The sequence below is a fragment of the Comamonas sp. Z1 genome (assembly GCF_008121555.1).
GTDB classification, from domain to species: Bacteria; Pseudomonadota; Gammaproteobacteria; order Burkholderiales; family Burkholderiaceae_C; genus Comamonas; species Comamonas thiooxydans.
This window is the reverse complement of the sequence record NZ_VOQT01000024.1, coordinates 1-54,776: the sequence shown is the minus strand read 5'-3', so window position 1 is coordinate 54,776 and position 54,776 is coordinate 1. Positions and strand designations below refer to the sequence as shown.

The following is a 54,776-nucleotide window of genomic DNA, read 5'->3' as shown; positions in this document are numbered from 1 at the left end:
ATCCGAGCATGCGCCCGAGAGAGGCGTAGCCATTGCAGGCTATGGCCAGGTCTTGTAATCGCGTGCGCCGGTGCTCTTGTAGTTGTTCCTTGTTCAAGGTGTCCTCCTGTGTTTACTTTGCTTGTGAAGATCGAAGCAATTGCTATGCTCTCGGTTTATGAAAAAGCAAAACCTTTTCCATACCTACCAGCAGAGAGCAGATGCCAAGCCAATGTGGCAGATCGCTTATGAAGCTGGTGCGGGTAGTGTGGAGTTCTTGCGCCAGGTTGCGCTAGGCCGGCGCAAAGCCAGCGAGCCCCTGGCGCGCGGTATTGAGATCTCCACTGACGGCCATGTAACTCGCAAGATGCTGCGCCCGGATGTCTATGAGGATGTTTGGGGTGATGCACGCGGGGTGTTCGCGCGCATGCAGGAAGTCGCGGCCTGCCCTGAGACAGTGCGGCGGCGGTACATGGGATTTGATGATGGTCAAGCAAGCGAAGCGGGGCCGGTATGAGCAAGAAATCGAGAAAGGGAGCCCGCGACATTGAGCGGCTGCAGGCCGCTGCGCACCGTATAGCCGTGTGCGCTATTGAAGAGGTTGCCGGGAAGTTTCCGAGCAAGTCGCAAATGGCTAGGGAATTCGGTGTGAGCCGGCAGAGCGTGAATAACTGGATGAAGAGGGGAGCCCCCGTCAGTATGTGTTTACTCATTGAAGAGAAAACGGGGGTGTGCGCGGAGCGACTTGCGCCCCTGCAGGATTGGGAGCAGCTGCGATTGGACGCAAAAAGGGTAGCGGGGAATCAATGCTAAGTCTTGCGATTGGGGGAATTAGAGAGCAAAAGCAATTTGCATGTTCTGCGAGAGCAATTGCTGATGGCAGCGAGATTAACGGGGCAATTTGTAAACGTCTATCCCTGTTTGTTACAAATTACGTAGGACAAAGCTGATGCAGGTATGGGAAATGCTCGATCGCCCCATCGTGGTGCATCGCGTGTTGGTGGATTTGGGGGTGGGGATCACTGGTGCAGTGCTGCTTTCACAGGCGCTTTACTGGACACAGCGCACGACAGACCGCGCAGGGTGGTTCTACAAGACGATTGACGAGTGGCAAGAGGAAACGGGATTGACACGGGCAGAGCAAAAAACAGCTCGCGCCAGGCTGGAAACGGCAGGGCTTATGCGTGAAGAGCTGCGCGGCGTGCCCGCCAGGATGTATTTCCAGGTGCAGACAGAGGCGCTTTCCGGGGCTTTGCTGGCGCTGCCTTCCGGGTTGCGGGGATTGCGCATTCAAGGATGCGAAGAGGATGCAAACAAGCCTGCAGGAATCCAGCAAGCTGGGGGCTCGGATGCTGCAGCCAGGGGTGCAGGAAAGCTGCAGACTAAGGTAAAGGCATCGACTACAGCAAAGACTACGACAACGACTACAGCATGTGGCGCTGCTACCAAAACGGGCACAGCGGGCACATCGTTGGTGAAGGTCGTCAAGGGTCAAGCCATCGTCATTAAGCGCGCAGACGGCCGGGAAATGACCTTGCCGGGGGATATGCGCTACCCACGGGATGCGGCAAAGCCATCTTTCAAGGTCTGGGCCAACTACGCCTATGCGTTCAACAAGCGCTATGGAGTCTGGCCAGTCTTCAACGCACGCCAGGCCAAGATGTGCACGACGCTGGTTAGCTACGTTGGCGAAGAGGATGCCCCCAAGCTGGTGGCGTACTACGTTGGCCAGGACTTTGACCGCTACGTGCTGGAGCATCAGCACAAGCTCTCCCTGCTGGTGCAGGACGCTGAAACGTGGCTGGCGCGTGCCAAGGGCGCAAAGGGTGGTCAGCCCCAGCACCAGGCAGAAGACGCCGCTATGGAGGCCTCTGTGGCCGCAGCAATGGCTTTGAGGCAGGGGGCAGCGTGAGTTTGAGTGAATTGGAAGTTGCCGAGGTGATGAAGCAGCTTGGGCAGATCCACATGGCGTACCGCAAGCCAGCGCCCCGCCCGGAAGTGCTCAACATGATGGTTGACGACCTGGCCCCCTTTGGGCTCGCCAACATCCTGCAGGGCTTCGCTCGGCTGCGAGTCACCTACACCGGGCAGGCTCCTATCTCGTCAGCGCTCCTTATCGGAGCCTGTGAGAGTGCAGTCGGTCGCTTGTCACCAGATGAGGCATGGAGCTTAGCGCTGAGTGCGCGCGATGAAGCGGCAACGGTCGTCTGGAACGATGAGATAGAGCAGGCCTGGTGGGGCGCGGCAGAGCTGATGCGCGGCCAAAGGCCTGACCTTGTGGGCGGGCGGCGCGCCTTCATCGACACGTACACCAGTGTTTGCCATCGAAAGCGAGAGCGCGGCGAGCTGCCCATTGTGTCGGCCAGTCTCGGCACCGATAAGCGCCTGCAGGTTGAGGCCGTTCGCAAGGCGCACTCACGCGGGCTCGATGTGCGGCCGCTGCTGGAGGGTGAGCAAGGCGCGATCATCAAGTTGTCCCTGGAGACTGGCAAGGGAGGCGCGGCGCTCTTGCTGGGTCGGAGCATCGAGGGCGCGGCCGACGATCTGGGGCGCGGCGCGGCCGCACGGTCGAGGTTTTCCGACGAGCTGGCCAGGCTGGGCGAGTTGTTTGCAGACCTGGAGCCAGACGCGGCCGCCGATTCGGTCACGGATTGGGAGATTGCCGCGCGCAACTTGCAGGCGGTCAGCGGCATTCTGCTGGAGCTGGGCAAGAAGCGCCGGCCGCAGCAGAAGGTTTTGGCCGGGCCGGAGATTTTGCGAAAGCTGCGCGATGTGATGGCGGCCGCGCCGGCCGAGCGCGAGAGGCAGCGCGCCACTCAGATACAGGCTGGATTGGAAGAGACAGCCAGGCGGAAGGCGGCGGCCCAGGTGGCATGCGATGCTTACATAGACAGAAGCAAGCAAGCAAACACCGAAGCAAGCAAATAAGCAAGCAAGCAAGCGCAAACAGTCATAGAATGCGCCTGTGTTTACAAGGCATGTGCTTAGAGCGCAGGAGCTTTTGCGGCCTATGATCGAAGCATTTGCACTTGTTTGGCTTAGCAATCGCTATCTAATTGGACTTACATGGAATGGGTATGGAATCTCAAACTATGACCGACCCCAGTTCGGGCAATGTCGCCAGTGAAGTGGCCAGGCATCGTCTGCTGGTGCTTGGCTTTGACCTTGGCGTGAAAACCGGCGTGGCGCGCTACTTCGACGGCAAGCTGCTGGCGCTGGAAACCGTCAAGCCTTGGGGCATGCGGGATCTGCTGGAGGCCAGCTGCCTGACGGCCGCGCGCGTGGATGTGGTGTTTGAAGACAGCCGCCTGCAATCCAAGCTGTTTAGCGCGAACAAAGCCACGGGCGAGGCGAAGCGGCTCAAGATCGCGCGCGATGTGGGCGGCATTGACGCCTGGTGCACGCTGCTGGAGCATGAGTGCGAGCGCCTGGGCCTGCGCTGCCTGGGCGTCAGCCCTGCCGACAAGGGCGCGAAGGTCGCGGCTTCGGCCTTTGACCACATCACCGGCTGGCCAGGCCGAACCAATGAGCACGAGCGCGATGCGGCCATGGTGGCGCGCCCCTTCCGAAAGGGGTTCCACTGATGCAGGCATATCTCAGGCCTTCGGGCCTCAATGGCTCGCGCTTCAACAGTCGCCTGGCCAAAACGCATAAGGCCGCCTGGCGCGCGCTCAAGCTGCAGCGCGCAGCTGACTTGCAGCTCTTGGAGGGGGTGAGGGAGTTCATCTGCTCCGGTCGCGGCATGTCTGCGCTGCCGCAGCATTTGCATTCCAAGGTGCTTATGAAATGGAGTGACCCCTCTCGGGCGTGCGAGGTGCTTGACCGCTCCACGCTTCGCCTAATTGGCCGCGTCACTCGTCTGGGGGTGTGGCCATGCTGATGACCCGCCGATTCAACCGCCGGCGCGCGGCCGAGATCCGCACCAGGCACCGGGAGCGCCGCGAGCATCGAGCGCGCTATGACGCATATGTGATGGAGATGGTGCATAGGCATTTCCATCGTGACGCGGAGCTTCCCATGGGGATCGCCCTCGCTTATCAGGACGGCCAGCATCACTATGAGGTACGGGAGCAAAGAACCGGCCGCCTGATCGGCAAAGCCTATGCGCCGTCGCCAAAGGTCGAGAGCCGGGTAAGCGACTTTGACCAGGCATTCGCCAGCTTTGAGGCCGAAAAGCTGCGTGTCTTGGCGGGGGCTGAGTGCGGCGCTGCTGTGGCCGCGTCTTGGTTGCCCGCTGAGGTCAAGAGGCCGCGCGGCATCCTGGCCACGATTCTGGGGTGGTTGCCATGGCGTTGACCCAGCGACAACCCCTCAAGCGCCACAAGCCCATGGCCAGGGGCACCAGCTCGATGGGCCGGGGCTCAGGCTTCACCCAGCGCCAGCCAGAGCCTGGCCAGAGTGCAGAAGAGGCGAGGGAGCAGCGCCTGCAGGAGCGCGCCGCGCGCTCGGCCGCACAGGCTCTGTCAAATGCTGCCCGTGGCCAGGTGCAGGGGAGCGCCCCTGTCTTCTCTGACCAGGTGGTGAGCGTGCCCAAGGAAAACGCGGTCGAGCATGAGGGCTATCGGCGTCTGGTGGCCAGCTTCCCTTGCGCGCATTGCGGGATCGAGGGCTACAGCCAGCACGCCCACGAGAACGAAAACAAGGGCAAGAGCTTGAAGCTCGATGACCGGCGCGCCATGGCGCTGTGCTGCACGCGGCCGGGGGTTGAGGGGTGTCACATCCAGTTTGACCAATACCGACTGCTGCCTGGCGGCCGTGAGGCGCATGTGGCGCAAGGCCGGATCTGGGCGGCAGAAGCGCGTGCGCGCATTGAGGCGTTGGGTCTGTGGCCGAAGAACCTAGAGAAATGGGGCGGGAATGTCGCTTGAAAGAATGGTTGAGTACTTTGTCGGCAACCAGGACGCGCCGCAGCGTCCTTTCAATCCATTCCCCCCTGGCCATATCGTGCGCGGCTCGGGCACTGATGTGACATTGACCTTTTTGAGAAGCCAGCCCAAGCGCTGGTTTTTCCATCATGAGCTGATTCTTGCCCTCGGCCGCTCAAAGGGCGAGGTTGATTGGGCCGTGCAGCAGCTCGTCAGGCTGGGCCTGCTCGAAACGGTCGAGCACAAGGAGCGCAGCAGAGCGCCCGTGTACAAGTACCGCTACAAGGACGGGGCCGCCGGCAGCTCTAGGCCCGCTTCCACGGCCGCGCAGGCCAGCGCCAGCGAGCGCGGCAAGAACGCCGATTCGTTCAGATAGCGCTCCATGCTGGCGCTGGTGACGCCCACCAGCTTGGCCCCGGCCTCGGGCTCCAGGTGGTTGCGCTCCAGCCAGGCGCGCAGATCCTTGGGCGTCATCTTCATGGATCGCGGTACCGAACCTGTAGCCAGGCGCGCATCGGCCAGCAGCTCGCCAGCTCGGCGGCAGGAGCGCAGCACATTGGCCAGCTCTACGCCGGTTTCTCGCTCGATGGCTTCGGGCTCCAGGCCATCGACGGCGTACAAGCGCAGCAGCTTGGTCGTTTCGGGCCTCTTGGGGGCGTACAGCCTCACCAGGCCGTCAAAGGCTTCCGGCGTGATGGTGGGGAAATAGCGTTGATGCGCTCTCATGGTTGCCTATTCAAACAGTCTGCCCATTGCCTCGGCGCGCAGGGCTTCAATCTTGGCCCAGACCTCTGCCTTGGCGGCCGCAGCGGCCGCAAAGCCAGGATGCTGGCTCAGCTCAGCGTCGAACTGGTCGCCCGGTACATCGTCCTTGTCCAGCTGCATGCGCATGAAAGCCTGGCTGCATCGGTTCAACGCTTCGCAGGCTTGCAGGTAGTCGCGGCCTAGTTGCTCGTGGCCAATAGCGCGCAGCAGCTCAAGCGCCGAGTGCGGGCGCTTGGGGTCGAGCTGCATCAGGTCGGCGTCTTTGGGGAGTGGGATCGTGGTCATTGGTCGTGGTGGATCTGTACGGCGGTCGCCTGTATGGCCATGGTGCTGTCCAAGGTCGTGAGCAGGGCAGAGCTGCCTTTCAGCATGGCCTCGTTGATGGCCTCGCGGTAGGCCTTTTGCAGCGGGCTGGCCTCGGCATGGGTATTAATGATGCGGCATAGCGCCTGCATGCGGCGGCCGTCAAGCTCCAGCTGGCGCTGGTCGATTCGGGCTTGCGCCCATCTCACATAGCTTGAGCACGGGGCATGGGTGCCGTCATCAATGCGGGAGTCATCGCTGCAGCGGGCGGTGCAGTCGCAGCTTGGGAGGTTCTTGCCCGCCTGGGCAATGATTTGTCTGTCTGTCAGCATGTCCGTTTTCTAGTTCACCACGATAGCGAAGACTTCCACGGGGTCGGGCCCGAAGTGGGGGTGTGTGATGGTCTTGAGGCTGTAGCCGCGCCACGGCCGCGCCAGGCGGCGCGCCTGGTCGTCCTTGGCGGGGTAGCCCATGGCCAGCTCAATGCGGCCGTAGGCGCGGCCTTCCAGGCGCTTGCGCCAGTAGGGGGTCGCTTTGCGGTATTCCTCGGTCTTGGTGCCGTCGCGTATGGCCTCGAAGTACTCACGCTTGAGAGGAAGGGTCAGCATTTTCATGCTTGGCCTTTGTGCGCGCTGAGCGAGCGAATACTGCGGCGGGATAACGTCTTTGACCGTCTTGCAGGCGGGGCAGACATGGCGGTATCCCTTACCTGGTGGGATGTAGAGTCCAGTCGGCGGTTCGTGCTCCGGATGGGTGCACGTTTTGTCTGATGGCAAGTCGAAGAACATCACTCACCCCCTTGCGCTGCCTGGGCGGCGCGCTGTTCATCGATTCGGTCTGCGATGCGTTCCAGCTCATCGGCGGCCACGGCGATCTCTTGTTCTGACAGATCGGACTTGTCGCTCGCCCAGCACACGATTTCCGTCGCGCGCAAGACTTCAGCGGCAAATCGTCGCGCCACATAGCGTGCATGACGCTTTCGTATCGCGGCCATCACTGCCCCTTTGCTGCCGCGATAGCGGCGTCAACAGCTTGATCGAGGTCTTCTTCGTTGAGGATGACGTTCTGAGGCGTCATGCCTGCGAAGACGCCACCTTGGCTGATCGTTTCCAGATCACGGGAGCGCAGCCAGCGGTATCGTTCGGCATCAAGTGCATCGCCGTGCTGCCAGTCGCTCATGCGCTGTTCAAATGTCACCGCATCCCTCGCGTCTGCCTGCTGGGGTGCGGGTTCTGCGGTCAGCAACGCTTCCAAGTCTTGCTTCAGATACTTGTGGCTATCAGGGTCGCGGCAGTATTTGTAGGCGATAGCGATGCAGTTTTTGATGGCATCATTCCGCCACTTGATAACCACTGGATGGCGCGGCCCGACGATGGAGTCCAGCACCTTGAGGATTCGTGAGGGATATTCTTCGAGTGGTACATCTTGGTTGTCGGCTGCAGCCAAGTCTGCGTACACCTCGGCTGCGAATTGTTCGCGCCACCCATCGGGCGCCGCCTGCGCCTGTCCACCAGTAGCCAGCGAATCAGCAGGTGCTGGGGCGGCAGAACTCATGACGCGTTCGCGCAGCTCATGGTCCTCTGGCCCGCAAAGAGCAATCAGTTCCTGCAGCCATTGGGTGGGTATCGTGACCTGTTTCATTTCGACAGACCTTTCTTGGATGCAAATGGGATGTTCTGCTCAACGATGCGGACGCGCGGCTTGTACTGCTCCAGCGCTTCTGTCCAGTCGGCATGCGTCATGTTCTTTTCAGAGTCGCCATCGGGCCACTGGACTTGCAGGCCGAGCGCGCGACACAGGATTTCGATTTCCCCTGCAATCGCACTCTTGCCGCAGCCTGTGAAGCCGGACACAGTGACCAGCACTTCGCCTTGCTCCACTGCCTGCACTCCCTCTGCGGGGTGCGCTGGTGCTGCCGCAATAGCTGCCTGGGCCAGCAGGGCGCGCAATGCCTCGATTTCCAAAGCGCCACGGATGCAGGCTTTTGCATCGAGCTTGTCCCAGCTGTGACCGGTTGGGTAGTTCGTTGCCATGGCCCGCAGTTGTGCGGCTGCGCTCTCGCCCTTGGGCATGATCGCGGGTTGCTGCTGCCTGACCCATTCCGGGTTCAGCATCTGGCCTTGCTCAATGTCGTGCGGGTCGTCAATCCACTTCGGCACAGCGGGCGCATCTGCTGCCGGGGTGGCGACGCGCAACACATCGCTTGCAAATGCGACAAGGCCGCCACGGTCGATCAGGCGTACACCGTCCTCTCGGCTCTCGTCTGCGTGCACATCGGCAATGGACAGCACGCGATCCATATCCAGCTGCGCCACGGGGGCTGCCGGGGTGTCGGCAAGCGCGGCGCGGGCCTGTATCGCGTGCCATGCGACAGTCAGCGTTAAATCCTTGTATCCCGTCGTGCCCAGTGCAGGATCGTCGTCGCGCTCCACATTCCATGTGCCATAGCTGCGCGCCCACACCTCAAACGCGCCACGCTCATCAGGCACCGGCACGCCAGCGGGCGCTGCCTGGGGTGCTGCACGCAAGGCGCGGTCTGCGTCCACGTAGGCGCGCATTTCGCTGGCGCTGAATACCTGGGCATCGCTCACGTATGCAGAGGCGTCATCGCCCTTGGGCAGCGGTGGGTAGCCGTCTGCCTCGGGCTTGGGCGCTCCAGCCAGGAAAGCGCGCACGCGGTCGACTAGGGGGTGGTCTCCATCCTCATACTCAAGGTCATGGCCATCTACAAAGAACTCGGCCGATACCTCATGAAGCAGCCGCATGGCATTGCGCAATTTGGCAGTTTGCGAAATTTCGCAAGTTTCGGCCGCAGCGGCCTCGGGCTGGTTCTCGTCTGGGAGCATGCCGAAATAGCCGTCTGTGACCAACGCGCTGCGCATTGGCCACAAAGCATCCGTGTGCTGTTGCAAGGCGTATCCGCTGATGACCCAGCCGGCGCGCTGCAGCGTTCTGAGCTTGCCTTGGGCTACGGAGCCCAGCTCCAGGGCGGGGATGTTGATTTTTGGGAATGTAAATGGAGGCTGGCGTGTCATGGCTTAGCTCTTCAAAGGGGATACCAGCGCCAGCGCTTCGGGCCGGGGGCTTTCGGGCTGCTCGTCCACCAGCTTGAAGCGCCAGGCCAGCCACTCAAAGCGCTGGCCCATGTCGGTGCGGCCGGTGATGGTTTCGAGCCAGCGCTGCACTTCCATCACGCAAGGGGTGTCGAAGCTGATGGCGGTCATGCATGCGGCGTGGTTGCGCTTGTCCAGGCGGCGCAGCTCTGTGAGGTCAAGCGGGAAGCGGTAGCCGTTGTAAAGCCCCAGCAAGACACGCGCGCACACTTCCGCGCCGCTGTGACTCTGGGTGGTGGCCAGCACAAACAGGTGCAGTAGCGCGTCCAGGGGGTGCATAGGCATGTGCTCGCCGTTCAGCTCGGCGCAGCGTGTGATTGCGTCGTATGCAGAGAGGCCTTCACTATGGATATCCCAGCTCACAAAGTAGGAGTTAGCTTTTTCGGGGTCGGCCCTGTATGTCTCGCGGAAAACGCGCCAGCCGTTGCTTTCCTCCATGAATGCGTAGGGGCTGGGCTTGTGGGTCTTGTCGCTGGTTTGTTTGAGCATGGCTGCGTCCTGGTTGTTAACGGGTGGGCTTGACGGGAATACCGATCATGATGGATTGGCCAGGCTTGAGCTGGGCTTGCGCTTCCGCAATGGCGGTTTCAGCCTGCTGCCTGGCGGTGGCGATGACGGTGCGCAGATCCGCCTCGTTGGGGAATTTCTGCTTGAAAAGCTCAATGAACTGGTCGCGGGTGAGGCCGGTGTACTGGCCGGCCATGGTGGTCAGCATCAGGTCGGCGGTTTCTTCGTAGAGGGTAGCCATGGTGTCAGCCGTGCAGTGGGCAGGGGTTGCCGGTGCCATCGTTGCAGTGGCTGCAGTGGTTAATTTCGTGGCTGTCGGCCGCCAAGCCCCAGCCGGATTGCCAAGCCTCCAGCAGCTGGGGCTCGTCCATAAAGAACCGGGGCGGGGTGTGGCAGTCGTTGTGAAAGTCGGTCATGCCGTCGCCTATGGCGCTGGTGGTGGCTTCAAGGGCGGCCAGGCCTGCTTGCTCGCTGTCTTGGCCAAAGATGGCTGCTTGCACCCTGGCTGTGGCCAGCTCGGCGCGTGCTTGTAGTCCTCGCATGTGGTTGCTCCGTTGGGTTGGTGATGCGGATCGGGTCAGCGCCCGGTGCAGCCCTCTGTCACAGGGCTGGGGCTGGCGCTGTCAGGCGGCGGCCTCTTCCAGCTTGTCGGGGGCTCCTGAGTCGGTGAAGTCGTCCAGGTAGCCCACGGCCTCGTCCATGGCGTCGATGGCGGCCTGGGCCTTCTCGCCCTTCTCGCCGTTTTGAAGGCTCTCAAGCATGTTGTCGAAAGCCTCCTGCTCTTCGTCGCGCACGGCGTCAATGTCTTCGCGCAGTTGATTTGCCTGCTCAATGAGTTCCTGCATTCTGTCTTGCAGTTTTTTAAGTTTGGCGCGGCGTTGATTGTTCATGTCTTTCCTTGCTTGTGTGCTTGCTTAGTTGCTTCTGTCTATGTCATGTTATCAGATATACGACAAGTTAGGGTGAGCAAAAGCCAAGACTCAAGGGGCTGGGGAGCGCTGCGATGCTGCGAGCTATCGCGGCCTGGTCTTCGCGGAATTTGCGCGAACGCGCCTCCATGGTTCCGTTGTGAACATCCACCAGGTATTGGAAGTTGGACGCGCGCAGGGGGCCGCGCCAGGTGTTCCATGCGGCCATGATGGCCGTGCGCTGCTCGGGTGTGGCCTGGAAGTACTCGCGGCGGGCCTGTCGCCAGTGCTTTGCCTCCAGGGCGCGCATGCGTGCCTCTGCAGCTTTCTGCAGCCGCTGGCGCTTGTGCAGCTCGTGGTCGGGGTCGAATGGCGCGGGCTGCTCCAGCTGGTCGCTGAAAAGGGGGTAGTCGCTGGCCAGCTTGGCGCACTGGTTGGCCACGCGGCGCGCTGCATTCGTGAGCTTGCGGGTGGTCATGACGACCGGCTCATATCGTTCCATGCGTTTGAATTTCATGTCGTTGCTTCGGTGCTTTGTTCGGTAAGCCCGGCGCTGCGGCCGGGCTCGTGGCTATCGCGTGACGGTCAGCGTGGTGTAGCTGTAGCGCGGCAGGGTGCCGCTCTTGGGCTCATGCAGCTGGGTCTTGAACTGCTTCGCGCCGAGGCTGGCCAGGCGCTGGATAAGTGCCTGTGTGGCCTCTTGGTGCCGGCGGCCGTTGACCAGCAGGCAGGTGTCTGCATCGCCGCGCCATGGAGAGCGCGCCATGGTGATGGACAGATCGCGGCCGAAGTCCTTGGCCAAGGCTTCTTGGTGGGTCTGGGTGACGATCATGCGGAGCCCTCCAGCTGGGGCATGTTGGCCAGGGCGCGCTGCACGGCCGCGCGGTGCATGCACAGGCCCAAGGCCTTTTCCGTGGCCAGGACGTTATCGGGCTCGTCCACGGGGGTGATGCGGTAGGTCATGGGGCCGTTCTGCCAGAACGTGAACCCGTGGGCCGCGCCGGCGAAGCGCCAGCCCTTGGGGTGTTTGGGGACGTTGGGGCTGCGCTTCATGTCAGTGATCCTTTCTTACGTTGCGGCGCTTCCATTCCAGGGTCGGGCTGGGGCCGGCATGCCAGCCGATGCCTGGGCCTGCTTTGAGGCTGTCGCAGCTCTCTGTGGTTCCGTCATCCAGCAGCACCAGGGCGTAGGTGCCGAATTGGTTGGTTATGTGGGCGAGCGCCACGCCATCGCTGTGCTGCGAAGGGCCAGAGGTGGCATGAATGCGCTGACCAGGCGCGGGCAGGGTCTTGGTTTGAGCTTGTCGCATAGGTTTGTCCTTGCTGTGGTTTATTGCGTCGTTCGTTCGTTCTTTCGTTCGTTCGCTCAACGCAAGGCGATTATCATATAAACGATAATTCAGTGCAAGAGGCAGGAGCCGCTTAAACCCCGCTCCAAGCCCGTCACCCTTATCAGCATGAGTACGCCTGATAAGAAGCCCAAGCCAGCTATAAAAAAAGTAGCAAAGACCGCTGCCAAGGGAAGAGTTGCGCCAAAGAAAAGAGAGCAGCCAGACGAGCGCTGGCAGGCGTTTGCGCGCGAATACGTCAAGGACTTCAACGGCACACAGGCGGCAATTAGGGCGGGCTATGCCGAGCGCAGCGCAGCTATGCAGGCGTCGCGCCTGCTAACAAAAGATAAGGTGCAGGAATTCGTGCGCCAGGCCAATGCGCGCATTGTTGAGCGGGCCGAAGTCGATGGCGCAGCTGTAGTGCGCCGACTCAACGACATGATGCTGGCCGACCCGCGCGAGCTGGTCGAGGTCTATGTGAGCTGCTGCCGCCACTGCTATGGCGTGGGCCACGACTACCAGTACACCTTGGGCGAGTACAACTCCAAGCGCGAGAAGTGGCTAGACGAAGGCAAGGCTATCGAGAAGTTCCCCGAAAAGGGCGGGCTCGGCTACGACCCCAGGCGCGTGCCATTCCCTGAGTGCCCAGAGTGCTTCGGGGAAGGCCACCCCAGACAGGTGCTCAAGGACACGCGCAGCATGTCGGCGCGTGCGGTTGCCTTGTTCGCCGGCACAAAGCTGGGCAAGGATGGTGCGATATCGCCGGTCATGCACAACCAGCTCGATGTTGTCGAAAAGCTCATGCGCCACCATGGCCAGTACCTGGCTGACAACAAGCAGCTGCCTGGTCACAGCACACTGCCAGGCACTTTTGTGGTCGAGTTCGTTGAGCCGCCGAAGCGCGAAAACGACCCGCTAGAGCAGCTGGAGCCAGGTCAGAAGCCTGGCCAGGCCCCTGATGCCGTGTCGCACAGCGCCAGCCTGCCCGCCAGGAAAAAGGCGGTGCGCTGATGCTGCTGCCGCCGTCGATTGGCCAGCTGCTTGTACCTGGTCGCATGCCCCTGGCCATCCTGGACGCCTACCCGGAGCCCGAAGAGCCAGACTTTCGGACGGACTACGAGGTAGAGCCCACGCGCATATCGCTGCAGTTCCCCAACAAGCTGCGCGGCCTGTGGAAGCCCAAGCGCTTCAAGGTCATGTACGGCGGCCGAGGCGGTGCCAAGTCCTGGTCTGTGGCCATGGCCCTGCTGGTGATGGGCACGACCAGGCCGCTGCGCATTCTGTGCGCGCGTGAGATCCAGAAGTCCATGCGCGACTCCGTGCACCGGCTGCTGTCAGACCAGATTGCCGCGCTCAACCTGGGCGGCTTCTACAACGTCCTGGACAACGAGATCCGGGGAAGCAATGGCACGCTGATTCTGTTTGCCGGCCTGCAGAGCCACACAGTTGACTCCATCAAGTCCTATGAGGCGGTCGATATCGTCTGGATTGAAGAGGCTCAGGGCGTCAGCGCGCGCAGCTGGGAAGTGCTGGTGCCGACGATCCGCGCGCCTGGCTCGGAAATCTGGCTCACGCTCAACCCCGACCTGGCCACCGATCCGACCTGGACGCGCTTCATTGATGGCGCAGACGATGACACATGGCTCTGTGAAATCAATTGGCGGGATAACCCATGGTTCCCCGAGGTGCTGGAGAAAGAGCGGCTGCGGCACTTTCAGCGCGATCAAGACAGCTACTGGAACATTTGGGAGGGCAAACCCAAGCGCACGGTTGCCGGCGCGATCTACGCCAAGGAAATGGAGCGGCTTTACAACGATGGCCGCATCTGCCGCGTCAGCTACGACCCGCGCCTGCCCGTGCACACGGTATGGGACTTGGGCTGGAGCGACTTCATGGCCATCATGCTGGTGCAGAAGACGCCTATGGACTTCCGCTGTATCGCGTACTACCAGGACAGCCACCGCACGATTGAGGACTACATCACCCAGCTCGAAAACGAATGGAACGTGGTGTGGGGCTCTGACTTCCTGCCGCATGACGCCCAGCATGGCGACTACAAGAGCGGCACGACCGCGCAGGGCATTGCCGAGGGCATGGGGCGCAATGTCGAGGTGCTGCCCTCATTCAGCATCGAGGCGGGCATTCGCATCGCGCGCTCGCTGTTTGCTACGGCTTACATAGATGAGGACGAGTGCGCGCCCTTCCTTACCTGCATGTCGCGCTACAAGCGCCAGATTGATACCCGCACGGGCCAGCCAGGCGCGCCCCTGCACGACGAGGCCAGCCACGGCGCTGACGTTTGGCGCTACATGGGCCAGGCGGTGCCGCTCATGGACAACGGCACGCGCGTGACCAATGCGAAGGGGCTCAAGCGCAGAAGGCGCACATAAGCAAAGACGCACCGAAGCACAGAAAGACCGACGCGGATTGACCGCAAAGCCGCTCCAAGCCCGCCACCATTGCGCGGAAAAGGAGTTGGCCGCATGGCAAGCATTGATCTGGATAAGGTGTATCTGCAGCGCCAGCATGGTGACTTGCTGGCGGTCTATACCTGGTTTAACCATGAGCGCGCGCTCATCATCATCCCGGCCAACAAGGCGCGGCCGCGCTGGTTCGTGGTCTGCGAGAGCGCGGCGTGGAACTACGACGACCCGCGCTACCTGGCACGTAAGTGCGCCGAGGCGGCGAGCTACCTGGGGCTGGGCGACGACAAGGCCCAATGGGTGCGCATTGCCACCATCATCAATGAAGGCCTGCCCGACCTGGTGCTGATGCCGTCAGAGCCGGATTGGGAGGCCCAGCCGGCGCGCGAGTATGGCGTGTTGACCGCCAAGGCTGACGGCCGCGTGATGCACCAAGAGGCGCTGACCATCGCGCCCGCAGCGGGGGCCGAGTATGTTCCAGTCTGACATTCGCGCCGACCGCCAGGGGGCGGGTGATCGAGTGCTCCACGACCCTGCGGACAGCGCCAGCACTGCGCTGGTGGATGCCAACCAGGTGCACCCCCTGGATACCGACGCCATGGTGCAGCTGCATCGCCGCATCATGGGCTGGTACTACACGGAGCGCGGCATTCAGGCCGACAACCGCCTGGAAATGGCCATTGATGCCGACTTCTACGATGGCGATCAGTGGGACAGAGAGAAGGCCATCGAGCTGGAGCAGCGTGACCAGCTGCCCTTGGTGTTCAACGAGTGCGCGCCCATGGCTGATTGGATGATCGGCACAGAGCGCCGCTCTCGGGTGGATTGGCGGGTGATGCCGCGCACCAAAGACCAGGTAGAGATTGCCGACCTCAAGACCAAGACCCTGAAATACGTCAGCGACGTGAACCAGGTTCCTTTCAATCGCTCGCGCGCCTTTGCTGATGCCGTGAAGGTGGGGGTTGGCTTTGTGGACGATGGGGTACGCAGCGACCCGACCAAGGACATTCTCTATAGCAAGTATGAGGACTGGCGCAATGTGCTCTGGGACTCTCTGGCCGTGGAGCTGGATCTGTCTGATGCGCGCTATATCTTCCGCTCTCGCTGGACGGATGACGATATCGCCGTGGCCATGTTCCCCCACCGCGCGGAGGCAGTCAGGCGCGCGGCGCTGGCCGAGCGTCATTGGGATGGGGCAGGCGGCGAGGACGAATTTCAGCGCGCTGGCTACACGGCCACGTCGGTGCATGGTGGATCTGGCTACCTGATGAGCGGGCGCGGCGGCATAGGCTCCGTGCCGCGCTCGCGCATCAAGCTGCTGGAATGCCAGTTCCGCATGCCTGTGACCGTCAAGATGGTGGTGGACGGGCCTTTCCGTGGTTCGTTCTTCAATACCGACGATGTGGCGCTGATGGATGCGCTGGGCGAGGTGGGCGGCTCGATTGTGGATCGCGTCATGATGCGCATGCATACGGCCGTCATGACAGAAACGTCGCTTCTGTCTTTAGGTGTGTCGCCCATGCGGCACAACGAATTCAGCTTGACGCCTATCTGGTGCTACAGGCGCGGCCGCGACCGTATGCCCTACGGCGCTATTCGCCGGGTGCGCGACCTGCAGCGCGACTTGAACCAGCGCGCCAGCCGGGCGCTCTTCCTCATGTCCACGAATCAAATTTTCGTGGAAGAGGGCGCGGTGACGGACATCAACGAGCTGCGCGAGGAAGTTGACAGAGCGGACGGCGTGATCGTCCACAAGGCCAACAAGAAGATTGAGGTACGCCGCGATTCCGAGCAGGCGGCTGGCCAGGTGCAGATGATGGCCATGAATGCCCAGGCCATCCAGAAGTCTGTCGGCATCAGCAATGAAAACATGGGCCGCCAGACGAATGCCAGCTCTGGCGAAGCCATCAAGGCGCGCCAGCTGCAGGGCGGTGTCGTCACTACGGAGCCCTTCGATAACCTGCGCCTGGCCACACAGGTGCAGGGACAAAAGCAGCTGTCATTGGTCGAGCAGTGGTACACCGAAGAGAAGGTAATCCGCTTGACCGGCTCGCGCGGCTCCATTGATTGGGCGGTCATCAACGAGCCCGAGCAGCAGGCCGATGGCTCTATTCGCTACCTCAACGACATTACGCGCAGCCTGGCCGACTTCGTGGTGGCCGAGCAGGACTACTCGGGAACCATGCGCGCGGTGCTCTTCGAAGCACTCAACAACCTGGCCGGCCGCATGCCCGACAACGGGCTGGCGCTGCGCCTGCTGACCATCGCCATGGAGTTCAGCGACCTGCCCAACAACGACCAGATCGCAGAGGAAATCCGCAAGCTGACCGGCGAGCGCGACCCGAACAAGCCCATGACGCCCGAGGAAGCGCAGCAGATGCAAGAGCAGCTGCAGGCCCAGGCCGAGGCCTTGCAGATGCAGCGCGAGCAAGCGCGCCTGGCGCTGGAAGAGCAGAAAGCCAAGGTGCAAGAGATCCTGGCGCGCGCCGACAAGCTGGCGGCCGAGGCCGAGCGCAGCCGCTCCGAGGGCAACGTGGGCCAGGCGCAGGAGCTGGAAGGCGCGGCAGCCATGGCGCGCCAGGCGGCCGACAAGCAGCTGGAAACCACGATGCGCCAGCTGTCCAAGGCGCAAGCCGACCTGGCCAACAGAACCCTGCAGATCAACACAGAGCGCGACACAGCCCTGCAAGTCGCCCGCATCAATGCCGACTCGCGCGAGCGCGTGGCAGAGATCCAGGCGCAGAGCCGGGCCGGTTTCGCTGGCATCGACCAGCGGCTTAGCCACTACGAAGGCCGCGCGGCGGCAGAGGGAGGTGAGTGATGGGACAGGTGAACGGGATTTTGTTGCTGGCCAGCTTCTACGGCTGTCTGGTTGCTATGGGATTTGTAGCTATTTACATAGAGCGCATCAGCGCAGAGGGCAAGGAAATGACAGAACCCGCGACTACGGTAGCCGGTGGTGTGGCGGGCTACAAGCTCGCCCTTTTAAGCATGCCGGTGATTGCCGCCATTGCGGGCTTTTGGCTGGGCATTCGATACGTGCCGCTGCGCAAGGGTCAGGAGCTGGCGGACGTTACCAACCGCATGACGGCCTGCGCGGCTTCCAGCTTCTTGGTGGGCATCCCGGTGCTGATGCTCGTGCAGCACTACATGCCCGGCGCGTTCGTGGCCATGCAGCAGCTGGCCATCCTGGCGGCCTTGCCCGAGGGGGTGGGGGTGCTGGTGCTGTTCGCCTGTGTGTTCCTGCTGTGCAGCATTCCCGGCCCCTGGCTGCTGGCGGCGGTGTTCTTGTGGCTGGAGCGCCGCAAGGGCAAGGACATAGGGGAGCTGGTCAGTGAAGTGCGCGGCCTGGCCGCCGAAGCAAAGGAGAGTGAGAAGTGAGCGAAAACCGTCCAAGCAGCACCCAGCTGCTGATTCATTCCATCGTCACGGCCGCGATTGAGCCGGCCTTGGCGCAGCTGCCTTTCAAGATGGGCTCGGGCGTGGCCAAGGTCATCCTGGTGGCCTATGGCCTGCAGGAGTCTGACCTGCTGCAGCGCGCGCAGCTGGGCGGCGGCCCCGGTCGCGGCCTCTGGCAGTTCGAGCCTGGCCATCCCGTCAAGGGTGGCGGGGTCTGGGGCGTGGTCAACCACGGAGCCAGCAAAGAACACCTGATGAAGCTCTGCCGAGAGCATGGCCTGCCATTCGACGCGACGGCCATCTATCGCCAGCTGCAGCACAACGACATTCTTGCGGCCGGTGTCGCGCGGCTGCTGATGTGGACAGACCGCAAGGCGCTGCCAACGAATCAAGAGCAGGCCTGGGAAATGTACGCCTACCGTACCTGGTGCCCCGGCAGGCCGCGCCTGCAGGACTGGCCAGCCAATTGGGCGGCGGCCGTGTCCTATGGCCTGGCCAATGGCTGGGTAACGGTCGATGACAAGGGGGAGCTGCGCGATGTTCAGCGCGCGTAACGCCCTGGCGGCCATTGGCCCCTACCTGGCGGTTGCGGCCGCCAGCGCCAGCCTGGTGGGCTTCCTGGCCTATGCCCAGCTCAAGACAGAGCGCGCCGAGCATGCGGCCGATCTGGCCAGCATGCGCCTGGCCGTGGCCACTGACTCGCTGCAGCAGCTGGCCGAGATTGCCGAGACAGGGCGCGCGGTTGCCGGCCTGATGACAGACATGAGGAAAGAAGCAAATGACGAAGCAACGAAGCTACAAGCTGGCCTGGATAGCCTGCGCACTGACACTGCAGGGCTGCGCCGCGACTATGCAGAGCTGCCCCAGCAGTTTGGACGCCTTACCCGCAGCACCGTTGAGCGCTACGCCAGCACCTGCACAGGACTACTCAGTGACCTGGCAGATGAAGGTGCAACGCTTTCAGCAGAAGGTGCAGAACTCGCGCGCTCTGCTCAGGGACATTACCTCGACGACCGAGCCAAAACCCTGAGCTGGCCCGCTCCAAGCCGGTCAGCATTGACGCCGCATAAGGAGAAAACCCAATGAGCACACACCAACTGACAGAAGACGAGCAGCGTCATCTGACCCCCGAAGAGCGCGCGGCTCTGGCCGAGGATTACGACGAGGACGCCGACAACGAAGCGGCGGCCGCAGCAGCTGCGAACGCCGGCGGCGCTGGCAATGGCGCTGCAGAGGATGACGAAGCCCCGGCAGCTGCTGGCGCTGCCCAAGCCCCTGCCGCTGCACCAGCTGCCGCCCAGGCTCCTGCCGCTGCTGCAGCCCCTGCCGCCGGCGGTACCGCTCAGGACGATGGCCAGGGCGCGGCGACGACCGACGCCCCAGCTGCGCCAGCACCAGCCCCTGCGGCCTCGCGTGCGCCGGCCTACGTGGTCGAGCTGCCGGCAGACTTCGCAGAGCAGCAGGCGGCCAACAAGCAGGCCCGTGCCGAGTTGAAAGCGAAGCTCAACAGCGGCGACCTCGATATGGAAGAGTACGAGGCCGAAGCCGAGCGCCTGGACGAAGAGCGCATGTCGCTGATGGCCCAGAAGCAGCGCGCTGAAATCTCCAAGGAGATGACGGAGCAGGCCGCGCAAAACGACTGGAAAGCCGCAATCAATTCCTTCATGGACGATGCTTCCAAGAATGGCGAGATTGGCCTGATTGACTACCGAAAGGATGAAGACAAGGCGCGCGACTTTGACTCGATGGTCAAGGGCTTGGCCACCGCCAACCCCGACAAGCCCCTGGAGTGGTATCTGTACGAGGCCCATAAGCGCGTGGTGGCCCTGCATGAGATCCCCGTGGTGGCCAAGACCAGCAAGAAGGAACAAGGGCGCAAGCCGCCGGTAGACACGATCACGCCGAACCTGGCCCACATGCCTGGCGGCAGCGGTGACGGCGATGCGTTCGCGGACGAGTTCGCTGCCATCGACAAGCTAACCGGCCTGGCCGCAGAGCGCGCAGTCGCGGCACTGTCGCCCCAGAAGCTGGCGCTGTACCTGGAGCGTGATTGATATGACGGCCGTGCTTTCACCCCTGCCCGCGCCTGCCTCGCCCGAGCCCGTCGATGGGCGCACCATCTTTATGGAGCTGCGCACGGGCCAAAAGCTGCAGCTGCCTGGCGGCATCAGCCTGGAGCTGCAATTCAAGAAGGGTCAGACGGCGCGTTTCATGGTGAAGACGCCGGCCGGCGCTGATGTGAAAAAAATCCAGCAAGGCGCGGCAGAGCCCGCTCCAAGCCGGGCATTCTGACGACATGCGCACGGGTTAAGTGCGCAGGATTTATTGATTGGGGCGCTGAAGTGCTCACTCCACACAGGGAGCATTTCTCATGGGTAAAACCGTTGTGGGCGTGAACAGCCCCCAAGCCGTCAAGCGTTTCAGCACCAAGCTGAGCCTGGACATTTCGCAGGAGTCTTTCTTCGGCTCCAAGTTCACGGCCATCGGCCAGGAAGAGCATGTACCTATCCAGGTCATCCCCGACCTGGAAAGCGAAGCCGGCGACCGCATCCAATACGACCTGCTGGCTGAGCTGCGCATGGCCCCCGTCGAGGGCGACGATGTGCTGCACGGCAAGGAAGAAGCCCAGCGCTTCTATACCGATGAAGTGATGATCGACCAGGCGCGCGGCGGTGTGAACACCGGCGGCCGCATGACGCGCAAGCGCACGCTGCACGATCTGCGCATGCGCGCCAAGGCCCAGCAGGCCGACTGGTGGCGTCGTTTCCAAGACGAGCTGCAGTTCGTCTACCTGTCGGGCTCGCGCGGCATCAATGCCAACTTCATCCTGCCGCTGGGATACCAAGGCCGCGCCAACAACCCCCTGAACGCGCCTAGCCAATTCCATCAGCTGTTTGGCGGCGATGCCACTGCGGTGAGCAACATCGACGCGACCGACAAGATGAGCCTGGAAGTCATCAACCGTTGCAAGACGCGCGCCGATACCCAAGGCGGCGGCGCGACGGATATCCCCGTGCTCAAGCCCTGCCGCGTCAATGGCCAGGAATGCTTTGTGATGGTCATGCATACCTTCCAGGAAGATGACCTGCGCAAAGACACCGGCACCGGCGGCTGGCTGGAGATCCAAAAGGCGCTGGCCACCAGCCTGGGCAACAAGTCGCCCCTGGTCAACAACGCGCTGGGCATGCATCGCGGCGTGGTGCTGCACTCGCACCGCAATGCCATCCGTCACAACACCCACGGAGCCATGAGCAACGTGGAAACCGCTCGCGCCCTGTTCATGGGTGCTCAGGCGGGTGTTGTGGCCTTCGGCTCGCCTGGCACGGGCATGCGCTACGACTGGCACGAGGAAACCCGCGACAACGGCAACCAGATCGTTATCACCACTTCCTCGATCTTCGGCACGAAGAAAACACGCTACGAAATCAACGGCGTGGCGCACGACAGCGGCCTGTTCTCGGTCGATACCGCTGCCGCAACTCGCTAATCACAGGAAAGGACGCGGCAATGCCTGCATTCAAAAACCGTAGCGCCGTGGCCTCTGGCCATCAGAGCGCTTTGACCCCCAGCGGCCCCGAGTTGGCCAATGCCCGATTTGGTCAGCCCGTGGATGTGTCTGACCACGTTGTCGGCGTGATCGGCGTCATTGGCGTGCTGCCCGAGGGCTGCTTGCCGACAGTGGCCTTTGTGCGCAGCGAGGCGCTGGGCGTGGGCTTCAAGTGCTCCATCGGTGTGCTCGATCCCATCACTGGCGACCTGTCCACCAAGCCCGAAGACGGCGGCGCGGCCTGGATCGTGGATGACACGACCGGCGCGGCCGGCGGCTACAAGCAAGTGGTTCCCGTGGCTTTCGGCAAGGTGCAGCCCAAGGGCTGGCCCCGCCAGATCGCGGTCAAGGTCACAGGCCCAGGCAACGCGGCCGGCCTGCTGGGCTTCGACCTGACTTACTTCAACGCCTGACGGTGTGTGCAGCGCCCGGCTTCGGTCGGGCTTTACCCCACGGGTCAGCCCGTGGGTCTTTTTGGACTGACAAGGATTAGAAAATGGAACTGTGCACAACGATCCCCCCTCGCAATGACGGCACCGTGACGGTGAGCTTCCCTCTGCGTGGCGGCAAGATCAAGCTCTACGTCTTCACGGGCGAGCCCCTGGCCTGCGAGGTGGAGGATGAAGGCCACATTGCCAAGATGCAGGCCTCTGGCAATTTCATGAGCCGCGAGGACTACGAGCAGGAAATTGCTTTTCTGCGCCAGGCCGCCGAGCGCGCCGCGCGCCTGAAAGCCGCCGGCCAGCTGGAAGCCGCGCAACAGTCTGCCGCCCTGGCCGCCGGCGCATTTGTGCCAGGCCTTGGCCCTGGTGCTGGTAGCCCCGGCGCGGACGAAGAGGACGAGGCCGAGGACACCAGCCAGCAAAACGCCAATGCACTGCCCCAGGAAGCCGGCACGCGCCCCACTGGCCGTGTGAACCGCGCCGCCAAGGGCTAAGGCACTCTCATGGCAACGTGGGACAACTGGATGCCCGAGCTGCAGTTGGCTGCGCCCACCGCGCCAGTGCCGCTTATTCATCTGTGCCTGAACCGGGCGGCGCGCGACTTCTGCGCGAACACTCGCGCCTGGCAGGTCTGGCTTGACCCCGTGCAGGCCACGGGTGACGCAACTCAGGAATACGGGCTCGACCTGCCCATGGGGGCCGAGGTGGTGCGCCTGGAGGCGGCAACGCTGGACGGCAAGCCCCTGGAGGTGGTCATGGCCATGGATACCGAAGGCGATCCCGTGGCCATGAGCCGGCTGCGCGGCCTGGTGTGCACGGATCTGCAGAACTTCTATCTCCCCTCTGGCCAGGTCGGCGCGGTGCGCGTGAAGTGCACCCTGCAGCCGACCATCAGCGCCAGCACGGTGCCCGACCTGGTGGCGAGCCGCTTCTTTGAGGCGCTGCGCGATGGCGCGCTCTCCGAGCTGCTGGCCAAGGACAACACGGACTTCTTTAAGCCCGAGCTGGCCGCTGTGCACCTGGAGCGATTCAACCAGGCGAAGAACACGGCGCAGGCCGCTGTATGGCGCAACCACGGCACGCGCGGCGGTGGAGCCAGAAAGGTGGGCTGGTGCTGACCATCAAAGACCTGCTAGACCGGGTTGCCGAGGATCTGCAGGACAAGAAAAGCGTTCGCTGGACGCGGCTGGAGCTGCTGGCCCACTTCAACGAGGCGCAGCGCAAGTTTGCCGAGCAGCGCCCCGACCAGATGGCGGGCTCTATCGAGCTGGAGCTTGTCGCGGGCTGGGAGCAGCACCTGCCGGCCAGCGTGCTGGCGCTGATCGACATCACGCACAACGTCAACCGCCAATCCAAGCGCATCACGAAAACCTCGATGTGGCAGCTCGATGTGCTGGCCGCCGGCTGGCGCGCCATGAGCCCGGCCAGCGACGCGGCGCACTTCATGTGGGACTCGCGCTACCCCAAGGACTTTGCGGTGTATCCGCCGGTCAAGCAGGGATGCAAGGTGCATGCGATTGTCAGCAAAGCAACGACAGATGCAAGCACCGAAGCAAGTCAACCATCCGTGCCGCCGCAGTGGATGGATGCGCTTCGCAATTACGTCATGTTCCGTGCCTATTCCAAGGACGCGGAATACGGCAACAACACAGAGCTTGCGGCAGCGAGCTTGCAGCTTTTCAACGACGCGCTGGGTGTGCAGGTCAAGGCCGCAAACAACGTAGCGCCCACTAACTAAGTGAGATTTCCATGGGTGACTTATCTACCTACGCGCGCAATCAGCTGGTGAACCATGTTCTGCGCGGCGTGACCGCTGCAAAGCCCGCCAAGGTCTGCATTGCGCTGTTCACGGCTGACCCCACGGCCGCCGGTATCGCGGCCAACGAGGTGACGACCGCACAGTGGCCAGGCTACTCGCGCTTCGATGTGGGCGTACTGGCCTCGGCCTGGTCAGCGCCGAATGACGGTCTGACGCGCAACCTTATCCGCTTCTTCTTCAACCCCAATGCAGGGGCCAACACGCTGGATATCACCCACATGGCCATTTACGACGCTGTGACGGGCGGGAATATGTGGGCCTTCAAGGAGCTGGTGAAGTCCAAGCGCATCGAGCCTGGTGATGATCTGAGCTTCCAGCCCTCGACGCTTGAGCTGCTGCTGAGCTAAGGGCGGGGCTGTCGTGAACTTCGCGCCACTCAACGGGCGGGCAATCAATGGAAGCGAACGCTTTTCCATTGAGGCCGGGGCGCGGCTGCTGGTTCAGCTGGCCATTGAGGCGAACGGGAGCCGAACCAGCACGGCAGAGATCCGCTTTGAGGCTGACACCAGGCTAAGCGCTACAGGATCTGCCAACAGGCCGGCGCGCGCCTCACTGAGCGCCGATGTGGCGGCAAGCGGCGCGGCCGTCAGTGGGCGCGGCGGCCGCGCCTCTGTCTCTGGCCAGGCTTCCATGAAGTCAGACGCGAAGCGCGGCATAGGTGGCCTGGCGCGCATGACGGCGGGCCTGGCCATCGAGTCGAACCCCATGCGGGGCGCTTTCACGGGCGCGGTTATGCGGGCGTCGGCGGCCTTGAGCGCGCCGGCTGTCCGTGGCCATGGTGCGCGTGCAGTGGTCTGGGGTGTGGCCGAGATGCTGGCCACGGCCAGGTTGACCGGCGGGGCCGCTGCCCAGCTCAAGACAGACGGCGCTCTAAGTGCGAAGGCTACGCGCGGTCTCAATGGGCACGCCAAGCTGATTCTGCAGGCGCTTGTCGTTGCTGACGCTCAGACAAACATCGGCGCGCAGGACTTCCCCGGCGCGACGTTTAAACGGCCGTTCACAAATTCCGAGTTTGCGCGGCCCGCATTCATAGATTTCAAGAGGACGGCATGAAGCTGGGACAGGTAGAGCAGCAGCCTCAAGAGCGCCGAAGCTACTCCATTCAGTACCAAGAAGCGCTGCACGACGGCGACAGCTTGGAGAGCGCCAGCGCCATCGCGGAGCCGGCGGGGCTGGTGGTGGAGCATGTGAGCATCTTCGATGAAGAAACCCGCGTGCGCTTCTGGGTGCGCGGCGGCGTGAGTGGCGTCACCTACAAGGTGACGGTGACGGTCGAAACGCGCGACGGCGAGAGGCTGCAAGACGAGATCGTGGTGAAGGTGAAAGAGGTTTAAGCGTGGCGCAGATTCTTGCAAACAACGTGACCGGCGTTCTGTCCGGTGCTGCGACAGCAACGGCGACCAGCTTGCCGCTGGTGTCTTTGACGGGCTGGCCAGTTCTGGCCGCCGGCGATTTCCACCTGGCCACCTTGATCGGTCTGAACTCAAGCGGCGTAGAGGCCGTCTGGGAGGTCGTGAAGGTGACGGGTCGGGTTGGCTCTGCCCTCACTGTGGTGCGCGCTCAGGAGGGGACGAAGGGCGTAGCCTGGCCGGCGGGCACGGTATTGCAGATGCGCCTCACGGCCGCCAGCGTGGCCACGCCTACGCTGGTTGACGCGGTGCGCGTGGCCCTGGAGCAGCTGATTACCAGCGCCAGCCAGTCCCTGCAGAGCAACATCGACGGCAAGGTTGATCTTGTGCCAGGCAAGGGGCTGTCTGAAAACGACCTCACGGCCGCGCTGCTGGCCAAGCTCAACGGGATCGCGGCCGGGGCTCAGGTCAACGTGGCCACGAATCTGGGCCAGGGCACGCGCACCACGACGACGCTACCGCTGACCAGCTCGACAGGATCGGGCACGACACTGCCGGCGGCCACCACGGAGCTGGCTGGCTTGATGGTCAGCACAGACAAGGCCAAGCTCGACGGCATTGCAGCAGGCGCTCAGGTGAATGTGCCTACTAACCTGAAAGCGACAGCGGCGGCCGTCAACATCCTGATTGAGTCCTCGACCGGGGATAACGCGACTCTGCCGCTCGCCACCTCGGCGCTGGCCGGGCTCATGGCTCCGGGGGATGTGGCCAAGCTGGCAGGGATCGCGGCAGGCGCTCAGGTGAACGTGGCCACGAATCTGGGCATCGGCACGCGCACGGCTACCGGCGTTCCCGTGACCAGCTCGACAGGGACAAGCACGACATTCCCCGTCGCCAGCACCACGCTGGCCGGCGCAATGTCTGCTGCTGACAAGTCCAAGCTCGATGCGATTGCGGCCGGCGCGACCGTGAATTGGACAAGCACGCTGATTCCAGACTCTGCCGATCTGAACACCTACCAGACAGAGGGCTCTTACTATTGCCCGAACAATGCATGGGCGGTAACGCTGGCCAACTGCCCGACAAAGATCGCCTTTAACCTGAGCGTGTGGAGGGCGGCGGGCGTTGTTCAGCGCCTCACGGAATACATCAACACCACAGCCCGCAAGACCTACGAGCGCTCCTACTACAGCAACGTGTGGAGCGGCTGGTCTCGTGTCTACACGGAGATTGACCCGCCGGCGCTGGCCACCACTGCGGCACCGGGCCTCATGTCCTCGGACGATAAGAGCAAGCTGGACGGGGTAGCGGCAGGCGCTCAGGTCAACGTGGGCACGGATCTGGGTATTGGCACACGCACGACCACGACAGTGCCGTTGACCAGCTCGACGGGCAACAACACGACGCTGCCGGCGGCCACCACAGCGCTGGCCGGGGTGATGACCAGTACCGACAAGGCCAAGCTCGATGCCATTGCGGCCGCAGCCACCAAGAATGACACCGACGCGAATCTCAAGTCGCGTGCCAATCACACGGGCACGCAGGCTATTTCCACGGTGACAGGGCTGCAAGCGGCTCTGGATGCCAAGGTGGCGGTAGGTGAGGCCCTTTACCCTAAGTTTGGGACTGTCGGAACTCAAATCATCACGATGAGGTTTGGGTACGCGAATGAGGCAGATTGCCGATGGGCCACTGCCATGCTTGGCGCAAATGGTGAATCGTTTACCTTTAACTACTATGACGGGCCAGGGGTTTACAAGTCAACGCCGTTACTGATAACGCCAACTGTTTTGCAGGCAAATACAAATGGCGTATTTGACAATGGAAGTGCTGAAACTCAGCTCTATGTAGGGAAATACAACGGCTATCTTTTTGGAAATGAAGCCAGTCTAGGGATTTACAGCGTTTCTAGCACAGGGCAGGCGACATTGAGAGGATCTGATGGAAAATTCTTTTCTAGTCGCGGGTTTTCTGGAGATATTGTCAACGACAAGCCGTCGATTGCAGTAAGGCAGACTGGAGATATTGGCGGTGGATACGCGAATTGGGACTCTGCGAATGCAGTTATTCAGGTCGATGCTGCTAATAACCTGGCTGCTTACAGCGTCTGGCGCGTTACCAACTGGGGGCAGCGTCATCTTGCAGCGATGCAGGTACACGCGGGAGACAGCGCGTCCTCGCCTCCGGTTGTTGCCCTTCAAATGTACGGCCTGGCCCCCAATCCATTTGTTTGGAATGGATATGGAGATTATTACGTTAGAAGAAATATCTACGCGAACGGATCACTTGTTCAGACTTCGGACATTAATCTAAAAAATGTTATTGAAGAACTTGATTGCCCATTGGAGAAGCTGCTCGACGTTAGCGTTATCCGATACACACGCAAGGACATAGATTCTGGCGAGCAGATCAGCTATAGCGCGCAAGCTGTGCAAAAGAATTTTCCTCAAAACATACGAATGACAAAAGCAAGCGAGGCGCAAATAGAGTTTGTTCCTGACGGCATGGTCATGAATGTGGATCAGGGCGGGATGAACGCAGTGAACACAGAAGCTATTAAGCGGCTTTACAAAATCGTAAAGCAGCAGCAGAAAACTATTGAAATTTTGAAAGCAAGGGGGTGATATGCCAGATTATCAAGAAAGCAATATTGAAGGAACTCAGTTTGTTCGGTGCCGTCAAGTCATCTTGAATAACCCGCTTGGAAACGAAATCAAAACAGTCTTCTTCCAAGAGGAACGGGTTATCAATGCAGGGCTGGAAAAGCCAATCCTGCGCGACGAGGGGTTCTGTCATAACGCGCTGCGCGCCGACAATGCAGACACTACATTCCCGATCATGGACGCCACGGGCCTGGTGACGGGCATCGGCACCTATCAGCAGGTCTATGACATGCTGGCCTCTCTGTACCTGCATACCGCCATGCTGCGCGATCAGGGGATATCGGCTACGAGCGGTGCGCCGGTTGAGCAGCCGGCATAGGCCTGGCCCCGACCGCGCTCCAAGCCCGCCACCATGCGGGCATGGCACTGCTGCAAATTTCTAATTTCGTCGGAGAAGCGCCAAGCCTTTCAGGCCGTGGGCTTGGCGGCACCTTCGCGCGAATCAATCACAACCTCTATCTGGCGGCCGGCGACTTTAGGCCGCTGCAGGCCGACAAGGTGCACTCGACCTGCCCAGCGGGCACGCTGTCGCTTCACAGGTTCCACCGCAACGCTGCAGGCCAGGTGCAGGCCGACCCCTCGGCCGCGCTCTCGATGTACCCCGACAGGCGCTCTTTTGCCAAAGGCCAGATCAATGACGAGGCCACGGAGCGCACCTATGTGACGTTCGACGCCGGCGACAAGCCGCCCCGAGTGATAAACGTCAAGGGCGTGGATCGGGTTCTGGGCGTGGCGCGCTCGGCCGCTCCTGCCCTGACGGTCAATGTCGTGGATACCTTGCAGGTCGATGAGGCGCAAACCTGGCTTTACGGCGACTTTGTGGGCCTGATTCAGAAGGCCATCGTCAGCGCCTCTCCCTCGCGCGCCGACAAAAACGCCGCGGGCCTTCGCTACGACGCCGCCGGCAAGAGCTTCGCCGGGGCTCCCGACAACTACGGGCTCAAGACCGCGACTCAGGCGGGTGTCGCAGGCCTGGCCACGGGGATGATTTACGCGGTCGTGACGGACGCGCGCGCGGCTTCCACGGCCATGGCCATGACCCGCTTAGGCGCGACAAAGACCTCTACCGGCTGGCTGGTGCCCGTGGCGGCCATGCCGGCGGCCTACCCCCTGACCCGCACCACGCTGCAAAACACGGTGCAGCTGATTGAGTTCCCGGCGGGCTTTGGCGAGCAGTCCGGGCAGGCGGTGCTCACCTCGGCGCAGGTCGGTGTCGTGGTGGACGCTGCGGTAGCGGCCGTGGGGCCGGGTGTCTCTTGCGACAAATGGCGCAGCGAGCTGGCCACGCTGCTGGGTGAATTCAGCAACCTGGCGCTGGTCAAGACCTGGGCCGTCGCCGGCGCGCCGCCGGTCAAGCCCACGCAGCCCAGCACGCCGCGCTGGATTCCCGACGAGGGCGACTCCACGGGGCTGCACGAAAACCCGGAATGGGCCGTCTATGACCAGGCGATGGACGCCTATTACACGGCGTTCGATGCGTACAACAACAAGCAGTACGCATCCACTGGAGAGGCCAACAGCCTGAATGCTCGAATGCTCGAGATACAGCAGCGGTGCGCGGCGCTGGTGGTGAGCATCGAGGGCCAGCTTGCCAGCCAGTGGCTCAAAGCCGTGGACGATGCCGCCCAGGTCGGCACCTGGGTGGACAAGCTCGGCGGCCTCAAGACGCTGACGCCATCGGCCAGCGTGCGGGTGGTGGACACGCGCTATTACGTGGTGGCCATGGTGACGGATTGGGGGGAAGAGTCCCAGCCGTCCCCCCTGACGCCCATGGTTGAGGTTGCGGCCGTCGATACGGTGACAGTGACGCGGCCGGGCCTCTTGACGGGGGAGACATTCGCGGCGCGCAACATCGTCAAATGGCGGCTCTACCGCTCCAACACGGGGCAGTCTGGCGCGGCCTGGCAGCTGGTGAAGGAGTTGGATATTGCAACCGCGTCCTTTCTCGACAACGTGCCCAGCTCCGAGCTGGACAGCCTGCAGCCGCAATTTACCTGGCTGGCCCCGCCATACCGCCAGGACTCGCAATTCACGGGGGAGGTGAAGCCGGTCAGCGGCGCGGCTCCCTACCTGCGCGGCATGACGGGCATTGACAACGGGATCATGGCCGGGTTCATCGACAACATGGTGGCCTTCTGTGAGCCCTATGTGCCGTATGCCTGGCCAGTGGCCTACCAGGTCAAAACAGAATTCCCGGTTGTGGCCATCGCCGGCTATGAGTCCACGGTGGTGGCTGTTACGACCGGGTGCCCCTACGTCATCACCGGCACGCACTCGGCCAGCATGACGGCCTTGAAGCTCGATAGCTTCTACAGCTGCGCCAGCGCCCGAACGGTTGTGGCCGTGCCTGGCGCGGTGCTGTACGCCGGCCAGGCTGGGCTTTGCTCTGTGCGCGGCAATACCGTCGAGCTGGTGACGCAGACCTATTTCACCAAGGAGCAGTGGCAGGCCATGAACCCGGCGGGCATGTTCGCGGTCGAGCATGTGGGCGTGTACTACCTTTTCTACTCGGGGACGGCCGGCAGTGGTTGCCTGGCCATCAGCGTGGAGGGCGGGCAATTCAAGCTCGGGCGCTGCGACCTGGTGGGGTCTGCTGCCTGGTCGGACAAGTTCACCGATGTGCTGTACGTGGTCAACGGTACGAAGGTCATGCAGTGCTTTACAGAGGCGGCGCGGCGGGTTGGGCGCTGGAAAAGCGGAATCAGCACGCTGCCCCAGCAAACGGGCTTGGCCTGGCTCAAGGTGTACGGCGACCAGACCCTGGCCAGCCCCGTGACTATCCGGTGGTTTGCCGATGGCGAGCTGCGGCACGAGGTTCAGGTATCGAGCCTGGAGCCCGAGCGCCTGCCGCCTGGCAAATGGCTGGAGCATGAGATTGAAGTCGAAGGTGCGGCGCGCATCGACCGCGTTGCCTTGGCATCGTCCACTATGGAGCTGCGCCAAGAATGACGAATGAGATTCGACAGGACACGGGCGCGGCGAAACTGCCGGCCATCCCGGTGCTGCAGACGGCCGACAAGGGCCTCAACGCCTGGGCGGCAAAGGTGGCGGAGTGGCTGGAGGTTCGCAGCGGCGACAGAGGGAACTCGCAGGAACGCGTGGTAACGGTGCGCGAGCTGAGAGAGGCTATGGCCCCACTCGCGGCGCTTTCTGACGCTGTGGCGGGGCTATCTGGCGGCGATATCGGCAATGAGCTGGGGACAGGGCTTACGGCATCGGCGGCCGTGGATCGGTTCGCGCAGTCGATCCTCAATACTCGCCTGTTCAAAGACCTGGTGAAGTCCCTCAACGATCCGGCCCGCTTCGATGATTTGCCCGAAGAGATCCGCAACGAGTTGAAGCGGGATCTGATTGACGAGGCGCGCCGGCTCGGGGCGGCCATCGAGAAGACTGAAAGCCTGATTCAGAACAATGAGCGCAGCATGGCCATGGTCGTGCGCCAGCTCACGGCCAGCCTGCGCAATGCCCATGCCGGGGTGCGCGAGACTTCTGCCGCCTGGTCGGATGGAAGCAAGGCCTTTGCGGTGAAGGTGGAGCAGCTGGCGGCCAGCGTAGACAACTACTACAAGGACGGCAGCGCCGGCATTGCGCGACTTGAAGAGCAAATGACCGTGCAGGCGGACTATTCCAACGGCCTGCGCGCGCAGTACACCATGAAGGTGCAGGCCGGCGGGGCGCTGGCTGGCTACGGGATCGCGGCCGAAGAGGTCAACGGCAAGACCTCAAGCGCCTTCATCATCATGGCCGACAAGTTCGCCGTTGTGGCCCCGAGCTACAACGCGGGCCAGCTGGTGACGCCTCGGGCGCAGGATGTGGTTTTTGGGGTGGACGCCAACGGCATCTACCTGCAGAACAATGTCTACATCAAGGGCAACATGCGCCTTGATGGCACCACGCGGGTGCTCAGTGATGGCCTGCGCGGGAGCGTGCAGCTGGGCGTGAGCGCGGCGGCCTGGAGCGATACCTCTGCGCGTCAAGCGGTATGGCTGGCGCTGGGCAAAACGCTGAGCGCGCCCAATAACAATCACCTTGTCATAGGCGACATGGTGACGATCACCCTGCCCAATGGAACGGCCGTGACGCGCTATTGGAATGGCGCGGCCTGGGTGAATCCTGGCGTGATGATTAATGGCGAGCTGCTGGTAGACGGGTCAGTGTCTGCGCGCCACATCAACACCAACGGGCTGGTTATCCGTGACGCGAAGGGCGAGGTCATTCTTTCCTCTGGCGGCATGGATGCCTCATGGGTTAAGAACCTGCTTGCCGGCCAGGTGGGAGGCCTTGGAGGCCTGGCCACGCAGGACGGTGTGACGGTTGGCCAGGTGAGCGGCCTAGGAAGCCTAGCCACAAAGAACGGTGTCACTGTTTCCGATGTGAGCGGGCTAGGATCTCTAGCCACCAAGAACATTGTTTCTGCGGCGGATATCACGGGCCTGGGCTCGCTGGCCACGCAGAATTACACAATCATTGGCTCTACGGTTCGCATGCCAGACGGCTCGGTGATGGGAACCGGCGACTTTGTGAGTCGCTTGAGCAAGATTGAACAGTGGAACGTCAGCACCTTCATTGCGTCCGGTGCCATTGGGCGCGCCTACATCGGCAAGGCCGCCATTGGTTCCGCTGAAATCGACGTGGCCGCCGTGCGTGCCATCCACATCAATGACGCAGAGATTGATGAACTCAAGATCAAGGGCGGATCTGTCACATCCATGATTTATGGAGCTGGGGGGGCCACAACGAACAGTGTTGGCACGTATGACCTGGCAGTCATCGGGATTGAGCAAGTGACCGGCGGTACTGGCTTTGTTGTGATGTTTGGTGTCTCGGGGACGGCCGCCGCCGCAGTGGGCAATCCCAATGGACAGGAATTCAACGGCTCACTTTATGCCAATGTGCAGCTGCTGCTTGATGGCTCCGCTATCGCTAGTTTCCCCATGAATCAGACGAATTACCCATCTGCTGTGCCAGATCAGCGCCATGGTGTCCGGGCTGTATTTGTGAAGCCTGGCATTGGGTCGCATCAATTGGTCGTGCGCGTGAACGTCACGAGCAGGGGGTGGAGCGTGCGCGATGTGAACTATGACGCTTGGGTGTCTGCGGTAGGTGGTAAACGATGAAGACAGTGATTCGATTAGGTGAGGCCTGCGCGGCGGGGCGATTCCATGCGGTGCTGCAGTACATGGTGCTGCAAGATGAGGCGGAAGCCCTGGCGGGCTGGATAGAGCCCGGTTGCGATTTGCCGGAAGATTGCACCAGCGGCTTGATCTACGACAGCCAAAGCAGCAAGCTGATTGACAAGAAGCGCCCGACAGATCCCGCGCAGGTCTTCGACCTGGCTGCATGCTGCTGGGTGATGCCGGCGGGCGCGCAGTGGGAGCGCGTCAGGCGCGAGCGCGACAGGCTCATGAGTGCAACGGATTGGCGCGTGACCCGCGCAATGGAGATTGGCCAGGCGCTCGCGCCTGAATGGGTGGCTTACCGCCAGGCGCTGCGCGATGTGCCTCTGCAGCCTGACCCGTTCGCCATCGACTGGCCAGCAGCGCCAGCCGATGAAAGCACCGAAGCACCGACAGAAGCGCAGCACTAGGCGCGCTCCAAGCCCGCCACCATGGCGGCATGTTTGAGCTTGATTACAACCTGGACGCGGCTTATGGCTATGTCCAAAGCCAGCAGCCTGGCGTCTTTCGCGTGCAAGGCGCGACGGGCTTCTGCATGCGGCGCAATGGTCAGCCCATTGCTGGGGCTGTTTTCTACGACTACACGGGGCGCTCCATGTGGGTGCATACCGCTGGCAGTCCGGGCGGGCACTGGCTCAACCGTCGATTTCTGCAGGCCTATCTCTCTTACCCCTTTGTCGCGTGCGGCGTCAGCTGCTTGCGCGGCTTCGTACACGCGGGCAATGAACGCATGTTGAAGCTGATTGCGCACCTGGGGGGTGAGATTGAAGCGACGTTGAAGGGCGCGGCCGCTGATGGTGGTGACATGGTGATTGCAGCGCTTTGGAAGGAAAAATTGACCTATGAGCCGTTGGCACAAAAGTGAGTGGGGGCTACTGCCGGCGCGGGCCTTTATGCCCCGTGGCGGCCGCGCAGGCCTTGGCATGACTCTGGAGGGCGGCAACGGCGGCAGCACGCCCCCGCCAGATCCGCGTCTAGTGGATGCCCAGATCAAGAACCTGGGCGTACAGGATTCGATGATTCAGCAGATCATCGACAACGCCAATTCAATGGCCCCCCTGCAGAGGGAGCAAACGCAATTCGCCTTGGACTCTGCCAAGACGGCCTGGCAGCAGTCGCAAGAAGACCGCGACTATGCGCTGGAGCGGCGCGGCCAGCTGACCAATCTGCAAAACCAGATGGTGACGGATGCGGCCACCTTCAACACGGAGGCCAAGGCCGAAGAGCTGGCGGGCAAGGCCTCGGCCGATGTGGCGCAGGCCTACCAAAGCGCGCGGCGCACGCAGACGGCGGAAATGTCGCGCATGGGCGTGAACCCGTCAGATGGGAAATTTGGGGCTGGTGCTGACGCTATGGCGGCCAGCGAAGCCCTGGCCACGGCCGCCGGCAAGAACAATGCGCGCACTCAAGCACGCGAAGAAGGGCGCAGGCTGACGCAGGTAGCGGCGGGCGTGCTGGCGGGCTATCCCGGCATGGGCCAGCAGACCACGGCCGCGACGGCTCAATACGGATCGACCGGGCAGACCATTGCAAACAACGGGCTTGCGGGTCTGAATGGCGGTCTGGCACAGGCTGGCCAGATGGCGGGGCAGTCGGCCGCCACGGCGGGCAGTATCTGGAGCCAGCAATCCAATGCCTACCAGCAGTCGCAGAACAATCAGGGCGACGTTTTCGGCACGCTGCTGGGTGCGGGTGCAACTCTGGGGGCGGCATACCTATGAAAGAGCCTCTATTCGACGCGGATCAAATGCCCTTGCTCTGGCGGCTTGGCCCTTCCGAGCAGGAGCATGCGCAGGCCTTGGCTGAGCTGCTGGCGCTGGAAGACGGGGCCACGGTCGTGCTCATTGGCAATGCCGGCCCCGAGCTGGCCCAGCTGCTGCCGCAGTTCAACTGGTGCGACGGCGAAGGCCTGGAGCCTGGCCAGGCTGACGCGGTGGTGCTGGTCTATGCCATGTGCTTCGATCCCATCGAGCAGCTGCGCCGAGCGCGCCAGCTGCTGGCCATGGGTGGCACGCTGGTGATGCAAGAGCTGTTTGTCGATGGACTGAGCAGCCAGGTGGCAGCGCGCGAGCTGCTGGGCATCGAGCTGCACGACCGCCAGGCGGTTGAGCTGTGGGCCGAGCTGGAGGGCTTCTCGCTGCGCCTGGTGCTCGATGAACTCTACAGAGCGCCAGGCGCGCGCCTGGACGCGGCCATGCCGGTGCTGGCGCAGTTGGGCCATAGCACCAGCGTTTGGCGCAAGACCAGCGAGCGCGGCCAGCTCGATGATCGCGCGGCGCTGCAGTTTTCTGGCGGCAAAGATTCGCTTGCGTGCTTGCTTCTGTGCTTGCCTTACGTGGGAAAGCAAGGGCGCGCAAGCACTTACTGGATGTGCACGGGCGACACGCTGCCGGAAACGCTGGAGGTCGTTCTGTGGGCCACCCGCGTGGTGGGTTCGCTGGTGGTGGTGCAGTCGGATGTGAAGGCCTGGCGCGCCAAGCATGGCATGCCGGTCGATGTGGTGCCGGCGGAATCGTCGTTTCTGGGGATGGTGCACGGCCTGGGGCGCGTGGCCATGACAGGGCGCTTTGACTGCTGCTGGTTCAACCTGATGGCCCCCATGCATCAGCGCATGCTTTCCGATGGCGTGCAGGCGGTAATCCGTGGCACCAAGCTGGCCGACACGCCCAAGCAGCCGGGCCGCGACGATGTGCCCTACCAGGTGATATTGCCCGTCGATGGCTGGAGCCATGCCGAGGTGCTGGATTACCTGGAGCGCTGGGCTCCCTTCAAGAACAAGCTCTACGAGCTGCCAGGCGTGGAGAGCGCGCCCGAGTGCCTGGGCTGCACCGCCTGGTGGGGTGATGGCAAGGCGCAGTACTTCAAGGCCAAGAGTCCGGAGCGCCTGGGCGAGTACGTGGCCAGCTTGCAGCTGGTCAGAGAAGAGCTGCAGCGCAGCATGCGCGTCCTGGACGCGGAAATCAAGGAGTGTGAAACATGAGGATGACCCCAGCATTTGCGCGCGGCCTGGAGGCTGGCCAGCGCCTGGCGCAAGGCGTGATGGCCACCTACAAGCAGGCCGAGCAGGAGCAGGCGCTTGGCGAGGTTGCGCAGGCCAGGCCGCAGGAGAGCCAAGGCTTTACGGCCGAGCAGGGCCAGCAGCTGGAGAAGCTGGCCAACGATGGCTATGCGATCAGCTACGACGAGGGCAAGGGCGGCTATGTGGCCACGAACCAGGCGGGCGACTCCAAGACCGTGGCCATGCAGGGCGTGACCGACTTCATGGGCCAGCGCACGGCCGGGAGCCTGACCAGCCAGCAGCAGGACACACAGCGCGCCATGGCCATGGCTGATGTGATTGGCAAGACAGATCCAGCGCGCGGCATGCAGCTGCGCATGCAGGCCAACCAGCAGGCCCACCAGGCCACCCGCGATGCCCGCGAGGAAAAGCAATGGGCCAAGGACGATGCACGCACGGCCACCATTGAGGGGATCGACAAGGAGCTGGGCGCGGCCTTTGAGGCGGGGCTTATGGGCGAGGATGGCCAGCGCCGCCAGCCAGGGGCTGACGACTTCCTGCAGATGACGCAGCAGCGCGCCATGCGCCTGGCCAAAGCTGGGCATATGCAGGATGCCCAAAAGGCCATGCAAGAGCACATGGCTCAGTCGCATATCAAGATCCAGCTGGAGGGCGCGGAGCGCAAGCAGGCGCTTGGCCAGGCTATGGCGGCCTTGAGCAGCGGCGACTATGGCGCGGTGGCGGCCTTCTATAACAAGTTCGTCCCCAGCGGCTCCAAGGTGACGGGCATCGAGCGCACCAAGGACGGCGGCCTTGTCATGAATCGCACGGGGCTCGATGGCCAGCCCATGGCCCCCATGAGCGTGAAAAACGAGCGCGAGGCCATGGCCATGCTGTCGTCACTGGAGAATCCGACCGCGCTCTACCAATACTCGCAAGACGAGTTTCGTAATGGGCTGGCGCTGCGCGCCGACAGTCGCGCCGACCGTGCAGAGGGGCGCGCGGCCGCAGCTGAAGGCCGCGCCGCCGCTACTCATGCGGCCGGCATGCGGGAAAAGAATGAGCGCCGTGATGCCATGGAAGGGCTGGCCGAAGAGGAAGCAGCGGCCGCCGGCACGCCGCTGAGCGAGGCGCGCCGCAAGGCCGTGCGCGCTGGCGTCATCCTGCCGAACAGTGCCACCGGCAAGACCGCCGATAAATTCTCTTATGACCCCGTGAAGATCCAGAAGACCTTTGGCACGACGCAGGTTGACCCGCTCACGCAGAAAGAAACGGTCAAGCGCGACATGGGCAAGGAGCAGCAATTTGCGGACTTCATTGCGGCCAATCCGCAGATCCGAACGACCGACGAGGCGCTTATGCGCTTCCAGCAGCAGCAGGGCAAGGAGCGGCAGAAGCAAGCATCGACAGACGCGCAGAAGCAAGCAACCTATGAAGCTGCTGTGAAGGCCACGCGCAAGATGATGACCCCGGAAAACCTCGCGGCGACCGCCAAAAAACACGGCATGAGCGTGGAAGAGGTTCGCTCCGAGCTGGCGGCCAGAGGCATCGTCCAGTAGGGGAGCGCCGCTCCAAGCCTGCCACCCTTGGGGGGTTAACTTCCCAAGGGTTTTTTTATGGCTACAGACTTGTTGGCGGCTTTTGAGGCGGCGATGGGTGAGGTGAGGCCTGGCGCTAAGGCCAAAGGCAAGGACGCGGCCGCGCCGGCAGAGCAAAAGGGCGATGGCGTTGACCTGTTTGCAGCGATTGGCCACACGCCGCAGCCGCGCATGGAGCGCACATGGGGCGAAGCGGCGGCCGATACGGGGGCGCAGCTGGCCGAAGGTGCCAACAATATCGTTGGAGCAATCCCCAGCCTGGTGGCTCCTGATTCCGGCATGGCTCGCACGCTCAAGGACGGGGCGGAATACTGGCGCGACAAGCAGAGCATGCCCATGCAGCGCCGCATGCAGAAGGCAGAGAAGGCCATTGAGGCCGCCGACCAAGACAGCATCATTGACCAGGGGGTTGCGGCTGGTAAGGCCTATCTTTCCGACCCAGCCCTGGCGGCGCGCCTGGTGGCGACGAACCTGCCCAGCATGGTGGTGGGGGCCGGTGCAGCCAAGGGCGCGCAGCTTGTGGGCCTGGCGAGCGGCGCTACGCGCGCGGCAGCAGCTGCAGGGGCTACAACGGCTTCGGGCGTGACGAATGCCGCACTGAATGCCGGCGGTGCGCGCGGCGAAGCCTTTGACACGATCTACAAGGCGGCCAAGGAGAAGGGCTACACCGACGAGCAGGCGCGTGAAATTGCCCTGGAAGATTCCAAGCTGCCGGCCGTGGTCGGTGCCGCGACGGGCTTCCTGTCGGGCCGCACAGGCCTGGAGAAAGCCATTGTTGGCAAGGGGCTGGCGCAAGGCGGCGCGAAAGCGGCGGGCAAGGCCTTGGGGGCGGAGCTGCTGGGCGAGCAGCTGGAGGAAGTCGCGCCCCAGCTGGCCACCAATGTGCAGGCCGAAAACTACGACCGCCGCTCTTTTGCGCGCGACATTGGACGCACGGCCGTGGAAACGGCTATCGCCAGTGGCCCCGGCGCGGTCGTGTCCGGTGCTAGCGCAGGTTTGAACAAGGAAGAGCAGCAGCCGGCGCCTGCCCCGGCGCCAGCGCCTGGCCAGCCAGCTGGAACACCCCCAGCAGCGCCAGCCGCAAATGCACCAGCCAGCGCGCCCGCTCCCTCTGGTGGAGCCGCCGCAGCTGCTGGAACATCATCCGGCCAGGCGGTCGAGCCAGCGCCGACGCAAGCACAGATCGAAGCAAGCAAGCAAGAGGAAGGCCGCGACCCTGGCCAGCCTGATGGTGATCCCCTGGCCATGGACGAGGCGACCGCCAGTCAGCGCATGGCCGAGCTGGAGGTGATGGACAGCACCACGGGCCTGAATGCCGACCAGCAGCGCGAAAAGCTGATGCTGGCCCACCGCCTGGACGAGCTGGCCGCCAAGGCCGACGAGCTGGAAAACATTGGCGAGGAAGCCGCGCCAGCTGGTGACGCCCTTTATGACCAGGCGCTTGAAGCCGTGCGCAGCAGCGGCCGAGGATCTATTGCCGTGGTGCAGCGGGCGCTCAAGATCGGCTACAACCGGGCCGCCGCGCTGCTGGAGCGCATGGAGGCAGACGGGGTTGTCGGCCCCCTGGATGTTCATGGCCAGCGCGAGGTCGTCGGCTTTGACGAGGCCGGCTACATGATCGACCACGACGAGGCCGCAGCGCCTGCCAAGCCGCCGAGCGCGGCCGAGGTGAAGGCCCAGACCTGGCCGCAGTTCGTGCATGAGCGCGGCTTTGATGTGGCGCAGCTGCGCCGAGGCACGCCGGACTGGAACACGCTTCAAACCGAATGGGGCGCGGTCAAGACCCATCGAGCTGGGCTCAAGCAGGACGGCAACGGAGCCACGGCCGCGCCGGTCAACGAGATCCAGAACCGCGACCGCTCGCGCCCGGCCAGCGTGATGCAAATGCAGACCATGGCGCAGAACCCCGACTACATGCGCCTTGGCCCCAGCCGCACGCCAGAGAGCGGCGCGCCCATGGTGTTTGCCGAGGGCGACCAGCTGCATGCGGCCGTGGCCACGGGCGTGAGCGACTTTGCCGTAATGAGCGATGGCCAGCGCGTGCCGTTCCAGTACGCGGTGATGGAGGCGGCCGATGTGCAGCCGTCGAATTTTGCAGACGGGGCCGTTAATCCGCAGTTCGACAGCAAGCACCCCGGCACGGTCAAGGCACTGAATAACGGCCGCACGGCAGGCCTGCGCGCGGCCTACGAGCGCGGCACGGCCGAGAGCTACAAGCAGGAGCTGCTTGCCGATACCGGCGTGCATGGGATTGATCCGGCCGTCATCGAGGGCATGCAGTCGCCCATGCTGGTGCGCCTGTATTCCGAGAAAGACAACCGCCACAACATGGGCGTGAAGAGCCAGAGCCAGGCCTTGGGCCTGTCAGCTGCTGAGCAGGCCGCCACTGATGCCCAGCTGATGGATTCGGCCATGCTCGATATGTTCGATGCGGGCGGGCTCGATGGCCAGGGCAATCGTGACTTTGTGCGCGGCTTTGTCCACCGGCTGCAGCAGGCTGGCCAGGACGTGGCGGAAATGATGGACGCCGGCGGCCGCGTCAGCCCCAAGGGCGTGCAGCGCCTGCAGGCCGCCATGGTGCACAAGGCCTTTGATGATGGCGACCTGGTGGAAACCATGTTCGGGAGCCAGGACAACGATGTGCGCGCCATTGGCGAAGCGCTCAAGGATGTGGCAGGGGAGTGGGCGCACATGCGCCACATGGCCAGCACAGGGGCCATCAATGCCGAGGTGGATCTGACGCCCAACTTGCTGCAGGCGGTGCGCCTGGTGCAGAAGGCGCGCCGCGACCGTAGCGCCTTGTCTGACCTGGTGAACCAGGTGGACATTGAAACCGGCGAGGTTGCGCCGGATCTGACCATGGGCATGCTGCGCCTGCTTTACTCGGGCGAGCACATGACGCGAGCGCGCGGCCGTGACGCGGTGGCGCAGGGTCTGCGGGCCTACATGGGCGCGGCCCTGGCCACGAGCGCGGACGGTAGTGATATGTTTGGCGAGCGCGTGGGTGCCGCCGAGATTGTCTCGGCCTTGACCGGGCAGAATGTCAGCACCGACAGCGCAGCCGGCGCGGCTGGCCAGGGTGCGGCTGCACAGACGCAAGAACAGACCGAAGCAAAGAAAGAACGCAATGACAGCCAAGAGCAGCAAGCCAATGACGGCCAAGGAAAACCCACTGGCGGCGAGCCTGCTGGCGGCCGTGCTGCAGCAGCAAGCAAGCCCGACGATGGACAAGGCCCAGCAGCGACAAGCAAGCCTGCTGATACAGGCGGCGAAGGCCGGCAAGATGCCCCAGCTCAAGGCCAACAGCAAGATAGCCAAGGCGCTGAAAGCGATCAAGAAAACGGCCGTCGCGCCGTAGAGAAGGCCGAGCCGCTGGCGCTGCAGGCCTACACGGCCGACGAGCTGCGCCAGCAAGAGCAAGAGCAGCAGCAGGCCGCTGCAGACAAGGCCAAGGCCGAAGCGCAGGCCGACAAGGACGCCAAGAGCAAGCGCGAGGCCAAGGAGGTGGAGCAGCGCATGGCCGCCAGCGCTGAACACTTCCAGCTGGGCCAGGACGCGCAAGATGCGCTGGCTGGTCAAGGCAGCATCTTTGACGCGCCGGCCGCAACCCAAAACGGGACAAACGCAACGGAATCCGGGAAAACTGCAACAGAAACCGGGACAAGCGCAACAGAAACCGCAACAAACGCAACACAGCAGCCCAGCACCGACGAGCTGAATGCGATGTTTGACGAGCTGGTGTCAGAAGAGTTTGGCCAGAGTGCGCCGGCGGCGACCAAGGCCGAGCCAAAGCCCCAGACAAGCAAAGACCTGGCGCGGCTGCTGGAGCTGGACAAAAAGGGCATTGCCTATGCCGACCTGGCCATGGGCCGCACCTGGTCGGGGCGCGGCAGGGTTCCTGCATGGGTTCTCACCGTGGACAGAGAGCAGTACTCGGTCAAGGAGCAGCTGCGCCGGGAGTATTTCAAGCCTGGCGCAGTGATTCGCGGCTATGGCGGCTTTGACGAGGTGATTTCCTACCAGCGCGAACGCTCGGGGGCGGGCTGGAGTGTGACCGTGCAAGAGGTCGTACAGCGCGGCAACGAGTGGGTGAGGGTGGGCGACCAGCGCACGCACTCGACGCAGCCCGAGACTGCGCAGCTCAAGCTCGGGCCTCGTGCCTTTGTGAAAAATGGCGAGGCCGCGCGCGGCGCTGGCGAGGCGCTGGCCAGTGCCGCCGGCAACGTGGCCACGGGCCTGGCCAATGCCATCGACGGGCTGGGCGCGCTCTTCGGCGGCGCGGGCAAGCTGGGCTCGGGCCTGTCGTTTGACGAGCAGACCTATGCCAAGGCAAAGCCGCTCTTCGACCAGGCGCTGGCCAACATCAAGGACGCCGGCAAGGATCTGCGCGAGGCCATGCGCGCCGTCATCAAGATGGTGGGCGATAAGTTCGGCGCTGATGCGGTACGCAACATGCAGCCGTATGTGGTGCAATACATCAAAGACCTGAGCGCTCAGACACAAGAAGAGCGACAGACCGAAGGAACGAAGGAAGATAGCAATGCATCAAATCCCGCTGCAAGTGTGGAACGACATAGCGGACAGCCAGCCGCTGTACCCGCCAATGCGGGAGTTGTTCAAGGCAACAGAGCAGACGCTGCCCAAGCTGATGGCCAAGCACCTGGACAAGCCGGCGGAAAGCGCGGGCCTGGACAACAGCACGACGCTGGCGTTTCGGTTGACTCTGCCGCTCTTTCTGGAAAACGAAGCGATCAGCGCCTACATCGCGGAGACCCAGCGCCTGGACTTGAGGGCAGCTCTACCGGAGCTGACATCCTTGAGGGAGTGCCTGCAGCTGGCCGCGCAGGAATACCGCTTGAACTCGCAACAGCTGACGAAGTTGCAAAAATTGCTGGCGAGCGAGGCGCAGCGAATCAGCCAGGCCGCGATGCACAGCACAGCAAGCAACTAAGCAAAGACAAACCGAAGCAAGCAAGCGCGCAAACGGTTTATGCGCTGGGCAGCGAAGAGCATGCCCAGAGCGTGCGCGATGCGATCCCCCAGCTACTGCCTGGCCAGGTCGATGACGTTGTAAAGGCCGAGGGGGCATTTAGCCAGCCCGATGGTCACGGCATGCTGCTGACCAACGGCACGGGAACGGGCAAGACCTTCTCGGGCCTGGGTGTTGTGCGCCGGTTCTCGGATCAGGGCAAGACCAATATTCTGATTGCGGTACCGGATGACAAGATCGCCTCGGATTGGGTGCGCTCGGGCCAGCTGCTGGGCTTGAAGATCCACCAGCTCGAAAACACCAAGGACGCGGGCAAGGGCGTGACCGTCACGACCTACGCCAACCTGGGCGAAAACAAGGCGCTGGCTGCGCGCCAATGGGATCTGATCGTCCCCGACGAGGCCCACAGCCTCATGAGCAACCAGGACGCCGCCACAACGCTGGCCCTTGAGGCTGTCCGGGGACTGACCTATCACCCCCGTGGGGTCGGGGCGCGTATGGCCATGGTGCACGCCGAGGACTACGCCAAGAGCGATCAGCTCAGGACGCAGCGCGATGTGGCCAGGGAGGCCGGAAAAGAGGCAGTCGCCACCAAGCTCGATGACCAGCTCAAGGCGCTTTGGAGCAAGCTGGAGGCCGCGCGCAAGGCCATGGGAGTGGAATTCCAGCAGGCTGGCCAGGACGGCAAGCGCACCAAGATGCTGGCGCTGTCCGCCACGCCGTTCGCCTATGACAAAAATATTGATTGGGCAGAGGGCTATCTGTTCAGCTACGACGAGGGGCGCACCGACGACGCTAAGGAGTTCCGAGGCTACAACCAGGGCGGCAATAGAGAGCAATTCTTTATGCAGCATTTCGGCTACCGGATGCGCTACAACAAGCTGACCAGGCCAGAGGCGGGTGTAGACAACAATCTGATGGAGCGCCAGTTCAACACCTGGCTCAAGCAGCGCGGCGTGCTGTCCACGCGCATGCTGGAGGTTGACGCCGACTATGACCGCCGCTTTGTGCTGTTTGAGTCGGCCATTGGCAACCGCATTGACGAGGCGCTGTCGTACCTGGCTGAAAGGCGTAGCGAGGGAGAGGGCCACGCTGCCCTCAATGACCTGGTGAACAAGCAGCTGGACTATCAGACCCGCCGCTATCTGCTGGAGGCCATTAAGGCCAACGAGTCGATTGGCATTGTGCGCAAGCACCTGGCGCTGGGCCGCAAGGTGGTCGTCTATCACGACTTCATCAAGGGCGGGGGTGTGAACCCGTTTTACATTCGCTTGTCGAATCTGTCGCTTGATGTGGGCCAGCGCGAAGCGCTGGAGGCCGCGCTGCGCGATTTCAACGAGAAATTCGGGGATCTGCAGCGCGCCAATCTGCACGAGCTGCCCAGTCCGGTGAGGCTCTACAAAGAAGAGTTCCCCGACCTGCTGCTGGTCAATGGCCAGGTCAAGCCTAAGCGCAACGTGCTGCAGGCCTATGCGGACTTCAACGACGACAGCCGGGGGCCGCAGGTCATGTTGGTGCAATCGGCCAAGGACAAGGGCTGGAGCGGCCACGACACGACCGGCAAATACCAGCGCGTGCTTATCAATCTGGGCCTGCCCACCGCGCCCACCAAGGCAATCCAGCAGGAGGGCCGCACGTACCGCACGGGCGTGGTGACGGACGCCATCATGCGATACCTCAACACCGGCACGAGCTGGGAGCGTACCGCGTTCGCTTCGACCATCGCCACGCGCGCGGCCACGGCCGAAAACCTGGCCATGGGCGAGCTGGCGCGCTCGCTGCAGGATTCCTTTGTGCAAGCCTTTGAAGAGGCAGACACCTGGGAGCCTGGCCACGAGGGCGAGGGCAAGGGCGGCAAGGAGAAAGACCGCGCGAGCAACAACGTGGTGAGCGAGTGGGATCGAGCCAAAACCCTGTATTGGGCGCAGCAGAAGAAGACCGCCAAGACCAAGGCCAAGGAGGGCGCGGACTACTTCGCCACGCCTGAGCCTCTGGGCATGAAGATGGTCGAATGGGGTGGGGTGGTCGAGGGTGATGAAACGCTTGAGCCCAGCGCTGGCCATGGCGCGATTGCCCGCTGGTTCCCGACGACAAGCCGCCGCACGATGGTGGAGCCTTCGCCAGTGCTGCGCTCGCGGCTGGCGCTGGCCGGCTTCAAGGACACGGATCGCATCATTGCCGGCACGTTTGAAGAGCTGGATATCGGCAACAAATACGATGTGATCGCCATGAACCCGCCGTTCGGCACCGCATCGCGCACGGCCGTGGATCACATGGCCAAGGCCTACCGTCATCTGCGCGAGGGCGGCCGCATGGTGGCCCTGCTGCCAGTCGGCCCGGCGGCCGACAAGAAGCTGGAGGCCTGGCTGTATGAGCGCGCCGACAAGGCCGACAAGGACGGGGATTTCCCATACACCAAGCCCGAGCTGCACCGCGCGGCTGATGTGCTGCTGCCTGGCCTGGCCTTCGGCCGCGCCGCCACCAACGTGGCCACGCGCATCGTCATCATCGACAAGCTGGCCAAGGACGAAACACCCAGCGCGGCACATCGCACGGTAGATCTGAGCAATGCCCAGAGCATTGAAGAGCTGTTTGACCGCCTGGAAGATCAGCCTATGCCCCAGCGCAGCAAGCAGCTGGCGGCCGAGGCCCAGCGCCGTGAAGAGATCCGCGCGGCCGCCGAGCTGCCCGACATTCAGCGCACGGCCGAGCCTGGCCAGGTCGAGCGGACGCCGGCGGCGGGATCTGCAGCGGCTCCGGCCGAGAGCATGAAGCTGCCGCGCGCCGGCCGCAAGACGGTCGAGTACTTCACGAAGAAGGGCAAGCGCCTGGAGGGCGTGGTGTTCCAAGGTAGCAAGGCCGAGGCCGAGCAGTACGACCCCTACACCATGGCCCATGAGGGCGGGTGGTTCATTCGCGCCAAGCATGTGGCCGAGGATGTGGAGCGGCCGGCTTTCCTGCGCGGTGCGGAGCCGGTTGAGGCCAAGGAAGAGCGCATGATTGCGTTCGCCCACCAGGTCAGCGCCGGCAATCTGGACTGGCGCAAGGCGCGTGCGCGCGATGTGGCCGACAGCATGCTGGCCAACTGGGGCAACGCGCTGCCGGTGAAGGTGGCCAGCACCATGCAGGACGATGTGATTCCCAAGGTGGTGCGCGACTATGACCAGCAGCTGAAAGACCAGGGCGCGACGGGCGAGGCGGCCGGCTTCATCTACAAGGGCGTGGTGTACCTGATCGCCAACCAGCTGCCGACCTCTGCGGCCGTGGCCGAGGCGCTGGCCCATGAAATGCTTGGGCACGCAGGCCTGCGCGGGGCATTTGGCAAAGGCCTGGTGCCGATACTGCGCCAGGTCGCGGCCACGCGCCTGGACGATATGCGCCGCATTGCCACCGATTACGGCTTGAGCCTGGAGAATGAAGCGGATCGGCTGCATGTGGCCGAGGAAGTCTTGGCATTCATGGCGCAGACCCAGCCAGAGCTAGGCTTTGTGCGCCGAGCCATCGCGGTGATTGCGTCCTGGCTGCGCGCCAATGTGCCGGCCCTGGCCAATATGCGCATGTCCGACGCCGAGATGATTCACAAATTCATTCTTCCCGCGCGGGCCTACATCGAGAAAGCACGCACCGAAGCAAGCAACGACACAAGCCCAGACGATCCGGCATTCCTGCGGGTGAACCCTGGCCAGGCTGCAGCCGCCGGCCGCAAGACACTGCGCCAGCTGCAGCAGCGCGTGAAAAGCCTCACAGGCTACGAGTCGTGGGACTCTCTCATTTACGCCTGGCAAGACCGATTCATTGACCTCAAGCGCATTCAGCAGCGCATCAAGGATCTGAATGGGACGGTCAACGAGACAAACGACGCCTACCAGGGCGAAGAGCTGTATCACAAGCGTGTCGCCAAGCGCTCGGCCAACTTCCTGCGCGATGAACTCAAGCCGCTGCTGGCCGGGCTCAACAAGGCCGGGGTGCAGCTCGATGAGTTTGAGCGCTTTCTGCACGCGCGCCACGCCGGCGAAGCCAATGCCGTGCTGGCCGAGCGCAATCCCAACCAGGCCACCATCGACCTGGAGCGCGACAAGGCCGACAAGGAGCTGCAGAAGCTGCGCCTGCAGCTGCAAAACGCGACCGCCAAGGGGATGGCCCTTGCACCGATCCAGAAAGCCATTGGGGCCGCGCTCATGGCCAAGGGCCGCTGGGATGGTGCCGAGGCTTTCCGGGGGACAGAGGACGAGCGCCTGGCGCTGTCTGGCATGACCGACTTGGAGGCCGGCAACATCTTGAGCGGCTACCCGGCCGCGAAGCGCGCCCAGCTCGATGCGCTGGCCAACCAGGTGGACGCCATCAACGAGGGGACACTGCAGACGCTGCAAGGCTACGGCCTGATGGATGGCAAGACGCTGAACGCCTGGCGCAAGACCTACCAGCATTACGTGCCGCTGCACCGGGATGAAGCCCACCCCGACAGCAAGGCTCACCCCATTGGCCAGGGTTTCAGCACCAGGGGCGATGCAGCAAAGCAGCGTACTGGCTCTAAGGAGAAGGTGACTCACATCCTCTCTCACATCGCCATGCAGCGAGAGGCGGCCATCACGCGCGGCGAGAAAAACAACGTGGCCAAGCGCCTGTACGTGCTGGCTGCGCAGAACCCAGACCCAGACCTGTGGAGCCTGGACCTTCCCAAAAAGAAAGCGATCGACCCCGATACGGGGCTGGTGAAAACGGTTGTCGATCGCGCGGCCGCGCTGCATGACAACGTGCTGATGGTGCGCATTGCTGGCCACGACAAGCACCTGGTTTTCAACCCCAAGAACGACCAGGCCGCGCGCCTGGCCATCGCTATGCGCAACCTGGACGCCACTGAGCTGGATCGCTTCACCAGGCTGATGGGCAAGCTCACGCGCTGGTTTGCGGCCGTGAACACCCAATACAACCCGGTGTTCTCCATGTTCAACTTTGCGCGCGACATTCAGGGGGCCATGCTGCAGCTGTCCACCACGCCGCTGGCTGGCCAGGAAATGCAGGTTCTCAAGAACGTGGGGGCCAACATTCGCAGCATCTACAAGGAGCTGCGCAACGAGCGCAAGGGCGTGCCTCTGGGGTCGGGTCGATGGGCGCAGGCCTGGGAGCAGATGCAGATGGATGGCGGCATGACCGGCTTCCGCGAGCTGTACGCAGATCCCAAAGACCGCGCACAGGCGCTGCAGAAGGCGCTTGCGGCCGAAAGCCATGGGCGCGTGCGCCGTGCGGCGTCTGGCCTGTTTGGCTGGCTCTCAGACTTCAACGAAACGGCCGAGGGCACCACGCGCCTGGCGGTGTACCAGATTGCTTTGGATAGAGGGCTGACGCGCCAGCAGGCCGCCAGCATCGCCAAGAACATCACCGTGAACTTCAACCGGCGCGGCCGCAATACCAGCGTGGTGGGCAGCTACTACGCCTTCATGAATGCTGCCATCCAGGGCAACGTGCGCATGTACGAAACCCTGACCGGGCCGCGCGGCCGCCAGATCATGATTGGCGGCATGCTGCTGGGCATGACTTCGGCCCTGATGGGGCATTTCGTCATGGGCGGCGACGGCGCTGATGACGAATGGAAGAAGGTTCCCGAGTTCGTGAAAGAGCGCAATATCGTCATCCCGCTGGGGCCAAAGGACTACGTGACCATTCCCATGCCTTTGGGCTTCCATGTCTTCCCCAACATGGGCCGCAAGATGGTGGAAATGGTTATCAACGATGACCCCCACAAGGGGCGCATGAACCGCCTTGGTGAGATGGCCTTGATTGCCGTCAACGCCTACAACCCGCTGGGCGGCACGGAAAACCTCATGCAGATGGTTGCGCCTACGCCGTTCGATCCCGTGGCGGCGCTGATGGAAAACAAGGATTGGACGGGCAAGCCGATCTACAAGGAACAGCGTTCGTCTTTGGATCCAAAACCAGGCCACACCATGGCCAAGGACAGCACCAGCCAGGCCGCGCGCTGGGCTGCGCAGCTGGCCAACACCGTGACCGGCGGCAACGACTGGAAGCCAGGCAGCTGGAGCCCGAATCCGGACGCCATTGAATACCTGTTTGGCCAGTTCACTGGCGGCGTCGGCCGCGAGCTGGCCAAGGTGGGCAACGTGGCCAGGTCGATGGGCTCGGGCGACGAGCTGGCGGCCCATCAAATCCCCGTGGTCGGCCGCATGTACGGCAACACGCGCGGCATCAATGGCCAATCGGAATCGTTCTACAGCAACATTCAGCGCATCAATGTGGCCATGAATGAGGCAAAAGGCCGCGCCGAGCAGGGTGAAGATCCGCGGGCGGTGCTGGTCGACGTGCCCCTGGCCAGGCTCGATGCTGGCGCTGGTCTGGTCGACAAGCGCGTGCGCGAGCTGACCAAGATGCGCAACGCCATTCAGAAGAGCGACAACCCGGAAAAGACCGCCCTGGTGAAAGAAATCAACCTAGAGATTGAAAGCACCATGTACCGGCTCAATCAGGCGGTGGCGCAGACCATTTTTGTCTCAAGGGAGGGCAATGAATAGCGCGTGCGCTTCGGTGCTTCGGCGCTTGCGTGTGTCTGTGCTTTGTCTTTTTGATGGAAGTGCGGCTATACTGGCAGCGCAAGTAGGTTGTTGATCGAGGAAGAAGCCCGCCGTTGTGAAAACACGGCGGGTTTTTTCTTTGTGCGTTGCCTGGCAAGGCGTGCTTATAATGCTTCTGTCCTTCTGTTGGTTTGTGCTTCGTTCTGTTGTTCTTTCCATCGGGTTGACTTTCGGGTATCGGGTAATTGCAAAGAAGGGGAAGCCCGCCAGTGTCAAAGCTGGCGGGTTTTTTCTTTGTCTTCTCCATTCATGAGGTGTCTATGACGACAGAGATTCAGCGGGCCGAAGTGTTCGCGCAGCCGGTGTGGCCAGCGCGGAAAGTGGTCATGGTGTTTGAGCATCCAGCCATTGGCTGCGAGCATTTTTCTCCCTTGATTGCGGCCGCGATGGCTGAGTATCACCAGCAGAACCCGCGCGCTATGGAGACTGCTGAGCCGTTTGTCTCGTCCCAAGGGGTCACGGTGAGATACCACGGCCTTGAGCAGCTGGACAGGGAGGCGGCGACTGGAAAAGGCTTCACCCTCTACAGGGGCTGCAAGAGCGTTCTGGCCAGGCCCATGACGCGCGGCGAGTACAACGCCTATAGGGGCTGGCAGCTGCCGCCGGATGAAAGCCCGGACGATGCCGGCTACCTGGTCGAGTATGTGGACGGCGGCAAGGCCAACGATTCGCGCCATGCTGGGTACATCAGCTGGAGCCCGAAGGATGTTTTCGACCGCTCATACCATCGAATCTAGGCGCGTCTATTCCGCTGGTCGTGGTCGGATGTAAACAAAAAAATCGTCTAGCGATTTTGGCGCGCCTGCGTGGGCGGCATACTGCGGGCATGAACACCAAGACGATTTGCACCGTGCTGGCCATCGCTGCCATAGCCCTGGCCTGGTTCTTCCGCTATGACGTAGCGCCCGCCGGCGGCGGTGCCCTGGCTGTGCGCCTGGATCGCTGGACGGGTGAGCTGATGTTGACCGGCGCTGATGGCCACTTTCACGAGGTCAAGCCGGTGGCCCAGCCTGGCCAATAAAAAAAGGCCCGCACTGATGGCGGGCCTCAAACTCAAACCAATAGAGCACTGCCCTACTGATACGCGCATTATCCACGATATGGCGCGCGCGGGCTTTGTTTACATTGGCCACATAAGTAACGATAAGGTTTAATTATCGTTACCTATTTTTTTGAGAGCACTCAAGCCTTGCGTAGCAAATAAAAAAGCACTCGATAGCGAGTGCTTGCGGTGTTACTATCGGGCAATTGGAAGCCTGAAAAGACCAACGGCCTGAGTGCTGGTAACACTCAAGCCGTCTGTGCAGGCAGCCATTGGACAGGGAATAGCGCCGCATTGCCGCCATTATGGAGCATGTTGCCCGTTCCCGTAAACATTTATGGGATTCTCGTGCAACAGCAAAACCTTGATTTGTTTGCTGACGCCGAGCGTTGGCCGCACAAACCTTACATCGCTGAGGCGAATAAGCGCATCTGTGGTTTCCGCTCGCTCAAGCAGGCGCTAACAAAGCCGTACATTCAGCCGAATCCGCCACACCTCCGGGTCTGGTCAGTCTTTGACGTTGACCGCGCCGGCGGCGCTTTGGCCTGGGAAGATGGGAACCTGCCGCCCCCGAGCTGGGCGGCCGCCAATCCAGAGAATGCGCACGCGCACCTGGTTTGGGGGTTGAGCGCCCCTGTCCTGGTGGACAGCCCCGACATGCGGCAAAAGCCCCTGCGCTACCTGTGCGCGGTCGAGGCCGCATTCCGTGAGCGATTACAGGCCGATCCTGGCTATGTGGGCCTGCTGACCAAGAACCCGTCACATGCGCGCTGGCGCGTGCTGCGCGGCCCTCACGCCTATTACGAGCTGGGCTACCTGGCCGAATGGGTGGAGCTGCCCAAGCATCTGCCCAAGCGCAACCCCGAAGAGATTGGCCTCGGCCGCAATGTGACCGTTTTTGAGTGGCTGCGCCAATACGCCTACAAGAACATCAAGAAGTACAAGAGCGCCGGCAAGGACGGCTACGAGGCGTGGAAAGCGCACATGAATCTCAGGGCTCTGTCGCGCAATGGCGAGCTGGCCATCCCCCTGGAAGGCAATGAGGTCTGGCACATCGCCAAGAGCGTGAGCAAATGGACTTGGAACAAGTTCGACATTGCCGCCAGCGATGAACGGTTTTCTGCGCTCCAGGCCGCGCGCGGCCGCAGGGCCGCCGCCAAGCTGACGACAGAGGATCGACGGGCTGGCCAGGTCGCAGCCACGGCCTCACGCAACTCTGCAAGCGAAAACAAGCGCGCCAGCGCCAGGATCATGGCTGCTCAGGGGATGACCCAGCGGGCTATTGCCACTGAACTGGCTGTGTCCCAAAAGACCATCAGCAACTGGCTCAAATCTTGAGTAATCCGCTGCCCATAATCAGATAACAGCTCTCTCAGGGCGTTAGCTCGGGTGTTGAGTAATTGGCAACCCATAATCAGATAACAGCACCAGGAGCCTGCCCTGCTCTTCGGCATTGAGCGCCAGGCTTGAGTAATTCGCAAGCCATATTCAGAGGCCTCGAATCGCGCCCGCCTGCTGTGCTTCGGTCTGTGCTTTGTTGTGTGCTTTGGTCTGTCTGTTGTGTGGCACAATCCATCTTGTAAACACTTCCACGTTTACACGTAAGTTACGGCGAAATGCAGAAAGTACAGCTTGCAATAGCAATAGCTGCGATAAAGAAACTTGAAATACTCAAACCAATGGGAGCATTTGAATGATTGTTCTGTTAGCGAATGACAAGGGCGGCGTAGGCAAAACTACAGACGCGGTAAATCTGGCAGCAATGCGAGCACTCGCCGGCCGCAAAGTGGCCCTTGTTGACTGTGACCCTCAAGAGACTGGTACTGCCTGGGCTATCGTCCGCTCCAACCTGACACCCAAGGTTCCAATGATTCATAGGCTCCAGCTGACGGGCTCTGACGTTGCGGAGCAGCTGGTGGCGCATTCTGAAAACTACGACGATTTGATTGTGGACACCCACGGCGCAGACTCCATTGAAATGCGCCAGGGGATGACGGTTGCCGACATTGTGCTGATGCCTTTGCAGCTGTCGCAGTTCGACCTCTGGGGCGTGACCCGTGTGCAGCGCATCGTCAAGAACATCGAGGCTGAATGGGGTGAGGGGCAGCGTGTCGATATCCGCGCCCTGATGAATGGAGCCCACCCAGCAGCCAAGAAAGACAAGGCTGAAATGCGCAAGATCCTTGAAGAGCAAGGACTGCATGTGCTGGAAACCGTCATGCACTGGCGCGTGCTCTATCAGCGCATGACCAGCACGGGCCTCTGCGCCGTTGAAATGGAGCCCAAGAGCCCAGCGGCCAAAGAAATGATGGCCATCTACAAAGAAATTTTTGCGGAAGATTGGAGTAAAAAAGTATGACCCTCAAGCCTGAAATGCCCGGTGGACTGACAGCAGCCGAGCGCCTGCAACGAGCCAATGCAGCCAAGGCCGTGACCTCTCAGGCCGCCATGTCTGGCGGCTCTCCAGCGGTGCAGCCCCCTGCTGCAGATCCGGCCCCGGTGGCGGCCGTGGCCACGCCTGGCGCACGGCCGTGGGAAAAAATCGTGGTGAGCGAAAAGGCGAGCTTGAAGCGCCTGCCCCTCATCATGCCAACGTCCTTGCGAGCCAAGCTCCAGTACCTGGCAGAGAAAGAGCCTGGCGAGAGCATGAGCAGCATTTCTATTGCTGGGATTGAGGCCGAATGCCTGCGTCTTGAGAAGGCCGCCGGCGTTATGCCCGAGGTCGAGGCAAAGAAGGTGCGTTCGCGCGTCGAAGACAAGCACGCAAAGCCGGATGATGATGAAACGCGCATGGTTGTGCTGGTGCCGGCCGCACTGCAAGAGCGCATGGACTTGCTTATCAAGGATTTCAAGTTGGCCAAGGATCGCACCAAGATTGCGCTGCCTGGCATCGAGGACGAATGCAACCGCCGTCTTAAAGCGCGCGGCGAGCTGTAAGCCTCTATGTGCTGGCGCTGGCCAGCAACAAAAAAGCCCCTGGCCAGGTGACTGGCGCAGGGGCTTTTTTTAATCCGCGTGTAGTGGTGGCAGCTTGAGCGCTTTGGCCAGGTGTTTGGCCAGGGCTGGGGCGATTTCACGCTCCAGGGTGAGGGCCAGGGCTCGGGCATTCAATCGCTCTACGGACTGCCGGCTGATTGCATAGCCTACTCTCCGGCCGTTGACGCTCGCGTAGGCGTGAAATGAGTCGGCCCATGCTGCATGTTCAAACCCGACCAGCAGCTGGTCGAGTCGGTGCTGCATTGATAGCGTTGGTGACGGGTTTTCAATCCGATCAAATGAGAGGCTCGGGGGCGGGGCATAGTAAAGCGGGGCTCCGCTCTCTAAGAGGCCTGCATCAACACTGATATTTCCAGGGGGTAGCGAGATATGCCCTTCCCCCAGCAGATCGACGGCGCGATCTATGACCGCTTGCAGCTCTTGGAGCTTCATGTACGCAAACTTTTGCTTGGTTTCTGAGGTGCCGCAGACGATGACCAGGCTCTCGACCCGTTCCGATAGGTGGGCTATCTGCTCCCGGTGCCTGCGCTTTTGGTTGCGGCCGTAACGTCTTGCCATGGTTAGAACTCCTTTGTGTAAATGGCTTGGGTGGCTTTGGCGATTTCGCTTTCAAGGGCAATCAGCTGCTTCCAGGTCATGAAGTGCCATTCACGAGAGCCGTCCAGCAGTGCGGTTTGGTTAGAGCGGTCGAGGTGCCAGCGTGTCAGCACGGTGGTGCTGGGGGCGGTGGGGATCGCGTGGACAAGGCCGGTATGGCCAGGCGTGCCCTGAATGCGATACAGGCCCTTGAGCTTGATAAGGTGCTCGCGCATGGCCTGGTACAGCTGGCCGGTTTCCTTGTGGTTGTTGCGTACCTTCTCGTCCAGGCGGTGGTAGCAGCTGCGCTCCAGGTTCCACAGCTCGGGCGATTTGAGAGGGACTATCGGCGCTGCGGCCGGGCTTGGGGTTTCCCTCGCAAAGCGGCGGGCAGTGGGGCGGATCTGTACGAATTCCATAGCTTGTGTCCTTCTGGGCAGCGCTCGAGCGCTTCTCTCTGGATGCCAGCTGCAATGCATGTCTTGCAGTTCATGTGGTGCACCAGGTAGGCGCGGTCAGCGGTCTGCCATTCGTTCATGGGTGTGCAAAGAAAAAGCGGCCTTGCGGCCGCTTGTGGGTGGGTAGGGTCGGGGTCAGCGTGCTGGCGCTGGTCGCCAGATGAAATCGCCTTTGTGTTCGCGCTCGCTGCATCGGCGCGGGGGAGTCACGGGGTGACTACGCCTTAGCGTGCTTTATTTTCCGAATTCTGAGACGACCCCAGATAGCTCTCAACGGTCAGGTTGCGAACCCATCCTTTTTCTCCTGGTGCCTTGGGCTGAATGGCTGAAATAACGCTGTGCATCTGTGCCCTTAGTGGCTGGTGGCGGGTGGGGTGCCCTGCATGCTGGCGATGGCCTGGGCGGTTTCATGGTTGGCCAGGACAGCCAGGCCGAACGACTCAGAGCCCAACTCCAGCTCGAAACCGTAGGAGGCGAAGAGCATCCCCGTGGCGGCCATCAGAAGAGCGGCGCGGGCCTCTGTGCTTTCGCCGCCTGGCAGGCTCGCCAGGAGGTTGTCGATTTTCTTGGCCGCTTCTTTGCATGCGATGCGGTCAACTTCAATGCGTTTCTTTTGCTTCGGTGCTTCGTTCGTCATGTGCGTTCAAATCGTTTTGCGGTTTCAGAATTTGCGTCCAGGGTCTTGTACGCATTGGTGATTTCCAGGCAGGTGGCCTTTTCGGAGACTCTGGCGCTCCACACCATGGCGGTGCTGAGCAGTTCCAGGCCTTCGGCGTCGGGCGTTGCCCATTGGCCGGTTTCCTGTTGCAGCTTGAAGGCCTTACGCAGCGCGCGGCGGCCGCCGGCGAGCACCTTGGCCAGCTGGTGATTTGCGAAGGCCTGCATGCCTCGGCGCTTGCGCTGCAGGCAGACATGCAGGTACACGCCGAACCAGGTGAAG

Annotated in this window: 59 protein-coding genes (1 of these 59 running past the window's edge); 39 read left to right on the top strand and 20 right to left on the bottom strand. The window is 62.5% G+C overall.

Annotated features, from left to right (window positions below):
• A protein-coding gene (locus tag FSY45_RS24945; protein ID WP_148748511.1) for a hypothetical protein crosses the window boundary here: on the bottom strand, window positions 1-97 show its start. 236 nt of this gene lie to the left of the window's left edge; 97 of the gene's 333 nt are visible here — the first part of the coding sequence; its start codon is at window positions 95-97; its stop codon lies off the left edge, out of view.
• Window positions 98-157: 60 nt separating this feature from the next.
• Between FSY45_RS24945 and FSY45_RS24940 the strand changes: the two genes are divergently transcribed.
• The 7 genes from FSY45_RS24940 to FSY45_RS24910 all read left to right on the top strand — a co-directional run bounded on the left by FSY45_RS24940 (window position 158) and on the right by FSY45_RS24910 (window position 4,847).
• Window positions 158-496: a helix-turn-helix domain-containing protein gene (locus FSY45_RS24940; RefSeq protein WP_148748510.1), complete on the top strand. Its 339-nt coding sequence runs from the start codon at window positions 158-160 to the stop codon at window positions 494-496.
• Window positions 493-792, top strand: a complete 300-nt coding sequence (locus tag FSY45_RS28545) for a YdaS family helix-turn-helix protein (RefSeq protein ID WP_148748509.1) — start codon at window positions 493-495, stop codon at window positions 790-792. Before FSY45_RS24940 ends, FSY45_RS28545 begins: the two co-directional genes overlap by 4 nt.
• 136 nt (window positions 793-928) lie before the next feature.
• The gene (locus FSY45_RS24930) at window positions 929-1,891 is read left to right on the top strand and encodes a hypothetical protein (protein ID WP_148748508.1); all 963 of its coding nucleotides are present in this window, start codon (window positions 929-931) and stop codon (window positions 1,889-1,891) included.
• A 2-nt stretch (window positions 1,892-1,893) separates the two neighbouring features.
• Entirely contained in the window at window positions 1,894-2,907 is a 1,014-nt protein-coding gene (locus FSY45_RS24925; protein ID WP_148748507.1) for a hypothetical protein, read from the top strand.
• A gap of 149 nt (window positions 2,908-3,056) precedes the next feature.
• Entirely contained in the window at window positions 3,057-3,563 is a 507-nt protein-coding gene (locus FSY45_RS24920; RefSeq protein WP_255443442.1) for a hypothetical protein, read from the top strand.
• Window positions 3,564-3,852: 289 nt separating this feature from the next.
• Complete coding sequence (locus FSY45_RS24915; RefSeq protein ID WP_148748506.1) at window positions 3,853-4,275, top strand: hypothetical protein; 423 nt, start codon at window positions 3,853-3,855, stop codon at window positions 4,273-4,275.
• Complete coding sequence (locus FSY45_RS24910) at window positions 4,266-4,847, top strand: hypothetical protein (RefSeq protein WP_148748505.1); 582 nt, start codon at window positions 4,266-4,268, stop codon at window positions 4,845-4,847. Before FSY45_RS24915 ends, FSY45_RS24910 begins: the two co-directional genes overlap by 10 nt.
• A 276-nt stretch (window positions 4,848-5,123) precedes the next feature.
• Here FSY45_RS24910 and FSY45_RS24900 read toward each other — a convergent pair whose 3' ends face one another.
• The 15 genes from FSY45_RS24900 to FSY45_RS24830 form a co-directional block, all read right to left on the bottom strand.
• Complete coding sequence (locus FSY45_RS24900) at window positions 5,124-5,570, bottom strand: hypothetical protein (RefSeq protein WP_148748504.1); 447 nt, start codon at window positions 5,568-5,570, stop codon at window positions 5,124-5,126.
• A gap of 6 nt (window positions 5,571-5,576) precedes the next feature.
• Window positions 5,577-5,894 carry a hypothetical protein gene (locus FSY45_RS24895; protein WP_148748503.1) on the bottom strand — a complete coding sequence of 106 codons (318 nt, stop codon included), beginning with the start codon at window positions 5,892-5,894 and terminating at the stop codon, window positions 5,577-5,579.
• A complete protein-coding gene (locus FSY45_RS24890) occupies window positions 5,891-6,244 on the bottom strand; it encodes a hypothetical protein (protein WP_148748502.1) in 354 nt (117 codons plus the stop codon). Before FSY45_RS24890 ends, FSY45_RS24895 begins: the two co-directional genes overlap by 4 nt.
• A gap of 9 nt (window positions 6,245-6,253) precedes the next feature.
• Window positions 6,254-6,526: an ASCH domain-containing protein gene (locus tag FSY45_RS24885; protein ID WP_148748501.1), complete on the bottom strand. Its 273-nt coding sequence runs from the start codon at window positions 6,524-6,526 to the stop codon at window positions 6,254-6,256.
• 173 nt (window positions 6,527-6,699) lie between these two features.
• Window positions 6,700-6,906, bottom strand: coding sequence for a hypothetical protein (locus FSY45_RS24880; protein WP_148748500.1), 207 nt, complete (start codon window positions 6,904-6,906; stop codon window positions 6,700-6,702).
• On the bottom strand, window positions 6,906-7,553 hold the full coding sequence (locus tag FSY45_RS24875) for a hypothetical protein (RefSeq protein WP_148748499.1): 648 nt from the start codon (window positions 7,551-7,553) through the stop codon (window positions 6,906-6,908). The genes FSY45_RS24880 and FSY45_RS24875 overlap by 1 nt, the downstream gene beginning before the upstream one ends.
• Window positions 7,550-8,947 carry a hypothetical protein gene (locus FSY45_RS28100; RefSeq protein ID WP_222864883.1) on the bottom strand — a complete coding sequence of 466 codons (1,398 nt, stop codon included), beginning with the start codon at window positions 8,945-8,947 and terminating at the stop codon, window positions 7,550-7,552. Before FSY45_RS28100 ends, FSY45_RS24875 begins: the two co-directional genes overlap by 4 nt.
• A 3-nt stretch (window positions 8,948-8,950) precedes the next feature.
• On the bottom strand, window positions 8,951-9,514 hold the full coding sequence (locus FSY45_RS24865) for a hypothetical protein (protein WP_148748498.1): 564 nt from the start codon (window positions 9,512-9,514) through the stop codon (window positions 8,951-8,953).
• 16 nt (window positions 9,515-9,530) lie between these two features.
• The gene (locus tag FSY45_RS24860) at window positions 9,531-9,773 is read right to left on the bottom strand and encodes a hypothetical protein (RefSeq protein WP_148748497.1); all 243 of its coding nucleotides are present in this window, start codon (window positions 9,771-9,773) and stop codon (window positions 9,531-9,533) included.
• 4 nt (window positions 9,774-9,777) lie between these two features.
• A complete protein-coding gene (locus tag FSY45_RS24855) occupies window positions 9,778-10,074 on the bottom strand; it encodes a hypothetical protein (protein WP_148748496.1) in 297 nt (98 codons plus the stop codon).
• Window positions 10,075-10,155: 81 nt separating this feature from the next.
• Window positions 10,156-10,377: a hypothetical protein gene (locus FSY45_RS24850; RefSeq protein WP_148748495.1), complete on the bottom strand. Its 222-nt coding sequence runs from the start codon at window positions 10,375-10,377 to the stop codon at window positions 10,156-10,158.
• A gap of 112 nt (window positions 10,378-10,489) precedes the next feature.
• Window positions 10,490-10,957 (bottom strand): hypothetical protein, encoded by a 468-nt coding sequence (locus FSY45_RS24845; protein ID WP_255443439.1) that lies wholly within the window; start codon window positions 10,955-10,957, stop codon window positions 10,490-10,492.
• A gap of 54 nt (window positions 10,958-11,011) precedes the next feature.
• Window positions 11,012-11,272, bottom strand: coding sequence for a hypothetical protein (locus tag FSY45_RS24840; protein WP_148748494.1), 261 nt, complete (start codon window positions 11,270-11,272; stop codon window positions 11,012-11,014).
• Complete coding sequence (locus tag FSY45_RS24835) at window positions 11,269-11,493, bottom strand: hypothetical protein (RefSeq protein ID WP_148748493.1); 225 nt, start codon at window positions 11,491-11,493, stop codon at window positions 11,269-11,271. Before FSY45_RS24835 ends, FSY45_RS24840 begins: the two co-directional genes overlap by 4 nt.
• Window position 11,494: 1 nt before the next feature.
• Window positions 11,495-11,749, bottom strand: a complete 255-nt coding sequence (locus FSY45_RS24830) for a hypothetical protein (RefSeq protein WP_148748492.1) — start codon at window positions 11,747-11,749, stop codon at window positions 11,495-11,497.
• A gap of 147 nt (window positions 11,750-11,896) precedes the next feature.
• Between FSY45_RS24830 and FSY45_RS24825 the strand changes: the two genes are divergently transcribed.
• The 32 genes from FSY45_RS24825 to FSY45_RS24670 all read left to right on the top strand — a co-directional run bounded on the left by FSY45_RS24825 (window position 11,897) and on the right by FSY45_RS24670 (window position 52,742).
• Complete coding sequence (locus FSY45_RS24825; RefSeq protein WP_255443436.1) at window positions 11,897-12,781, top strand: terminase small subunit; 885 nt, start codon at window positions 11,897-11,899, stop codon at window positions 12,779-12,781.
• Window positions 12,781-14,160, top strand: coding sequence for a PBSX family phage terminase large subunit (locus tag FSY45_RS24820; protein WP_255443435.1), 1,380 nt, complete (start codon window positions 12,781-12,783; stop codon window positions 14,158-14,160). The genes FSY45_RS24825 and FSY45_RS24820 overlap by 1 nt, the downstream gene beginning before the upstream one ends.
• A gap of 93 nt (window positions 14,161-14,253) precedes the next feature.
• Window positions 14,254-14,679, top strand: coding sequence for a hypothetical protein (locus FSY45_RS24815; protein ID WP_148748490.1), 426 nt, complete (start codon window positions 14,254-14,256; stop codon window positions 14,677-14,679).
• A complete protein-coding gene (locus FSY45_RS24810; protein WP_148748489.1) occupies window positions 14,666-17,014 on the top strand; it encodes a hypothetical protein in 2,349 nt (782 codons plus the stop codon). Before FSY45_RS24815 ends, FSY45_RS24810 begins: the two co-directional genes overlap by 14 nt.
• Window positions 17,014-17,574: a hypothetical protein gene (locus FSY45_RS24805; protein ID WP_148748488.1), complete on the top strand. Its 561-nt coding sequence runs from the start codon at window positions 17,014-17,016 to the stop codon at window positions 17,572-17,574. The genes FSY45_RS24810 and FSY45_RS24805 overlap by 1 nt, the downstream gene beginning before the upstream one ends.
• Window positions 17,571-18,146, top strand: coding sequence for a hypothetical protein (locus FSY45_RS24800; RefSeq protein ID WP_187427611.1), 576 nt, complete (start codon window positions 17,571-17,573; stop codon window positions 18,144-18,146). The genes FSY45_RS24805 and FSY45_RS24800 overlap by 4 nt, the downstream gene beginning before the upstream one ends.
• Window positions 18,130-18,678: a hypothetical protein gene (locus FSY45_RS24795; protein ID WP_148748487.1), complete on the top strand. Its 549-nt coding sequence runs from the start codon at window positions 18,130-18,132 to the stop codon at window positions 18,676-18,678. Before FSY45_RS24800 ends, FSY45_RS24795 begins: the two co-directional genes overlap by 17 nt.
• Complete coding sequence (locus tag FSY45_RS24790) at window positions 18,675-19,646, top strand: hypothetical protein (protein WP_148748486.1); 972 nt, start codon at window positions 18,675-18,677, stop codon at window positions 19,644-19,646. Before FSY45_RS24795 ends, FSY45_RS24790 begins: the two co-directional genes overlap by 4 nt.
• 1 nt (window position 19,647) lies before the next feature.
• On the top strand, window positions 19,648-19,884 hold the full coding sequence (locus FSY45_RS24785) for a hypothetical protein (RefSeq protein WP_148748485.1): 237 nt from the start codon (window positions 19,648-19,650) through the stop codon (window positions 19,882-19,884).
• Window positions 19,885-19,963: 79 nt separating this feature from the next.
• Window positions 19,964-21,079: a N4-gp56 family major capsid protein gene (locus FSY45_RS24780; RefSeq protein ID WP_148748484.1), complete on the top strand. Its 1,116-nt coding sequence runs from the start codon at window positions 19,964-19,966 to the stop codon at window positions 21,077-21,079.
• A 20-nt stretch (window positions 21,080-21,099) separates the two neighbouring features.
• The gene (locus FSY45_RS24775) at window positions 21,100-21,552 is read left to right on the top strand and encodes a hypothetical protein (RefSeq protein ID WP_148748483.1); all 453 of its coding nucleotides are present in this window, start codon (window positions 21,100-21,102) and stop codon (window positions 21,550-21,552) included.
• An 83-nt stretch (window positions 21,553-21,635) separates the two neighbouring features.
• Entirely contained in the window at window positions 21,636-22,076 is a 441-nt protein-coding gene (locus FSY45_RS24770) for a hypothetical protein (protein ID WP_148748482.1), read from the top strand.
• Between the two features lie 9 nt (window positions 22,077-22,085).
• On the top strand, window positions 22,086-22,700 hold the full coding sequence (locus tag FSY45_RS24765; protein ID WP_148748481.1) for a hypothetical protein: 615 nt from the start codon (window positions 22,086-22,088) through the stop codon (window positions 22,698-22,700).
• Window positions 22,694-23,320, top strand: a complete 627-nt coding sequence (locus FSY45_RS24760; RefSeq protein ID WP_255443434.1) for a DUF6682 family protein — start codon at window positions 22,694-22,696, stop codon at window positions 23,318-23,320. Before FSY45_RS24765 ends, FSY45_RS24760 begins: the two co-directional genes overlap by 7 nt.
• An 11-nt stretch (window positions 23,321-23,331) precedes the next feature.
• Window positions 23,332-23,748 carry a hypothetical protein gene (locus tag FSY45_RS24755; RefSeq protein ID WP_148748480.1) on the top strand — a complete coding sequence of 139 codons (417 nt, stop codon included), beginning with the start codon at window positions 23,332-23,334 and terminating at the stop codon, window positions 23,746-23,748.
• Window positions 23,749-23,761: 13 nt separating this feature from the next.
• Window positions 23,762-24,454, top strand: coding sequence for a hypothetical protein (locus FSY45_RS24750; RefSeq protein WP_148748479.1), 693 nt, complete (start codon window positions 23,762-23,764; stop codon window positions 24,452-24,454).
• Window positions 24,451-24,735 (top strand): hypothetical protein, encoded by a 285-nt coding sequence (locus FSY45_RS24745; RefSeq protein ID WP_148748478.1) that lies wholly within the window; start codon window positions 24,451-24,453, stop codon window positions 24,733-24,735. The genes FSY45_RS24750 and FSY45_RS24745 overlap by 4 nt, the downstream gene beginning before the upstream one ends.
• Before the next feature lie 2 nt (window positions 24,736-24,737).
• Window positions 24,738-27,374 carry a pyocin knob domain-containing S74 family peptidase gene (locus FSY45_RS24740; protein ID WP_148748477.1) on the top strand — a complete coding sequence of 879 codons (2,637 nt, stop codon included), beginning with the start codon at window positions 24,738-24,740 and terminating at the stop codon, window positions 27,372-27,374.
• 1 nt (window position 27,375) lies between these two features.
• Window positions 27,376-27,732: a hypothetical protein gene (locus FSY45_RS24735; RefSeq protein ID WP_148748476.1), complete on the top strand. Its 357-nt coding sequence runs from the start codon at window positions 27,376-27,378 to the stop codon at window positions 27,730-27,732.
• A 41-nt stretch (window positions 27,733-27,773) separates the two neighbouring features.
• The gene (locus tag FSY45_RS24730; protein WP_148748475.1) at window positions 27,774-30,362 is read left to right on the top strand and encodes a hypothetical protein; all 2,589 of its coding nucleotides are present in this window, start codon (window positions 27,774-27,776) and stop codon (window positions 30,360-30,362) included.
• Window positions 30,359-32,530: a DUF1983 domain-containing protein gene (locus FSY45_RS24725; protein ID WP_148748474.1), complete on the top strand. Its 2,172-nt coding sequence runs from the start codon at window positions 30,359-30,361 to the stop codon at window positions 32,528-32,530. Before FSY45_RS24730 ends, FSY45_RS24725 begins: the two co-directional genes overlap by 4 nt.
• A complete protein-coding gene (locus FSY45_RS24720) occupies window positions 32,527-33,000 on the top strand; it encodes a tail fiber assembly protein (protein WP_148748473.1) in 474 nt (157 codons plus the stop codon). The genes FSY45_RS24725 and FSY45_RS24720 overlap by 4 nt, the downstream gene beginning before the upstream one ends.
• A 29-nt stretch (window positions 33,001-33,029) precedes the next feature.
• Window positions 33,030-33,455: a GNAT family protein gene (locus tag FSY45_RS24715; RefSeq protein WP_148748472.1), complete on the top strand. Its 426-nt coding sequence runs from the start codon at window positions 33,030-33,032 to the stop codon at window positions 33,453-33,455.
• Window positions 33,433-34,311, top strand: a complete 879-nt coding sequence (locus tag FSY45_RS24710) for a hypothetical protein (RefSeq protein ID WP_148748471.1) — start codon at window positions 33,433-33,435, stop codon at window positions 34,309-34,311. Before FSY45_RS24715 ends, FSY45_RS24710 begins: the two co-directional genes overlap by 23 nt.
• The gene (locus FSY45_RS28420; protein ID WP_224651370.1) at window positions 34,308-35,570 is read left to right on the top strand and encodes a methyltransferase type 11; all 1,263 of its coding nucleotides are present in this window, start codon (window positions 34,308-34,310) and stop codon (window positions 35,568-35,570) included. Before FSY45_RS24710 ends, FSY45_RS28420 begins: the two co-directional genes overlap by 4 nt.
• Window positions 35,567-37,147, top strand: coding sequence for a hypothetical protein (locus FSY45_RS24700; RefSeq protein ID WP_148748470.1), 1,581 nt, complete (start codon window positions 35,567-35,569; stop codon window positions 37,145-37,147). The genes FSY45_RS28420 and FSY45_RS24700 overlap by 4 nt, the downstream gene beginning before the upstream one ends.
• A 57-nt stretch (window positions 37,148-37,204) precedes the next feature.
• Entirely contained in the window at window positions 37,205-48,703 is an 11,499-nt protein-coding gene (locus FSY45_RS28415) for an LPD38 domain-containing protein (protein ID WP_148748469.1), read from the top strand.
• 269 nt (window positions 48,704-48,972) lie between these two features.
• Window positions 48,973-49,500: a hypothetical protein gene (locus FSY45_RS24690; RefSeq protein WP_148748468.1), complete on the top strand. Its 528-nt coding sequence runs from the start codon at window positions 48,973-48,975 to the stop codon at window positions 49,498-49,500.
• A gap of 89 nt (window positions 49,501-49,589) precedes the next feature.
• Window positions 49,590-49,784 carry a hypothetical protein gene (locus FSY45_RS24685; protein ID WP_148748467.1) on the top strand — a complete coding sequence of 65 codons (195 nt, stop codon included), beginning with the start codon at window positions 49,590-49,592 and terminating at the stop codon, window positions 49,782-49,784.
• Window positions 49,785-50,117: 333 nt separating this feature from the next.
• Window positions 50,118-51,143, top strand: coding sequence for a replication initiation protein (locus FSY45_RS24680; RefSeq protein WP_148748517.1), 1,026 nt, complete (start codon window positions 50,118-50,120; stop codon window positions 51,141-51,143).
• A gap of 355 nt (window positions 51,144-51,498) precedes the next feature.
• Window positions 51,499-52,164, top strand: coding sequence for an AAA family ATPase (locus tag FSY45_RS24675; protein ID WP_148748466.1), 666 nt, complete (start codon window positions 51,499-51,501; stop codon window positions 52,162-52,164).
• Window positions 52,161-52,742 (top strand): hypothetical protein, encoded by a 582-nt coding sequence (locus tag FSY45_RS24670; protein ID WP_148748465.1) that lies wholly within the window; start codon window positions 52,161-52,163, stop codon window positions 52,740-52,742. The genes FSY45_RS24675 and FSY45_RS24670 overlap by 4 nt, the downstream gene beginning before the upstream one ends.
• A 69-nt stretch (window positions 52,743-52,811) precedes the next feature.
• Here the strand turns inward: FSY45_RS24670 and FSY45_RS24665 are convergent, their stop codons facing one another.
• The 4 genes from FSY45_RS24665 to FSY45_RS27950 form a co-directional block, all read right to left on the bottom strand.
• The gene (locus tag FSY45_RS24665; RefSeq protein ID WP_148748464.1) at window positions 52,812-53,360 is read right to left on the bottom strand and encodes a hypothetical protein; all 549 of its coding nucleotides are present in this window, start codon (window positions 53,358-53,360) and stop codon (window positions 52,812-52,814) included.
• 2 nt (window positions 53,361-53,362) lie between these two features.
• Window positions 53,363-53,797, bottom strand: coding sequence for a hypothetical protein (locus FSY45_RS24660; RefSeq protein ID WP_148748463.1), 435 nt, complete (start codon window positions 53,795-53,797; stop codon window positions 53,363-53,365).
• Between the two features lie 391 nt (window positions 53,798-54,188).
• Window positions 54,189-54,473, bottom strand: coding sequence for a hypothetical protein (locus FSY45_RS24655; RefSeq protein ID WP_148748462.1), 285 nt, complete (start codon window positions 54,471-54,473; stop codon window positions 54,189-54,191).
• Window positions 54,470-54,776: hypothetical protein (locus FSY45_RS27950; RefSeq protein WP_187427610.1), on the bottom strand; the 307-nt coding region annotated here is incomplete at its 5' end. The genes FSY45_RS27950 and FSY45_RS24655, both read right to left, overlap by 4 nt.

What these genes read in the sequence shown, in the direction of transcription:
- FSY45_RS24940 (WP_148748510.1), top strand. Translation starts at nt 158, where the DNA reads ATGAAAAAGCAAAACCTTTTCCATACCTACCAGCAGAGAGCAGATGCC.
- FSY45_RS28545 (WP_148748509.1), top strand. Translation starts at nt 493, where the DNA reads ATGAGCAAGAAATCGAGAAAGGGAGCCCGCGACATTGAGCGGCTGCAG.
- FSY45_RS24930 (WP_148748508.1), top strand. Translation starts at nt 929, where the DNA reads ATGCAGGTATGGGAAATGCTCGATCGCCCCATCGTGGTGCATCGCGTG.
- FSY45_RS24920 (WP_255443442.1), top strand. Translation starts at nt 3,057, where the DNA reads ATGGAATCTCAAACTATGACCGACCCCAGTTCGGGCAATGTCGCCAGT.
- FSY45_RS24915 (WP_148748506.1), top strand. Translation starts at nt 3,853, where the DNA reads ATGCTGATGACCCGCCGATTCAACCGCCGGCGCGCGGCCGAGATCCGC.
- FSY45_RS24910 (WP_148748505.1), top strand. Translation starts at nt 4,266, where the DNA reads ATGGCGTTGACCCAGCGACAACCCCTCAAGCGCCACAAGCCCATGGCC.
- FSY45_RS24900 (WP_148748504.1), bottom strand. Translation starts at nt 5,570, where the DNA reads ATGAGAGCGCATCAACGCTATTTCCCCACCATCACGCCGGAAGCCTTT.
- FSY45_RS24895 (WP_148748503.1), bottom strand. Translation starts at nt 5,894, where the DNA reads ATGACCACGATCCCACTCCCCAAAGACGCCGACCTGATGCAGCTCGAC.
- FSY45_RS24890 (WP_148748502.1), bottom strand. Translation starts at nt 6,244, where the DNA reads ATGCTGACAGACAGACAAATCATTGCCCAGGCGGGCAAGAACCTCCCA.
- FSY45_RS24885 (WP_148748501.1), bottom strand. Translation starts at nt 6,526, where the DNA reads ATGAAAATGCTGACCCTTCCTCTCAAGCGTGAGTACTTCGAGGCCATA.
- FSY45_RS24880 (WP_148748500.1), bottom strand. Translation starts at nt 6,906, where the DNA reads ATGGCCGCGATACGAAAGCGTCATGCACGCTATGTGGCGCGACGATTT.
- FSY45_RS24875 (WP_148748499.1), bottom strand. Translation starts at nt 7,553, where the DNA reads ATGAAACAGGTCACGATACCCACCCAATGGCTGCAGGAACTGATTGCT.
- FSY45_RS28100 (WP_222864883.1), bottom strand. Translation starts at nt 8,947, where the DNA reads ATGACACGCCAGCCTCCATTTACATTCCCAAAAATCAACATCCCCGCC.
- FSY45_RS24865 (WP_148748498.1), bottom strand. Translation starts at nt 9,514, where the DNA reads ATGCTCAAACAAACCAGCGACAAGACCCACAAGCCCAGCCCCTACGCA.
- FSY45_RS24860 (WP_148748497.1), bottom strand. Translation starts at nt 9,773, where the DNA reads ATGGCTACCCTCTACGAAGAAACCGCCGACCTGATGCTGACCACCATG.
- FSY45_RS24855 (WP_148748496.1), bottom strand. Translation starts at nt 10,074, where the DNA reads ATGCGAGGACTACAAGCACGCGCCGAGCTGGCCACAGCCAGGGTGCAA.
- FSY45_RS24850 (WP_148748495.1), bottom strand. Translation starts at nt 10,377, where the DNA reads ATGCAGGAACTCATTGAGCAGGCAAATCAACTGCGCGAAGACATTGAC.
- FSY45_RS24845 (WP_255443439.1), bottom strand. Translation starts at nt 10,957, where the DNA reads ATGAAATTCAAACGCATGGAACGATATGAGCCGGTCGTCATGACCACC.
- FSY45_RS24840 (WP_148748494.1), bottom strand. Translation starts at nt 11,272, where the DNA reads ATGATCGTCACCCAGACCCACCAAGAAGCCTTGGCCAAGGACTTCGGC.
- FSY45_RS24835 (WP_148748493.1), bottom strand. Translation starts at nt 11,493, where the DNA reads ATGAAGCGCAGCCCCAACGTCCCCAAACACCCCAAGGGCTGGCGCTTC.
- FSY45_RS24830 (WP_148748492.1), bottom strand. Translation starts at nt 11,749, where the DNA reads ATGCGACAAGCTCAAACCAAGACCCTGCCCGCGCCTGGTCAGCGCATT.
- FSY45_RS24825 (WP_255443436.1), top strand. Translation starts at nt 11,897, where the DNA reads ATGAGTACGCCTGATAAGAAGCCCAAGCCAGCTATAAAAAAAGTAGCA.
- FSY45_RS24820 (WP_255443435.1), top strand. Translation starts at nt 12,781, where the DNA reads ATGCTGCTGCCGCCGTCGATTGGCCAGCTGCTTGTACCTGGTCGCATG.
- FSY45_RS24815 (WP_148748490.1), top strand. Translation starts at nt 14,254, where the DNA reads ATGGCAAGCATTGATCTGGATAAGGTGTATCTGCAGCGCCAGCATGGT.
- FSY45_RS24810 (WP_148748489.1), top strand. Translation starts at nt 14,666, where the DNA reads ATGTTCCAGTCTGACATTCGCGCCGACCGCCAGGGGGCGGGTGATCGA.
- FSY45_RS24805 (WP_148748488.1), top strand. Translation starts at nt 17,014, where the DNA reads ATGGGACAGGTGAACGGGATTTTGTTGCTGGCCAGCTTCTACGGCTGT.
- FSY45_RS24795 (WP_148748487.1), top strand. Translation starts at nt 18,130, where the DNA reads ATGTTCAGCGCGCGTAACGCCCTGGCGGCCATTGGCCCCTACCTGGCG.
- FSY45_RS24790 (WP_148748486.1), top strand. Translation starts at nt 18,675, where the DNA reads ATGAGCACACACCAACTGACAGAAGACGAGCAGCGTCATCTGACCCCC.
- FSY45_RS24785 (WP_148748485.1), top strand. Translation starts at nt 19,648, where the DNA reads ATGACGGCCGTGCTTTCACCCCTGCCCGCGCCTGCCTCGCCCGAGCCC.
- FSY45_RS24780 (WP_148748484.1), top strand. Translation starts at nt 19,964, where the DNA reads ATGGGTAAAACCGTTGTGGGCGTGAACAGCCCCCAAGCCGTCAAGCGT.
- FSY45_RS24775 (WP_148748483.1), top strand. Translation starts at nt 21,100, where the DNA reads ATGCCTGCATTCAAAAACCGTAGCGCCGTGGCCTCTGGCCATCAGAGC.
- FSY45_RS24770 (WP_148748482.1), top strand. Translation starts at nt 21,636, where the DNA reads ATGGAACTGTGCACAACGATCCCCCCTCGCAATGACGGCACCGTGACG.
- FSY45_RS24765 (WP_148748481.1), top strand. Translation starts at nt 22,086, where the DNA reads ATGGCAACGTGGGACAACTGGATGCCCGAGCTGCAGTTGGCTGCGCCC.
- FSY45_RS24755 (WP_148748480.1), top strand. Translation starts at nt 23,332, where the DNA reads ATGGGTGACTTATCTACCTACGCGCGCAATCAGCTGGTGAACCATGTT.
- FSY45_RS24745 (WP_148748478.1), top strand. Translation starts at nt 24,451, where the DNA reads ATGAAGCTGGGACAGGTAGAGCAGCAGCCTCAAGAGCGCCGAAGCTAC.
- FSY45_RS24735 (WP_148748476.1), top strand. Translation starts at nt 27,376, where the DNA reads ATGCCAGATTATCAAGAAAGCAATATTGAAGGAACTCAGTTTGTTCGG.
- FSY45_RS24730 (WP_148748475.1), top strand. Translation starts at nt 27,774, where the DNA reads ATGGCACTGCTGCAAATTTCTAATTTCGTCGGAGAAGCGCCAAGCCTT.
- FSY45_RS24725 (WP_148748474.1), top strand. Translation starts at nt 30,359, where the DNA reads ATGACGAATGAGATTCGACAGGACACGGGCGCGGCGAAACTGCCGGCC.
- FSY45_RS24720 (WP_148748473.1), top strand. Translation starts at nt 32,527, where the DNA reads ATGAAGACAGTGATTCGATTAGGTGAGGCCTGCGCGGCGGGGCGATTC.
- FSY45_RS24715 (WP_148748472.1), top strand. Translation starts at nt 33,030, where the DNA reads ATGTTTGAGCTTGATTACAACCTGGACGCGGCTTATGGCTATGTCCAA.
- FSY45_RS24710 (WP_148748471.1), top strand. Translation starts at nt 33,433, where the DNA reads ATGAGCCGTTGGCACAAAAGTGAGTGGGGGCTACTGCCGGCGCGGGCC.
- FSY45_RS28420 (WP_224651370.1), top strand. Translation starts at nt 34,308, where the DNA reads ATGAAAGAGCCTCTATTCGACGCGGATCAAATGCCCTTGCTCTGGCGG.
- FSY45_RS24700 (WP_148748470.1), top strand. Translation starts at nt 35,567, where the DNA reads ATGAGGATGACCCCAGCATTTGCGCGCGGCCTGGAGGCTGGCCAGCGC.
- FSY45_RS28415 (WP_148748469.1), top strand. Translation starts at nt 37,205, where the DNA reads ATGGCTACAGACTTGTTGGCGGCTTTTGAGGCGGCGATGGGTGAGGTG.
- FSY45_RS24685 (WP_148748467.1), top strand. Translation starts at nt 49,590, where the DNA reads ATGAACACCAAGACGATTTGCACCGTGCTGGCCATCGCTGCCATAGCC.
- FSY45_RS24680 (WP_148748517.1), top strand. Translation starts at nt 50,118, where the DNA reads ATGTTGCCCGTTCCCGTAAACATTTATGGGATTCTCGTGCAACAGCAA.
- FSY45_RS24675 (WP_148748466.1), top strand. Translation starts at nt 51,499, where the DNA reads ATGATTGTTCTGTTAGCGAATGACAAGGGCGGCGTAGGCAAAACTACA.
- FSY45_RS24670 (WP_148748465.1), top strand. Translation starts at nt 52,161, where the DNA reads ATGACCCTCAAGCCTGAAATGCCCGGTGGACTGACAGCAGCCGAGCGC.
- FSY45_RS24665 (WP_148748464.1), bottom strand. Translation starts at nt 53,360, where the DNA reads ATGGCAAGACGTTACGGCCGCAACCAAAAGCGCAGGCACCGGGAGCAG.
- FSY45_RS24660 (WP_148748463.1), bottom strand. Translation starts at nt 53,797, where the DNA reads ATGGAATTCGTACAGATCCGCCCCACTGCCCGCCGCTTTGCGAGGGAA.
- FSY45_RS24655 (WP_148748462.1), bottom strand. Translation starts at nt 54,473, where the DNA reads ATGACGAACGAAGCACCGAAGCAAAAGAAACGCATTGAAGTTGACCGC.